Origin of the sequence: Amycolatopsis echigonensis (assembly GCF_014174495.1) — a bacterium.
Classification (GTDB): Bacteria; Actinomycetota; Actinomycetes; order Mycobacteriales; family Pseudonocardiaceae; genus Amycolatopsis; species Amycolatopsis echigonensis.
The window spans coordinates 1-57,671 of record NZ_JACJHR010000038.1; the positions used below are offsets into that span (position 1 = coordinate 1).

At 70.8% G+C, this 57,671-nt stretch carries 51 protein-coding genes (1 of these 51 running past the window's edge); 30 read left to right on the forward strand and 21 right to left on the reverse strand.

The window, feature by feature from the left end; translation table 11 throughout:
* Positions 1-100: 100 nt before the first annotated feature.
* A complete protein-coding gene (locus tag H5411_RS24925; protein WP_183125205.1) occupies positions 101-763 on the reverse strand; it encodes a GntR family transcriptional regulator in 663 nt (220 codons plus the stop codon).
* Between the two features lie 71 nt (positions 764-834).
* Between H5411_RS24925 and H5411_RS24930 the strand changes: the two genes are divergently transcribed.
* From H5411_RS24930 to H5411_RS24965, 8 genes are all read left to right on the forward strand, one after another.
* On the forward strand, positions 835-2,079 hold the full coding sequence (locus H5411_RS24930; RefSeq protein WP_101439802.1) for a sarcosine oxidase subunit beta family protein: 1,245 nt from the start codon (positions 835-837) through the stop codon (positions 2,077-2,079).
* 8 nt (positions 2,080-2,087) lie between these two features.
* Positions 2,088-2,366 (forward strand): sarcosine oxidase subunit delta, encoded by a 279-nt coding sequence (locus H5411_RS24935; RefSeq protein ID WP_009078042.1) that lies wholly within the window; start codon positions 2,088-2,090, stop codon positions 2,364-2,366.
* A complete protein-coding gene (locus H5411_RS24940; RefSeq protein ID WP_183125206.1) occupies positions 2,363-5,152 on the forward strand; it encodes a 2Fe-2S iron-sulfur cluster-binding protein in 2,790 nt (929 codons plus the stop codon). The genes H5411_RS24935 and H5411_RS24940 overlap by 4 nt, the downstream gene beginning before the upstream one ends.
* Positions 5,142-5,693, forward strand: a complete 552-nt coding sequence (locus tag H5411_RS24945) for a sarcosine oxidase subunit gamma (RefSeq protein ID WP_101439804.1) — start codon at positions 5,142-5,144, stop codon at positions 5,691-5,693. Before H5411_RS24940 ends, H5411_RS24945 begins: the two co-directional genes overlap by 11 nt.
* Entirely contained in the window at positions 5,690-6,535 is an 846-nt protein-coding gene (purU, locus tag H5411_RS24950; RefSeq protein ID WP_101439805.1) for a formyltetrahydrofolate deformylase, read from the forward strand. The genes H5411_RS24945 and purU overlap by 4 nt, the downstream gene beginning before the upstream one ends.
* Before the next feature lie 20 nt (positions 6,536-6,555).
* Positions 6,556-8,979, forward strand: a complete 2,424-nt coding sequence (locus tag H5411_RS24955; protein ID WP_183125207.1) for a GcvT family protein — start codon at positions 6,556-6,558, stop codon at positions 8,977-8,979.
* Between the two features lie 18 nt (positions 8,980-8,997).
* The gene (locus H5411_RS24960; protein WP_101439807.1) at positions 8,998-9,480 is read left to right on the forward strand and encodes a hypothetical protein; all 483 of its coding nucleotides are present in this window, start codon (positions 8,998-9,000) and stop codon (positions 9,478-9,480) included.
* Between the two features lie 138 nt (positions 9,481-9,618).
* Positions 9,619-10,407 (forward strand): aldo/keto reductase, encoded by a 789-nt coding sequence (locus tag H5411_RS24965; RefSeq protein ID WP_101439808.1) that lies wholly within the window; start codon positions 9,619-9,621, stop codon positions 10,405-10,407.
* A gap of 98 nt (positions 10,408-10,505) precedes the next feature.
* Here the strand turns inward: H5411_RS24965 and H5411_RS24970 are convergent, their stop codons facing one another.
* The 6 genes from H5411_RS24970 to H5411_RS24995 all read right to left on the reverse strand — a co-directional run bounded on the left by H5411_RS24970 (position 10,506) and on the right by H5411_RS24995 (position 15,793).
* Positions 10,506-11,192: a substrate-binding domain-containing protein gene (locus tag H5411_RS24970; protein WP_183125208.1), complete on the reverse strand. Its 687-nt coding sequence runs from the start codon at positions 11,190-11,192 to the stop codon at positions 10,506-10,508.
* Between the two features lie 89 nt (positions 11,193-11,281).
* Complete coding sequence (locus H5411_RS24975; RefSeq protein WP_101439810.1) at positions 11,282-12,217, reverse strand: 3-methyladenine DNA glycosylase; 936 nt, start codon at positions 12,215-12,217, stop codon at positions 11,282-11,284.
* Positions 12,218-12,299: 82 nt separating this feature from the next.
* Positions 12,300-13,343 (reverse strand): hemolysin family protein, encoded by a 1,044-nt coding sequence (locus H5411_RS24980; RefSeq protein ID WP_101439811.1) that lies wholly within the window; start codon positions 13,341-13,343, stop codon positions 12,300-12,302.
* Positions 13,340-14,662 (reverse strand): hemolysin family protein, encoded by a 1,323-nt coding sequence (locus tag H5411_RS24985; protein WP_460431574.1) that lies wholly within the window; start codon positions 14,660-14,662, stop codon positions 13,340-13,342. The genes H5411_RS24980 and H5411_RS24985 overlap by 4 nt, the downstream gene beginning before the upstream one ends.
* Before the next feature lie 351 nt (positions 14,663-15,013).
* Positions 15,014-15,166 carry a hypothetical protein gene (locus H5411_RS47795; RefSeq protein WP_244194867.1) on the reverse strand — a complete coding sequence of 51 codons (153 nt, stop codon included), beginning with the start codon at positions 15,164-15,166 and terminating at the stop codon, positions 15,014-15,016.
* 39 nt (positions 15,167-15,205) lie between these two features.
* Complete coding sequence (locus H5411_RS24995; RefSeq protein ID WP_009078063.1) at positions 15,206-15,793, reverse strand: TetR/AcrR family transcriptional regulator; 588 nt, start codon at positions 15,791-15,793, stop codon at positions 15,206-15,208.
* Positions 15,794-15,976: 183 nt separating this feature from the next.
* Here H5411_RS24995 and H5411_RS25000 point away from each other — a divergent pair, with 183 nt between their 5' ends.
* From H5411_RS25000 to pip, 4 genes are read left to right on the forward strand one after another with little or no spacing between them, the layout of a single operon-like run.
* Positions 15,977-16,309 (forward strand): hypothetical protein, encoded by a 333-nt coding sequence (locus tag H5411_RS25000; RefSeq protein ID WP_101439813.1) that lies wholly within the window; start codon positions 15,977-15,979, stop codon positions 16,307-16,309.
* Positions 16,310-16,343: 34 nt separating this feature from the next.
* On the forward strand, positions 16,344-17,129 hold the full coding sequence (locus tag H5411_RS25005; protein ID WP_158242567.1) for a WXG100 family type VII secretion target: 786 nt from the start codon (positions 16,344-16,346) through the stop codon (positions 17,127-17,129).
* A gap of 24 nt (positions 17,130-17,153) precedes the next feature.
* A complete protein-coding gene (locus H5411_RS25010) occupies positions 17,154-17,882 on the forward strand; it encodes an ESX secretion-associated protein EspG (protein WP_183125234.1) in 729 nt (242 codons plus the stop codon).
* Positions 17,883-17,892: 10 nt separating this feature from the next.
* Complete coding sequence (gene pip / locus H5411_RS25015) at positions 17,893-18,840, forward strand: prolyl aminopeptidase (RefSeq protein ID WP_101439815.1); 948 nt, start codon at positions 17,893-17,895, stop codon at positions 18,838-18,840.
* A 354-nt stretch (positions 18,841-19,194) separates the two neighbouring features.
* Here the strand turns inward: pip and H5411_RS25020 are convergent, their stop codons facing one another.
* Positions 19,195-20,394, reverse strand: coding sequence for a Glu/Leu/Phe/Val dehydrogenase dimerization domain-containing protein (locus H5411_RS25020; protein ID WP_101439816.1), 1,200 nt, complete (start codon positions 20,392-20,394; stop codon positions 19,195-19,197).
* A gap of 120 nt (positions 20,395-20,514) precedes the next feature.
* Between H5411_RS25020 and H5411_RS25025 the strand changes: the two genes are divergently transcribed.
* From H5411_RS25025 to H5411_RS25070, 10 genes are all read left to right on the forward strand, one after another.
* The gene (locus H5411_RS25025; protein ID WP_101439817.1) at positions 20,515-21,441 is read left to right on the forward strand and encodes a LysR family transcriptional regulator; all 927 of its coding nucleotides are present in this window, start codon (positions 20,515-20,517) and stop codon (positions 21,439-21,441) included.
* A gap of 198 nt (positions 21,442-21,639) precedes the next feature.
* Complete coding sequence (locus H5411_RS25030) at positions 21,640-22,902, forward strand: glutamate-cysteine ligase family protein (protein ID WP_183125209.1); 1,263 nt, start codon at positions 21,640-21,642, stop codon at positions 22,900-22,902.
* A 62-nt stretch (positions 22,903-22,964) separates the two neighbouring features.
* A complete protein-coding gene (gene egtB, locus H5411_RS25035; RefSeq protein WP_183125210.1) occupies positions 22,965-24,314 on the forward strand; it encodes an ergothioneine biosynthesis protein EgtB in 1,350 nt (449 codons plus the stop codon).
* A 4-nt stretch (positions 24,315-24,318) separates the two neighbouring features.
* Complete coding sequence (egtC, locus tag H5411_RS25040) at positions 24,319-25,083, forward strand: ergothioneine biosynthesis protein EgtC (protein ID WP_183125211.1); 765 nt, start codon at positions 24,319-24,321, stop codon at positions 25,081-25,083.
* Positions 25,080-26,051, forward strand: a complete 972-nt coding sequence (gene egtD, locus H5411_RS25045) for an L-histidine N(alpha)-methyltransferase (protein ID WP_183125212.1) — start codon at positions 25,080-25,082, stop codon at positions 26,049-26,051. The genes egtC and egtD overlap by 4 nt, the downstream gene beginning before the upstream one ends.
* 46 nt (positions 26,052-26,097) lie before the next feature.
* A complete protein-coding gene (locus H5411_RS25050; RefSeq protein ID WP_220817422.1) occupies positions 26,098-26,514 on the forward strand; it encodes a nitroreductase family deazaflavin-dependent oxidoreductase in 417 nt (138 codons plus the stop codon).
* A gap of 302 nt (positions 26,515-26,816) precedes the next feature.
* Positions 26,817-28,445, forward strand: a complete 1,629-nt coding sequence (locus H5411_RS25055; RefSeq protein WP_312878609.1) for an alpha/beta hydrolase — start codon at positions 26,817-26,819, stop codon at positions 28,443-28,445.
* A gap of 106 nt (positions 28,446-28,551) precedes the next feature.
* Positions 28,552-29,691, forward strand: a complete 1,140-nt coding sequence (locus H5411_RS25060) for an EfeM/EfeO family lipoprotein (protein ID WP_183125214.1) — start codon at positions 28,552-28,554, stop codon at positions 29,689-29,691.
* Positions 29,688-30,848 (forward strand): Dyp-type peroxidase, encoded by a 1,161-nt coding sequence (locus H5411_RS25065; RefSeq protein WP_183125215.1) that lies wholly within the window; start codon positions 29,688-29,690, stop codon positions 30,846-30,848. Before H5411_RS25060 ends, H5411_RS25065 begins: the two co-directional genes overlap by 4 nt.
* 10 nt (positions 30,849-30,858) lie before the next feature.
* On the forward strand, positions 30,859-32,481 hold the full coding sequence (locus H5411_RS25070) for a phospholipase C (protein WP_183125216.1): 1,623 nt from the start codon (positions 30,859-30,861) through the stop codon (positions 32,479-32,481).
* Between the two features lie 40 nt (positions 32,482-32,521).
* Here the strand turns inward: H5411_RS25070 and H5411_RS25075 are convergent, their stop codons facing one another.
* From H5411_RS25075 to H5411_RS25095, 5 genes are read right to left on the reverse strand one after another with little or no spacing between them, the layout of a single operon-like run.
* Positions 32,522-34,525 (reverse strand): glycoside hydrolase family 31 protein, encoded by a 2,004-nt coding sequence (locus H5411_RS25075; protein ID WP_183125217.1) that lies wholly within the window; start codon positions 34,523-34,525, stop codon positions 32,522-32,524.
* Between the two features lie 25 nt (positions 34,526-34,550).
* Positions 34,551-35,366 (reverse strand): carbohydrate ABC transporter permease, encoded by an 816-nt coding sequence (locus tag H5411_RS25080; protein WP_183125218.1) that lies wholly within the window; start codon positions 35,364-35,366, stop codon positions 34,551-34,553.
* Positions 35,363-36,298 (reverse strand): carbohydrate ABC transporter permease, encoded by a 936-nt coding sequence (locus H5411_RS25085; RefSeq protein ID WP_183125219.1) that lies wholly within the window; start codon positions 36,296-36,298, stop codon positions 35,363-35,365. Before H5411_RS25085 ends, H5411_RS25080 begins: the two co-directional genes overlap by 4 nt.
* Positions 36,295-37,524 (reverse strand): sugar ABC transporter substrate-binding protein, encoded by a 1,230-nt coding sequence (locus tag H5411_RS25090; RefSeq protein ID WP_183125220.1) that lies wholly within the window; start codon positions 37,522-37,524, stop codon positions 36,295-36,297. Before H5411_RS25090 ends, H5411_RS25085 begins: the two co-directional genes overlap by 4 nt.
* Before the next feature lie 27 nt (positions 37,525-37,551).
* Positions 37,552-38,559 carry a LacI family DNA-binding transcriptional regulator gene (locus tag H5411_RS25095; RefSeq protein WP_183125221.1) on the reverse strand — a complete coding sequence of 336 codons (1,008 nt, stop codon included), beginning with the start codon at positions 38,557-38,559 and terminating at the stop codon, positions 37,552-37,554.
* A gap of 323 nt (positions 38,560-38,882) precedes the next feature.
* On the opposite strand from H5411_RS25095, the gene H5411_RS25100 reads away from it, so the two are divergent.
* Entirely contained in the window at positions 38,883-41,867 is a 2,985-nt protein-coding gene (locus tag H5411_RS25100; protein ID WP_183125222.1) for a glycoside hydrolase family 3 protein, read from the forward strand.
* A 60-nt stretch (positions 41,868-41,927) separates the two neighbouring features.
* Positions 41,928-42,620: a glycoside hydrolase family 12 protein gene (locus tag H5411_RS25105; RefSeq protein ID WP_183125223.1), complete on the forward strand. Its 693-nt coding sequence runs from the start codon at positions 41,928-41,930 to the stop codon at positions 42,618-42,620.
* A gap of 71 nt (positions 42,621-42,691) precedes the next feature.
* Here H5411_RS25105 and acnA read toward each other — a convergent pair whose 3' ends face one another.
* Complete coding sequence (acnA, locus tag H5411_RS25110) at positions 42,692-45,499, reverse strand: aconitate hydratase AcnA (protein WP_183125224.1); 2,808 nt, start codon at positions 45,497-45,499, stop codon at positions 42,692-42,694.
* A 360-nt stretch (positions 45,500-45,859) separates the two neighbouring features.
* Between acnA and H5411_RS25115 the strand changes: the two genes are divergently transcribed.
* Positions 45,860-47,224: an NlpC/P60 family protein gene (locus tag H5411_RS25115; protein ID WP_312878610.1), complete on the forward strand. Its 1,365-nt coding sequence runs from the start codon at positions 45,860-45,862 to the stop codon at positions 47,222-47,224.
* On the opposite strand, the gene H5411_RS25120 is transcribed toward H5411_RS25115, so the two are convergent.
* Positions 47,214-48,008 carry a GNAT family N-acetyltransferase gene (locus H5411_RS25120; RefSeq protein ID WP_183125225.1) on the reverse strand — a complete coding sequence of 265 codons (795 nt, stop codon included), beginning with the start codon at positions 48,006-48,008 and terminating at the stop codon, positions 47,214-47,216. The two genes, H5411_RS25115 and H5411_RS25120, sit on opposite strands and share 11 nt — an antisense overlap.
* Positions 48,009-48,109: 101 nt before the next feature.
* Between H5411_RS25120 and mobA the strand changes: the two genes are divergently transcribed.
* The 4 genes from mobA to H5411_RS25140 all read left to right on the forward strand — a co-directional run bounded on the left by mobA (position 48,110) and on the right by H5411_RS25140 (position 51,838).
* Positions 48,110-48,667: a molybdenum cofactor guanylyltransferase gene (mobA, locus tag H5411_RS25125; protein ID WP_101439834.1), complete on the forward strand. Its 558-nt coding sequence runs from the start codon at positions 48,110-48,112 to the stop codon at positions 48,665-48,667.
* 112 nt (positions 48,668-48,779) lie between these two features.
* The gene (locus H5411_RS25130) at positions 48,780-49,844 is read left to right on the forward strand and encodes an AAA family ATPase (RefSeq protein WP_101439835.1); all 1,065 of its coding nucleotides are present in this window, start codon (positions 48,780-48,782) and stop codon (positions 49,842-49,844) included.
* A gap of 76 nt (positions 49,845-49,920) precedes the next feature.
* Entirely contained in the window at positions 49,921-50,802 is an 882-nt protein-coding gene (locus H5411_RS25135) for a DUF58 domain-containing protein (RefSeq protein WP_244194974.1), read from the forward strand.
* Positions 50,803-50,857: 55 nt separating this feature from the next.
* Positions 50,858-51,838 (forward strand): VWA domain-containing protein, encoded by a 981-nt coding sequence (locus H5411_RS25140; RefSeq protein WP_101439837.1) that lies wholly within the window; start codon positions 50,858-50,860, stop codon positions 51,836-51,838.
* A 47-nt stretch (positions 51,839-51,885) separates the two neighbouring features.
* On the opposite strand, the gene H5411_RS25145 is transcribed toward H5411_RS25140, so the two are convergent.
* The 6 genes from H5411_RS25145 to H5411_RS25170 are packed head-to-tail and all read right to left on the reverse strand — an operon-like array spanning position 51,886 to position 57,129.
* On the reverse strand, positions 51,886-52,347 hold the full coding sequence (locus H5411_RS25145) for a tRNA (cytidine(34)-2'-O)-methyltransferase (protein ID WP_101439838.1): 462 nt from the start codon (positions 52,345-52,347) through the stop codon (positions 51,886-51,888).
* Positions 52,348-52,354: 7 nt separating this feature from the next.
* Positions 52,355-52,780 (reverse strand): acyl-CoA thioesterase, encoded by a 426-nt coding sequence (locus H5411_RS25150; RefSeq protein WP_101439839.1) that lies wholly within the window; start codon positions 52,778-52,780, stop codon positions 52,355-52,357.
* 16 nt (positions 52,781-52,796) lie between these two features.
* A complete protein-coding gene (locus H5411_RS25155; RefSeq protein WP_101439840.1) occupies positions 52,797-53,738 on the reverse strand; it encodes a TAXI family TRAP transporter solute-binding subunit in 942 nt (313 codons plus the stop codon).
* On the reverse strand, positions 53,735-55,123 hold the full coding sequence (locus H5411_RS25160) for a sensor histidine kinase (RefSeq protein ID WP_101439841.1): 1,389 nt from the start codon (positions 55,121-55,123) through the stop codon (positions 53,735-53,737). Before H5411_RS25160 ends, H5411_RS25155 begins: the two co-directional genes overlap by 4 nt.
* Positions 55,124-55,126: 3 nt before the next feature.
* Positions 55,127-55,792, reverse strand: a complete 666-nt coding sequence (locus tag H5411_RS25165) for a response regulator transcription factor (protein WP_101439842.1) — start codon at positions 55,790-55,792, stop codon at positions 55,127-55,129.
* 14 nt (positions 55,793-55,806) lie between these two features.
* The gene (locus H5411_RS25170) at positions 55,807-57,129 is read right to left on the reverse strand and encodes an MFS transporter (protein WP_101439843.1); all 1,323 of its coding nucleotides are present in this window, start codon (positions 57,127-57,129) and stop codon (positions 55,807-55,809) included.
* Between the two features lie 167 nt (positions 57,130-57,296).
* Here H5411_RS25170 and fabG point away from each other — a divergent pair, with 167 nt between their 5' ends.
* Positions 57,297-57,671, forward strand: the 5' portion of a protein-coding gene (gene fabG, locus H5411_RS25175; RefSeq protein WP_101439844.1) for a beta-ketoacyl-ACP reductase. Its footprint extends 330 nt past the window's final position; only the first 375 of its 705 coding nucleotides appear in the window; the start codon lies at positions 57,297-57,299; the stop codon falls past the right edge of the window.

Consider the following 57,671-nt stretch of genomic DNA (forward strand, 5'->3'; position numbering starts at 1 on the left):
CGGCTCGCGGTGCCTTCCGCTCGGGGATCGATTCCCCGATGCTGCCGGGGCCGACGCCGCCGGAGTGTCCAGATTCCTGGACACTTCCGGTGCGGGCCGGTCAGATCAGCGCGCGGATCGCTTCCTCGAAACCGGTCACGTGGTCGAGCGTCAGCGCCGAAGCCTTCTTCGCGTCGCCCTCGGCGATCGCCGTCAGCAGCGGCGAATGCTCGTCCACGTGCCCGGCCATGCCGCGCAGCCGGGGGAGGAACACGCACCAGATCCGGGTCGCGAGGTTGTCGTAGTGGATCAGGGTGTCCTCGAAGAACGGATTGTGCACGCAGGCGTAGATCGCGCGGTGGAGTTCGAGGTCGGTGCGCAGGAGTTCGGCGTTTTCCTTCGGGGTGGCCGAATCCAGCTGATCGCGCAGCTCCACCAGCCGTGCCCGGTCGGCGTCGGTCGCCCGGGTCGCGGCGGACGCGGCGGCCGTCGGCTCGAGGGTGCGCCGGACCTCGGAGATGTGCGCGAGGTCGGAGATGTTGACGTCCGTGGCGAACGTGCCGCGGCGCGGGTACGCGACCACGAGGCGTTCGGTCTCGAGCCGTTTCAGCGCTTCGCGGATCGGCGTGCGGCCCATGCCGAGCGCGGTGCCCGCCCATTCCTCGTTGATCGGGTCGCCCGGCTTGATGTCGAGCATGACGAGACAGTCGCGCAGGAACTCGTAGGCGCGTTCGGCCAGCGACGGGGCGGCGGCCGGGATGACGTGGTTGACCGGGGTGCTCACCCGGCATACTCTACAGCGAAGATTGATATATCAGTAGTCGACCAGTTGTCCGATACGGGAGGCCAGCCGGAATGACCACGACGGACCAGTCCCGTCCCCCGGGCGCGGACCTTCCGGACCACCCGGATTTCCTGTGGCGGGACCCGGAGCCGCGGCGCGCGTACGACGTCGTCGTGGTGGGCGGCGGCGGGCACGGCCTCGCGACCGCCTACTACCTCGCCAAGGTGCACGGCATCACGAACGTTGCGGTGCTGGAGAAGGGCTGGCTCGCCGGCGGGAACATGGCCCGCAACACGACGATCATCCGCTCGAACTACCTGTGGGACGAAAGCTCCGGCATCTACGAGCATTCGCTGAAGCTGTGGGAGGGCCTCGAAGAAGACCTCGGCTACCCGATCCTGTTCAGCCAGCGCGGCGTGCTCAACCTCGCGCACAGCCTGCAGGACGTCCGCGACAGCGTGCGCCGGGTGAACGCCAACCGGCTCAACGGGATCGACGCGGAATGGGTCGACGCGGACGGGGTCAAGGAACTCTGCCCGATCGTCAACACCTCGCCGGACGTGCGCTACCCGGTGCTCGGCGCGACCTACCAGCCGCGCGCCGGGATCGCCAAACACGATTACGTGGCTTGGGGTTTCGCCCGCGCGGCCGCCGCGATGGGCGTCGACCTGATCCAGAACTGCGAGGTCACCGGCATCGAAACGCGGGACGGCAAGGTCGTCGGCCTCGACACGAGCCGGGGCCGGATCGCCGCCGGGAAGGTCGCGCTGTGCGCGGCCGGGCACAGTTCGGTGCTGGCGAAGATGGCCGGGATCGACCTGCCGCTGGTGTCGCATCCGCTGCAGGCGCTCGTGTCGGAACTGCTCGAACCGGTGCACCCGACGGTGGTGATGTCGAACGCCGTGCACGTCTACGTTTCCCAGGCGCACAAGGGAGAACTCGTGATGGGCGCGGGCATCGACTCCTACGCCGGCTACGGCCAGCGCGGCGCGTTCCACATCATCGAGGACCAGATGGCCGCCGCGCTGGAGTTGTTCCCGGTGTTCGCGCGGGCGCACCTGCTGCGGACCTGGGCGGGCATCGTCGACGTGACCCCGGACGCGTCGCCGATCGTCGGGCTGACCCCGGTGGAGAACCTCTACCTGAACTGCGGGTGGGGGACCGGCGGGTTCAAGGCCACGCCGGGCGTCGGCGACTGCTTCGCGCACACCGTCGCGAAGGGCAAGCCCCATCCGTACGCCGAACCGTTCACCCTCGACCGGTTCACCACCGGCGCGCTCGTCGACGAGCACGGCGCCGCCGCCGTCGCGCATTAGGAGCAACTGTGCAGCTGATTCCCTGCCCCTGGTGCGGTCCCCGCGAGGAGACCGAATTCCACTACGGCGGCCAAGCCCACGTCGCGTACCCGCAGGACCCGGCGGCGCTGTCGGACGAGGAGTGGGCGAAGTACGTCTTCTTCCGCGCCAACCCGAGCGGCCCGCTCGCCGAGCGCTGGACGCACAGCGCGGGCTGCCGGCGCTGGTTCAACGCCGTCCGCGACACCCGCACCCACGAACTCGCGGCGGTCTACCGCCTCGACGAACCCCGGCCGGTGATCCCATGACCTTCCGCCTTCCCAGCGGCGGCCACGTCGACCGCGACACCCAGCTTCAGTTCACCTTCGACGGCCGCGTCCTCACCGGACATCCCGGCGACACGCTCGCGTCCGCGCTCCTGGCCCACGGCGTGCACCAGGTCGCCCGGAGCGTCAAGCTCGGCCGCCCGCGCGGCATCATGGCGGCGGGCGTCGAAGAGCCGAACGCGTTGGTGCAGCTGGAAAAGCCGTTCCCCGAGCCGATGCAGACCGCCACCACCGTCGAGCTGTACGACGGCCTGGTCGCGCGCAGCCTGTCCGGCCAGGGCCGGTTGGCGACCGAACCGGACCCGGCGCGGTACGACGCGAAACACCTGCACTGCGACGTGCTCGTGGTCGGCGCCGGTCCGGCCGGGCTCGTCGCGGCCCGGACCGCGGCACGCGCCGGAGCCCGCGTGGTGCTGGTGGACGACCAGCCCGAACCCGGCGGTTCCCTGCTCGGCTCGAACGAGTACCTCGACCTCAAGCCCGCCGTCGAATGGGCCCGCGCGATCGCCGACGAACTCCGCGCGACGCCGGACGTGGAAGTGCTCGACCGGACCACCGCGTTCGGCGCCTACGACGACGGTTTCGTCCTGGCCGTGCAGCACCGGACGTCCGGCGCGGCCCGGCAGCGCGTATGGCGGATCCGCGCGCGGCAGACGGTCCTCGCGACCGGCGCGCACGAGCGTCCGATCGTGTTCCCGGACAACGACCGCCCCGGCATCCTCCTCGCCGGCGCCGCGCGGACTTACCTGCACCGGTACGGCGTCCTGCCCGGCCGTCGCGCGGTGGTGTTCACGATGGACGATTCCGCCTACGCGACGGCGATCGACCTCGCCGACGCCGGCGTGGAAGTCCCGCTGGTGGTCGACGTTCGTCCGGCCGCGCCGGAAAACTGGGCCGCCGTCTGTGCGGAACGGGGCGTCGAGGTCCGGACCGGGGCCGCGGTCACCGCGACCGATGGCGCCGAGCGCGTCACCGGTGTCCGCGTCACCGGGGAGCTGGTCCCATGCGACACGCTCCTGGTCTCGGGCGGCTGGACGCCTGCCGTCCACCTGTTCAGCCAGCAGCGCGGTGCCCTGCGCTACGAACCCGCGCTCGGCGCGTATCTCCCGGACGGCGACCTTCCGGCCGCTCGGGTAGCGGGCAGTGCCAACGGCACGCTGGATTTCGCCGGTTGCGTGCGAGAAGGCCGGACCGCCGCCGAAAAAGCGCTCGCCGGAGCCGGAATCGAGGCACCGGCGGAAATCCCGCTCCCGGTCTCCGACGCTCGGCCGCGCGAGCTTCCGCCCGCCGTCGAATGGCAGATCCCCGGCGCGGAGTCCGATGCGGACACCCGCTTCGTCGACCTGCAGCGCGACGCCACCGTTTCCGACGTGCTCCGCGCGACCGGCGCGGGGCTCACCTCGCTGGAGCACGTCAAGCGCTACACCACCATCGGCACGGCGCACGACCAGGGCAAGACCTCCGGCATGCTCGCCGCCGGGATCACCGCCGAAGCCCTCGGCGTCGACCTCGCCGACCGCCGCCCGACCACCTACCGCCCGCCGTACACGCCGGTCGCCTTCGCCGCTTTGGCCGGACGCAACCGCGGCGAGCTGCACGACCCGGTCCGCGTCACCGCGCTGCATTCCTGGCACGTCGAGCACGGCGCGGAGTTCGAGAACGTCGGCCAGTGGAAGCGCCCGTGGTACTACCCGCAGCCGGGGGAGGACCTGCACGCAGCGGTCCGGCGGGAGTGCATTGCCGCCCGCACTGACGTGGCCATGATGGACGGTTCGACGCTCGGCAAGATCGATGTCCAAGGCCCGGACGCCGCCGAATTCCTCGACCTGCTCTACACGAACATGATGAGCACGCTCAAGGTCGGCCGGATCCGGTACGGCGTGATGTGCGGAGTGGACGGCATGGTCATCGACGACGGCACCGTCATCCGCGTGGCCGAGGACCGCTTCCTGGTCACCACGACGACCGGCAATGCCGCGATGGTGCTGGACTGGATGGAGGAGTGGCTGCAGACCGAGTGGCCGCACCTGCGCGTGTTCGCCACCTCGGTCACCGAGCACTGGGCGACAGTCGCGCTCGTGGGCCCGCGTTCGCGCGAGGTGCTGGCCGGGCTGGCACCGGAGCTGGACGTCAGCAACGACGCCTTCGGCTTCATGACCTGGCGCGACGCCGAAGTGGCCGGGATCGCCGCGCGAGTGTGCCGGATCAGCTTCTCCGGCGAGCTGGCGTATGAGATCAACGTGCCGTCCTGGTACGGCCTGGCGCTCTGGGAAGCGTTGGCGGAGCAGGGAATCACCCCGTACGGCACCGAAACCATGCACGTCCTGCGCGCGGAGAAGGGCTACCCGATCATCGGCCAGGACACCGACGGCACCGTCACCCCGCAGGACCTCGGCATGAGCTGGGCGGTGTCCAAGAAGAAGGCGGACTTCCTCGGCAAACGGTCCTTCTCGCGGGCGGAAAACCAGCGGCCGGACCGCAAGCAGTTCGTCGGCCTGCTTCCGGTCGATCCCACTGTGCTGCTGCCGGAGGGCGCGCAGGTCATCGAAACCGCGCACGTGCCGAAGCCGCCGGTCCGCATGCTCGGCCACGTCACCTCCAGCTACCCGAGCGCCGCACTGGACCGCACCTTCGCGCTCGCCCTCGTCCGCTCCGGCCGGGAGCGGATCGGGGAGACGCTGTATGTCGCGGACGGCGACGAGGTGGTGCCGGTGACGGTGACCGAATCCGTGCTCTACGACAAGGAGGGGACCCGCCGTGACGGCTAAGACCCTGTCTCCGCTCGCGGAGCACGCGGGCCTGCTCGCCAGCTGCGCGCCCGCCGTGCTCGCCGAAGAACGACCGTTCCTCTCGCAGCTCAACGTCCGCATCCGCGAAGGCCACGACGCCGCCGCAGCCGTGCTCGGCACCGCGCTGCCGGACGTGTGCCGGTTCACCAGCGGCATCGGAGACGTGCTGTGGCTCGGCCCGGACGAGTACCTCGTGCTCGGTGCTCCGGAAGGCACCGAAGCCGCGCTGCGGGAAGCGATCACCGTCGGCGCGGTCACCGACGTGTCGGCGCAGCGCACCACGGTGCGGCTGGCCGGGCCGGCGGCTCGCGACGTCCTGGCGCATGGCTGCGCGATCGACCTCCACCCGAAGGCCGCGCCGCCGGGCACCTGCGTCCAGACGTTGTACGCCCGCACCGGAATCGTCCTGCTGGTGCGGGAAGCGGGCGAGTTCACCGTGCTCGTGCGCCAGTCGTTCGCCCCCTACTTCGCCGCCTGGCTCGCCGACGCGGCGCTGGAATACCGAGAGGAGGAGTCTTGACCCAGTTCACCTTGACCCTGCACTGCCCCGAGCGCTCCGGGATCGTGCACGCCGTGACGACGTTCCTCGTGAGCAACGGCTGCGACATCGTCGAGCACCAGCAGTTCGACGACGACGTGCACGGGGAACTGTTCCTGCGCACCGAATTCACCTGCGCCGGTCCGGCCACAGTGGACGATCTGACCCGCGAGTTCGACCTGGTCGCCCGGGACTACGCCATGCGGTACCGGTTCTCCGACCGCACCCCGGACCGGCTGCTGGTGATGGTGTCGAAGGCCGGGCACTGCCTCAACGACCTCCTCTTCCGCTGGCGCGCGGGCGCGCTCGGCGCGGAAATCGCGCTCGTGGCGTCCAACCACGAGGACCTGCGCCCGATGGCCGAGGCCGCCGGGCTGCCGTTCGTGCACATCCCGGTGACGCCCGAGACCAAGGCGGAGGCCGAACAGCGCCTGCTGGACCTGGTGCGGGAGCACGACATCGACCTCGTCGTGCTGGCCCGGTACATGCAGGTCCTCTCGGACGAGCTGTGCCAGAAGCTGCAGGGCCGCGCGATCAACATCCACCACTCGTTCCTGCCCGGGTTCAAGGGAGCGAAACCGTACGCGCAGGCCTACGACCGGGGCGTGAAGTACGTCGGCGCGACCGCGCACTACGTGACTCCCGAACTCGACGAAGGCCCGATCATCGAACAAGAGGTGCAGCGGGTCGACCACACCCACTCGCCGCGCGCGCTCGCGACCGTCGGCCGCGACGCCGAAGCCCTCGCGCTTTCCCGCGCGGTGCGCTGGCACTGCGAACGGCGCGTCCTCCTCAACGGCAACCGGACCGTCGTCTTCCGCTGACCTACTCCCAGGGAGTTCTCATGACCCGTGTCGTGATCATCGGCGCCGGAATCGTGGGCGCGAACCTCGCCGACGAGCTGACCCTGCGCGGCTGGACCGACGTCACCGTGCTCGACCAGGGCCCGCTGCCGCTGACCGGCGGTTCGACGTCACACGCGCCCGGACTGGTGTTCCAGACCAACCCGTCGAAGGCGATGACCGAGTTCGCCGGCTACACCGTCCGCAAACTGCTCGACCTGGGCTGTTTCCACCAGGTCGGCGGCATGGAGGTGGCCAGCACCGCGGCGCGGTGGGAGGACCTGAAACGCAAGCACGGCTGGGCGACGTCGTGGGGCGTCGGCGCGTACCTGATCGACCCGGACGAATGCGTCCGGCGCTGGCCGATGCTCGACCAGAACCAGATCTTCGGCTCGCTGTACGTCCCGACCGACGGGCTCGCTGTCGCCTCGCGCGCGGTGGAGGAGCTGATCAAACGGGCGTCGTCGCGCGGCGCGCGGTTCGCCGGCTCGACCCGGGTGACCGGCATCGAGCAGGCGAACGGCCGCGTCACCGGCGTGAAGACTCACGACGGGGAGATTCCGGCGGACATCGTGGTGTCCTGCGCCGGATTCTGGGGCCGGGAGATCGGCGAGATGGCCGGCATGACCGTGCCGCTGCTGCCGCTGGCCCACCAGTACGCGAAGACCGGCCAGCTCGCCGAACTGGCCGGAGCCGACCCGGTGCGCCCGGCGCTGCCGATCCTGCGCCATCAGGACCAGGACCTCTACTTCCGCCAGCACGGCGACCGGCTCGGCATCGGCTCGTACGCGCACCGCCCGATGCCGGTGGACACCTTCGCTGAACCCGGCGAGGTGACCGCGTCCGCGATGCCGTCGATGCTGCCGTTCACCGAGGACGATTTCGCGCCGTCGTGGGAGGAGAGCAAGCTGCTGCTGCCCGCGCTCGGGCGGACCAAGGCGGAGGAGGGCTTCAACGGCATCTTCTCCTTCACCCCGGACGGCGGTTCTCTCGTCGGCGAATCCTCGGACGTGCGCGGATTCTGGATCGCCGAGGCCATCTGGGTCACGCATTCGGCGGGCATCGCGAAGGCGGTCGCGGAGTCTATTGTGGACGGCCGCTCCGAAACCGATCTGCACGAGCTGGACGTGCACCGGTTCGAGGACGTCCAGCTGGCCCCGGAGTACATCCGGGAAACCGCGCAGCAGAACTTCGTGGAGATCTACGACGTGCTGCACCCGCTGCAGCCCCGGCTTTCGCCGCGCGACCTGCGGGTCAGCCCGTTCCACGCCCGCCAGCGCGAGCTGGGCGCGGTGTTCCTGGAGGCGGGCGGCTGGGAACGGCCGCACTGGTTCGAGGCCAACGCGTCGCTGCTGAAAGACTTGCCGCACGACTTCCTCCCGCCCGCGCGCGACGCCTGGGCCGGGCAGTTCCATTCGCCGATCGTGGCGGCGGAGGCCTGGCACACCCGAAACGGCGTCGCGATGTACGACATGACCCCGCTCAAGCGCGTCGAGGTCAGCGGCCCGGGTTCGCTGGAGTTCCTGCAGGGGCTCACGACGAACCAGCTGGCGAAGTCGGTCGGCTCGGTGACTTACACGCTGATGCTCGACGACGCGGGCGGCGTCCGCAGCGACATCACGGTGGCACGGCTGGAACCGGAGCTGTTCCAGGTCGGCATCAACGGCAACATCGACGTCGCGTACCTCCGCAGCCGGGCCCCGGAAGGCGTCCGGGTCCAGGACACCACCGGCGGCACCTGCTGCGTCGGCGTCTGGGGTCCGCTCGCCCGCGACCTGGTGCAACCGCTGTCGGCGGAAGACCTTTCGCACACCGGGCTCAAGTACTTCCGCGGCCGCCGGGCCCGGATCGCCGGGGTGCCGGTGACGATCCTGCGACTGTCCTATGTGGGCGAGCTCGGCTGGGAGATCTACACCTCCGCGGACAACGGCCAGCGCCTGTGGGACGCGTTGTGGCGCGCCGGGCAGCCGCTGGGCGTGATCGCGGCCGGGCGCGGTGCGTTCAACAGCCTCCGGCTGGAGAAGGGCTACCGGCTGTGGGGGACCGACATGACCACCGAGCACGACCCGTACGAGGCCGGGGTCGGGTTCGCGGTGCGTCCGGCGAAGGGCGACTTCGTCGGTCGGGCAGCCATCGACGGTCGCAGCGAAGGAACCTCGGCGCGGCGGCTGCGTTGCCTCACCGTGGACGACGGGCGGACTGTCGTGCTGGGCAAGGAACCGGTGTTCGTGGACGGCACCCCGGCGGGTTACGTCACGAGCGCGGCCTACGGCTACACGATCGGCCGCCCCATCGCCTACGCCTGGCTGCCGGGCTCGGTCGGGATCGGCGACCAGGTGCAGATCGAGTACTTCGGACGGCGGGTCGCCGCGACAGTGGCCGCGGAACCGCTGGTCGACCCCGGGATGGAGCGCATCCGGCGCTGAACGCGAAGGAGGCCCGCCATGCGGGACCAGATCGTGAGCGACTTCCTGAACACCCTCGCCCGGCCCGCGATCCCGGCTCCGGCCGGGGCCACGGTCGCGGCTCTCGCCCTCGCCCAGGCGGCGGCCCTGCTGAGCCGGGCCGCCGGCGGCGATGCGGAAGCGGACCACCTGACGCGCCATGCGTTGCGGCTGGCGGAAATCGACGCCCACGCCGTCACGCACGACGTCCCCGACCGCGCCCAGCCCGCCGCGGATGTGGTCGCCGCGGCGGGGGAGGTCGTCCGGGTGGCGGAACGCCTGTTGTCCACTGTGGACTCCGCGGCGCTGGCGGACGTCTCCGCGGCCGCGGAAATGGCGCGTTCCTCCGCGATGACCGCACGAGTCGCGGTCGAGGCCCGGCACGGCGTCCTGCTCGCCGCGGAGCCGGACGAGGTCGCCGAGAGAGCCGCCCGGGTCACGGAGGCGGTGCGGGCCCGTGAAGGACTCCTCGAAGGAATCTGATTCCCTCAAGGGGCCCTTCACGGACGTCGGGCGGCGGATTGCGGCAGGGGGCGCAAGCGGCGGCGACCAGGGAATGGCAAGATCTCCGGTGTTCCCCAGGAGACCTGTTCCCGAGAACACCGCAGTGAGGATCGCCGCATGGCTGTGCCGCCCCTGCTCACGCTGAACAACTCGGTCGCCATCCCGCAGCTCGGACTCGGCATGTACCAGGTCCGGCCCGACCAGGTCGCGAAGGTCGTCGCGACGGCGTTCGACGCCGGGTACCGCAGCATCGACACCGCCGCCATGTACGGCAACGAGGCCGAGGTCGGCGCGGCGGTGCGGGAGTCCGGGTTGCCGCGCGAGGACGTCTTCGTCACCACCAAGGTCTGGAACACCGACCACGGCTACGACAACACCCTGCGCGCGTTCGACCGCAGCGCCGAGGCGCTCGGCCTGGGCCCGGTCGACCTGTACCTGATCCATTGGCCGAAACCGGAGCTGGACCGCTACGTCGAGACCTGGCGCGCGCTCGAACGGCTGCTGAACGAGGGCCGGGTGCGGGCGATCGGCGTGTCGAACTTCGGCATCGACCATCTGCGGCGCCTGCTCGACGAGACCGACGTCGTGCCGGTGGTGAACCAGGTCGAACTGCACCCGTGGCAGCAGCAGGCCCCGCTGCGCGCGTTCCACGCCGAGCACGGCATCGCGACCGAGGCGTGGAGCCCGCTGGCCCGCGGCAGGCACCTGAACGACCGGGTGGTCACCTCGCTGGCGGCGAAGTACGGGAAGACGCCCGCCCAGCTGGTGCTGCGCTGGCATCTGCAGCAGGGCATCATCACGATCCCGAAATCGGCGACCCCCTCGCGGATCCGGGAGAACGCGGACGTGTTCGACTTCGAACTGGCCGAGGACGACCTGCTGGCGCTGGCCGAACTCGACTCCTGAGAGGCCTCGCCCGCCAGCCGCTAGCCCGGCCCCGCCCCGAACGCACAGCGCCGCCCCGGCCCGGGTGCGGGCGGAGGCGGCGCTGGTGCGGTCAGGGATCAGGAGGCGCGGATGCCCGCCGCCGCGAAGTCGGCCAGCTGCGCCGGTTCCTTCAGGAACGCCCGGAAGCTCTGCGTGCCGCGCTGCTGGACCTCGTCGATCGACGTGCCGGACAGGCCGACGAACGGGTAGTCCGCGGGCGGGCCGGAGCCGATCGGCATCGCGGGCGAGCCGATGACGTCGGGCTTGGCCTTCGACAGCTGGGTGATCCAGTACGACGATTCGGGGATCCAGCCGTCGGGCAGGCCGCCGATGGAGTCGAGCGAGGACTTGCCGGTGAGCGCGGTCAGCACGTCGGACGCGGGCTTGCTCTGCACGGCTACGTGCACGCAGCTGCCGTGCACCTGCGTCAGGTCCTGGTTCCACCGCGCCGCCGCGGCCTCGACCGGCTTGGCGATCTGCGGGGTCACCACGATCCGGACGTCGGTGCGGCCGCCGTTGCAGCTGGCGGCCTGCGCCTCGGCGCGGTTGTTGAGCACGCTGTCGGCCCAGTTCCAGCCGACGACGCCGAGCGCGGCGAGCACCACGAGCCCCAGGGCCACGAGCGGCCACTTCGCGATCCGCCTGCGCGGCGCCTTCTTGGCGACGATCCGGTGCGAGCCGGTCGTCTCGCTGCGGCCGGCGGGCCGCTTGGGCGGATCGAGGGGATGCGGCACCGGCTCCTCGGGCAGGCTGTGACGCCCCATCGTTGTCCTTTCGTGATGTGCACAACACGCTCAGTCATGCAATCGAATCGTTATCACTCTATCAGGCCAGCGACCTGCAGTGAATACCGTTACGCAGAGTTGCCGGTTCCGTGGTCCAGCGACTTCGGCACGGGTTCCGGCGGCTTCGCCGGGTCGGCGAGAAGCGCGCGGCAGAGGCCGATCAGGCGGGCCCGCAGCGGCGCGGCCCGCTCGGCGAATCCGGCTTGGGCACGGGCGTAGGAGGCCCGCCCTTCGGCGGTCTCGATCGGCACCGGCCGGTAGCCGTAGTCCGACAGATCGTACGGGCTGGCCCGCATGTCCAGTTCACGGACGTCCGCGGCGAGCGCAAAACAGTCGCCGACCAGCTCGGCGGGCACGAACGGATCGAGCTTGTACGCCCATTTGAACAGATCCATGTTCGCGTGCAGGCAGCCCGGCTGCTCCAGCTCGACCTGCGCTTCCCGAGTCGGCGCGAGCGTGTTGCGCGGCCGTGCCGGAGCGGTGAAGAACCGGAACGCGTCGTAGTGCCCGCACCGGATGTCCATCGATTCCACGACCTCGTCGGTCCTCGCCGACCCGAGCCGCAGCGGGACCTGCGCGTGCCGCACCGAGTCCGCGGGCTCGCGGTAGACCATGGCCCACTCGTGCAGTCCGAAGCAGCTCAGCCGCGGCGACCGGGACGCCGTGGCCGACAGCAGCTTCAGCACGAACTCGGCGGTGCGCGCCCGGCGGCCCGTGAAAGCCGCCGGGTCGAGCATCACTCCGGCCTCGGTCTCGACGTAGGCCGGACGCTCGAGGAACCGCCGGGCCGACGGCCCCGCGAGCACCACGCCCGGACCCGGCTGCCAGCGTTCGAGGTGGCCGGGCCGATGCGAGTAGTAGGTGAACAGGAAATCCAGCACCGGATGCTTCTCGCCGCGCGCCCGGCGTTCCTGGTGCGGCCCGGTCCACGCGCGCATCCGCTCGGCGTGCGCTCGCTCCCGGGCCTGCCAGTCCGCCTCGGCGAGCACCATCGGCGCACTCATGCCGCCGCCTCCTTGGCGAGTTTCACGCTGGTCATCGGGGAGGCGGCGGCATGAGTGCTGATGATTCGCTGGCAAGCTGCGCTCATGCCGCCACGTGGGTGCCGTCGCGCACGGTGCCCACGTATTCCTCGACGAGATCTTCCAGCGCCACCACGCCGACGGCCGCGCCGGAAGCGTCGAGCGCCCGCGCGAGGTGGCTGCCTTCCTTGCGCATGGCCGAAAGCGCGACGTCGAGCCGCGCGTCCGACCGCAGTTCGGTGAGCGCCCGCGTCTTGTCGTCCGGTATCACCGTGCCGGGGTCCTGGCCGACGAGGTCGAGAACGTCCTTGACGTGGATGTAGCCGGTGAGCGAACCGTCCTCGGTGCACACGGGGAACCGCGAGAACCCGGTGGTGGACACCGCGCGCTCGACGTCGCCGAGCGTCGGCCCGCAAGGGAGCGTCCTGAGTTCCGAGGTGGGCACCAGAACGTCCGCGACGGTCTTGGCGACCGACGACAGCGTCTGCGAAAGCCGCTGGTGCTCGGACTGGTCGAGCAGGCCCTCCTGGCGCGATTCGCTGAGCAGTTCGGCCAGTTCGTCGGAGCTGTACGCGGTTTCCAGCTCGTCCTTCGGCTCGACCTTCATCAGACGCAGCAAGGAGTTCGCGGCGAAGTTGAGGAACGCGATGACCGGGTTCGCCACCTTCACCCACGCCACGTGCACCGGCACGAGCCACAGCGCCAGCCGCTCCGGCTCGGCGATCGCGAGGTTCTTCGGCACCATCTCGCCGATCAGCACGTGCAGCATCGTGATGAACGCCAGCGCGATCGCGAACGAGATCGGGTGCAGCAGCTCGTCGGGCAGGCCGAGCAGGTCGAAGAACCCGGACAGCCGGTGCGCGACCGCGGGCTCGCCGAGGCGGCCGAGCAGCAGCGAGCAGATGGTGATCCCGAGCTGGGCCCCGGCGAGCATCCGCGACACGTGCTTGCTCGCGTTGATGACGATCTGCGCACGCGTCTTTCCCTGTTCCAGCAACGCTTCCAGCCGGTCGCGGCGCGACGAGATCAGCGTGAATTCCGCGCCCACGAAGAACGCGTTGGCCAGCAGCAGGACCACGACGAGGGCGATGTTCAGCCAGTCGCTCACGCGGTCACCTCGCGTTCGGCCGGGCGGACCTGGACCTCGGCGACGCGGTGCCGGTCCATGCTGGTGACCGCGAGCCGCCAGCCGTCGACCTCGACTTCGTCGCCCTCGGCCGGGATGGCGCCGAGGCGCTCCAGGATCAGGCCGGCGATCGTTTCGTAGTCGCCCTCGGGCATCCGGAAGCCGGTGACGTCCCGGACCTCGTCCGCGCGCAGCTGCCCGGACACGAGCCAGCGGTCCGCGCCGAGCTGCTGCGCGGCCGGGGCCTCGCGCTCGTCGTGCTCGTCGCGGACGTCGCCGATGATCTCCTCGACCACGTCCTCCAGCGTGACCAGCCCGGCGGTGCCGCCGTACTCGTCCACCACGATCGCGAGCTGGAAGCGCGAATCGCGCAGCCGGTTCAGCAGATCGTCGCCGGGAAGCGACTCCGGCACCGTCGGCACCGGGCGCATCGCCGAGCGGATCCGGGTGGTCGCGCGGTCCGCGGCGGGGACGGCGAACGCCTGTTTGACGTGCACCGCGCCCTGGACGTCGTCGAGATCCTCGGTGTAGACCGGGAACCGCGAGAACCCGGTGCGCCGGGAGATGTCGATCAGGTCGTCGATCGTGTCGTCGACGGTGAGCGATTCGACCTGCACGCGCGGGGTCATCAGCTCGTCCGCGGTGCGGTCGCCGAAGCGCAGCGACCGGTCCAGCAGCTCCGCGGTGGAGGTGTCGAGCTTCCCGCTTTCCGCGCTGGAGCGGACGATCGAGCCCAGCTCCTGCGGCGACCGCGCCGAACGGAGCTCCTCCTGCGGCTCGATGCCGAACTTGCGGACGAGGAAGTTCGCGCTGTTGTTCATCAGCGTGATGAGCCAGCGGAACAGCGCGGAGAACCGGGCGTGGTAGCCGGAAACGGCGCGGGCGGTCGGCAGCGGCCGGGCGATCGCGATGTTCTTCGGCACCATCTCGCCGAGGATCATCGACAGGAACGTGGCCAGCACCAGCGCGACCGCCACCGCGACCCCGGCCGCCGCCGAAGCGGGCAGGCCCATCGCGTCGAGCAGCGGGCGGACGAGGTCGCCGATGAGCGGTTCGGCGAGGAAACCGGTGACCAGCGTGGTGAGCGTGATCGCGACCTGCGCGCCGGACAGCTGGAAGCTCAGCGTGCGGTGCGCCTTCTGCACCGTGCGCGAACGCTTGTCACCGACCTGGCGGACGTTCGCGTCGACCGTGCTGCGCTCGAGCGCGGTCAGCGAGAACTCGGCGGCCACGGCGAGGCCGGTGCCGATCGTGAGGAGGAGGAAGAGCAGCACGCCGAGCACGGAAAGCAGGACGTGGATCACGGCGCACCGGCCGGAACGGCGGAACGGACGGCAGGCGGGAAGCCGGGTCGTCGGAGACCCGGCCCGGTACTGTCACCGGGCGATGGCGCAGCGCGCACGGATGGAAGTCACTCCTCGGGAGAACTGGGTTGTAGTGCGACGATGCCGACAATCGTACCGGGTCCGGGCAGCCGCGCCGCGACAGGACGCGAACCCGGCTCCGGGTTTTCCGCCCCGCCAGGGCGGGGGACAGCGGCTCGGCCAGCGGTGTCGCGGCCAGGTCGCGCGGTGCTCCGCTCGGCGGGCGAGTTCGGGGAGTTACGGAAAACACGCCGCGCGGAGGCGTCGGGCTCTGTCCACTGTGGTGTTTCAGCGCGGCCGACGGCCCAGCAAGGCCACGAGGGGGCCGACCTCCTCGAGCGTCGCTCCGGCGCGCAGATGCGGTACCCAGAGTTGTTCGACGGTCAGATGGTTCACCAGATCGCGTACCGATGCGCTGCCGTGGGCGGCGAGGAGATCCACGGCGCACAGTTCACCCGAACCCGGCGGTCGCGCGGGTGCCTAGCCGCGCGCGCCCGGCCGGTGGCGCCGCACGGTTTCTTCGACCAGGTCGAGCACCGGGCCGAGATCGTCGCCGGGCAGGCCCATCGCGAGGTGCGAGACGAGCCCTTCGAGCACGAGTTCCAGGAACGCGGTGAGCACGCTGACGTCGACGTCGTCGCGCAGGTTGCCGGCCTTGCGCTGCCATTCGAGACGGTCGCGGGTGGCCTCGGTCAGCTGCTGCGAGCGTTCCGCCCACCGGCCGCGGAACTCCGGGTCGGTGCGCAGCCGCCGGGACACCTCCAGCCGGGTGCCGAGCCAGTCCGCCGGGTGTTCGCTGTTCCCGGCCAGCAGGTCGCGCATGACCTGGACCAGGCCCTGTTCGGCGACGACGTCGGCCATCCGCACCGCGTCGTCCTCGGCGAGGGCGAGGAAGAGCGATTCCTTGTCGCGGAAGTGGTGGAAGATGGCCCCGCGCGACAATCCGGTCGCTTCTTCGAGGCGGCGTACTGTGGCGCCCTCGTAGCCGTAGCGTGCGAAGCACACGCGCGAGCCGTCGAGGATCTGCCGGCGGCGTGCGTCGAGGTGATCCTGGCTGACCCGTGGCATCCTGAAATCCTGACATCGCGGACCGGGTTCTCGCAATCCGTACGTACGTACTGTGACGTGACGGGGGAACGGATGCGCGCGGTCACACTGCCGGGTTCTCGGCTGACACGACCGTGCCGGTTGACTACGCTGTGCACATCACGACTGCACCTCACGACGTGAGCACCGGGAAAGGGAGCGGCCTTGGTCATCGGCGAGTCGGGCCGTGCGCGGGGCGGTTTCGCCATGGACGCGGCGGAGCTGACCGCCGTCATCCGGCTGTGGGAGGACCAGCTCGGCAAGATCGCCGCCGACGGCCGAGCGATCGACGAGATCCTCGAGGTCTTCGCGGCTCCCGGCGCCGACCCGGCGAGCGCGGAGTACGCCGCCGCCGGCGCGGACTCCCTGCGCACGCTGCGCGACCAGAACGAGGCGCTGCACCGGTACGCCGCCGGATACCTCGACAAGCTGCGCACCGCGCGGGACCGGACAGCCGAGGCGGACCGGGCCGGCGCCGATCTCGGCCGCGGCCGGTAAGCGGACGATCCCGGCTGCGCACGAAGGGAACCAGGTGGACGGCAAGCAGATCTTCGACAACTTCCGCGGCGGCGACACGTCCGGGTTGCGTGCTGCCGCGGCGAAGGTCCAGGAGCTTTCCGCGGCGTACCTGGAGCGCGCACAGAGCGTGAAAGAGCTGCAGGAGCGGATGGTGCGGTCGTGGACCGGCGACTCCGCGGACGCGGCGAAGGCGGGCGCGGGACCGGTCGAGGCCGGGTTCCGGGAGTCCGCCGATCCGCTCGACCTCACCAGCGCGTCGATGGACACCCAGGCCAGCAGCTTCGAAAGCTCGCGGCACGCGGTCGTCGAGGTGCCGCCGCGGCCGGAGCGGCCGCAGCCGTGGGCCGGGCCGCTGCAGGCGGTGCTGCCCGCGTCGGCCGCGCCAGCGTCCTTTCAGGACGGAATCGACCGGTTCCACGCCGCGAACGAGAACAACGTCCGGGTGATGGAGCAGTACCACGGCGTCACGGTGAACACGAAACGCGTGCTGCCGAAGCAATACGGCCCGATCGTGCCCGATGCCGCCGCGATCCGCCGGACCTCTCCGGACAGCACGACCACGCAGGCCGCGGCGAGCCACGACCGGAACGGCCCCGGCGCCGCGGTGCTCCCCGCTCCGGTGAGCGAACCGTCCCAGCGCGGCTCGGGACCGGCCGTCGGCGGCGCTCCGGCCGCACCGGGTAGTCCCGGCGACGGCCTGCACTGGCGGCCGGACTATCTCCTCGAGCCCGATCCGGAGGGCGTTTTCGGCCTCGACGGTTCGGCGACCCTGCCGGTTCTCGGCGACGAGGAGGAGTAGCCGGTGGCCGATCCGGCGGGACGAGTGGACGTCCCGGTCGAAGCGCTCGCGGCGCTGGCCGAACGCGAGCAGGTGGGGCGCTTGCACGTGACGCTGCGGCCGGATCCGGCGTGGCTGTCGGAAACCGAGCGCGACGAAGCGGCCAAACGGGTGGACGACGCGCTGGCGGTGGCCGGACTGGTCGACTCGCGCGGCCGGGCCACGATGGACTTCCTCGACTGGCTGCCGCTGCTCGTGCGCCCGGTCGTCGAGTACTACGGCTGGGTCGCGACCGGCGACCGCACATACGGCGTGCTCGCCGCGGCGAGCGGATTGCAGGCGGTGCTCGCGGTGTCGGACGGCGAACACGTCGGAGTGCAGGAGATCGACCGCGAGCGCGTGCTGGAAACGCTCGTCGAACAGTTGCCGGCGGTCGGCCCGGGCGGCGGGCAGGTGCGCAGCGTGCGCGTCGCGGACCTGACCGAAGCCGCCCGGCGCGGCGAGGACGCTTTTCCGTTGGACCCGGTGCTGTCGGACGTGCTAACTCTGGTGCAGCGTCCGGTGCACGGCAGCGGAGAACTGTATGCGGGACGGCGCGACGACGTCGGCCGGTACGTCCGGCTGGAAGAACCATTGCACTACGCGGACACGGACTGGGGCCGGTACCTGAGCTACACCGTCGGGGCCGGGCCGGACGCGGAAATCCGGATCGGGCCGGCCGGCCCGGCTGAACTCTGCGGTGCGCTGCGGGCTCTGGAGCGCACCCTGAACTGAGGGGAACGCGGTGCGCTATCCGGAAATCGAGCCGTACGACAGCGGGATGCTCGACGTCGGCGACGGGCACCAGGTGTACTGGGAAACCTGCGGCGACCCCGACGGCAAACCCGTAGCGGTCCTGCACGGCGGCCCGGGAACCGGCTGCAGCGAAGGAATGCGCCGGTTCTTCGATCCGGAGCGCTACCGGATTGTCCTGCTGGACCAGCGCGGCAGCGGCCGCAGCACCCCGCACGCGGGCGACAGTGTCGAGGCGCTGAAGGCGAACACCGCCAGCCACCTGATCAGCGATTTCGAATTGCTGCGGGAAAAACTGGGAATCGAACGCTGGCAGCTTTTCGGCGGTTCCTGGGGCTGCGTGCTAGGCCTGACTTACGCGGTGCGGCATCCGGAGCGGGTGACCGAAATCGTCATGATGGGCCTGGCCACCGACCGCCAGATCGAAATCGACCACCTGACCGGCGGCCTGGGCGAAATGTTCCCGGAGGCCTTCGCCCGATTCCGCGAAGGCGTACCGGAAAACGACCGAGACGGCGACCTGGCCGCGGCCTACTGCCGCCTGCTGACGGACCCGGACCCGGCAGTCCACGAGGCCGCCGCGCAAGCTTGGTGCGCTTGGGAAACCGCCATGCTGCCCGGCGTCCCGCCCTCCCCGAAATTCGACGACCCGAGGTTCCGCCTGGGCTTCGCCCGCCTGGTCACCCACTACTTTTCGCAAGGCTGCTTTCTGGAAGACGGCGCCATCCTTCGCGACGCACATCGGCTGGCCGGAATCCCCGTCGTCCTGGTGCAAGGCGTCCTGGATCTGAGCAGCCTGGTCGGCACCCCCTGGCTCCTGGAACGCGCGATTCCCGACGCAGAACTGATCCTCGTCAGCGGCGCGGGCCACACCACCGCCGTCCCCTCGATGGAAGAAGCCCTGATCGGCGCGACGGACAAATTCGCCACCCGTCCGTGAAGGGGCCCTTCACGGACGTGGATTCCCTGAAGGAGCCCTTCACGACCCGCAAGCGTTTCGGCGACACACCGAACGCGGCATCGGGGCGCCAGCCCCGGCCGCGAACCGCAGCCGACCTTCCCCAGCCCGCGCCGACTCACCGCCAAAACCGCAGCCAACCCACTCAACAGATCCAGGCACCCACACCACCCCCGCACCCCGATACGAAGCCTCCCTGCGGTCTGGGGGTGCTTGTCAAGGCATCTTTCCCGCCTTGACAAGCACCCCCAGACCGTCAGCACACTCAGGCTTCGGGGTGCCCCACGCACACACCCACCTGCGATGTCGCCGACAGGCGACGAGCCACCCCACCGCTCACGGAATCATCAGCACAGGAGCCCCCTGCGGACTGAGCGCCTCCGCGGTCCGCGCCTCCCGCACCGCCTCAGCCTGCTGCAACGCCGTGACCCGCGGCGGAACCCGGTCCAAATGCCACTCCGCCAACACCAGCGCCACCTTGGCCTGCATCTCCGTCCGGAGCCGCAAGAAGGAATCGGCCGGATCCGCCCCGACCTCCCCGAGGAGCAGCCACCAAGCCCAAGCCGCAGCCCCGGCGTTGGCGATGAAGTCCGGGATCACCGCGACCCCACGCGCCGACAGCGCCGCCTCGGCCTCCGGAGTCGTAGCCGCGTTGGCCGCCTCCACGACCACCTTGGCCTTGACCAGATTCTCGTTGTCCACCCGCAACGCGTACGAAATCGCCGCCGGCACGAAGATGTCCGCGTCAGCCGCCACCACCGCCTCGCGCGGCAGCGACTGGACCCCCTCCGGCAACCGCGCGCGATCGACCTCCCCGAACCGGTCGCGCAGCTCGAGCAGTGCGGGCACATCCAGGCCCTCGGGGTCGTACAACGTCCCCGCGGCGTCCGCGACCGCGACGACCTTCATCCCCGCCTCGTGCAGGTACCAGGCCGCGCCGCCGCCCATCGTGCCGATGCCCTGGATCGCGACAGTCGTCTCCTCAATGCCCCAGCCCCAGGTGTTCGCCGCGCCGAGGCAAGCCTGCGCCACGCCGTAGCCGCCGATCACGTCGCCGAGCAGCTGCCCGCCCGGGACCGGCGCGTTGAGCCCGGCCTGCACCCGGCGGAGCGTGCGTTCGGGATCGGCCGAGCGGCGGATCGCGGCGTGGTACGACTGCTCCAGCCCCAGCGTCGCGAAAACCTCGTCGATGAGGTGCTGCGGCACGCCGAGGTCCTCGGCGGTCACCCAGCTGGCGTCCAGCCACGGGCGCAGAAACTCGCAGAAGCGGGTGAGCACGCCGGTCGCGCGCGGGTCCTTGGGGTCGAAGTCGATGCCGCCCTTCGCGCCGCCGACCGGGAGGTTGAAAGCGGCTGTCTTGTTGGCCATGCCGCGCGCGAGGTCCGCCACCTCGTCGACGGTGCAGCCGGCGCGCATCCGCGTGCCGCCCGTGGCGACGCCGGAGACCAGGCTGTGCACGACCAGGTAGCCGTGCGCACCCGTGACGGGGTCGGTCCACGTGAGCTTCATCAGCGGTTCGGCGATCCGCGGGTCCATCGAGCCACTCACCTCCTCGAGTCCTTGGCGGCGCTGTTCGCCGCCTGCTTTCGAGGGTGGGGCCGGAGCGGGGCCCGCGTCCATTTACCGAATGTGCACGAAGTTGTTTAGGGTTCGTACATGGAGCTTTCGCTGCATCGCTTGAGGATGCTCCGGGAACTGCACCGCAGGGGCACGGTCACCGCGGCCGCGGTGGCGTTGCATTACACCGCTTCGGCGGTATCCCAGCAACTCGCGCAGCTCGAACGCGACGTCGGCGCGAAACTGTTCGAACGGCTCGGCCGCCGGGTGCAGCTGACCGAACTCGGCATGCTGCTCACCGAGCACGCAGAGGACATCCTGAGCTCGGTGGAGCGGGCGACGCTCGCGCTGGAGGAGGCGCAGGGCTCGGTGTCCGCCCGGCTGACCGCGGGCGTCTGGGCGTCGGTCGCGTCCGGTCTGCTGCCGACCGCGCTCACCGCGCTTGCCGCCGACTACCCGGGAATCCAAGTGCGGACGAAGGAACTGGCCCCGGAGGCGACCGCGGAGGCGGTCCGGGACGGCACGCTGGACTTGTCGTTCGTCATCGACTACTCAGACGCCCCGATGGAGCTGAGCGACGGGCTGGAGCGCGCGGTCGTGGCGGTGGAGCGGCTGCACGCGGCGGTCCCGGCGGGCGCGCTGCCGTCCGCCACGGCGCCGCTCGACGCGCTGGCCGAGCACCCGTGGATCCTCGCGAGCCCGAAGTCCCATTTCGGCCGCGCGATCCGGATCGCCTGCCAGCGGCACGGTTTCCAGCCGAAGATCAACCACGAGGTCGAGGAGCAGTCGACCGCGATGGCGATGGTGGGCGCCGGGCTCGGCGTCACCCTGGTGTCGGACCTCGGCCTGCGGTTGCTGCGGCCGCCGGGGATCGACGTGGTCGCGCTCGCCCCGCCGCTGCTGCGGACGGTGTCGATCGCCTACCGGCGCACCGAGATCCGGCGCCCGGCGCTGCACCTGGTGATCGGCGCGGTGCAGGAGGCCGCGGCCGAGCTGGGGCTGGGCACCGAGCCCGCCTTGCCGTGAGCGGGGTGCCCCGGATGGAGCAGCGCCCGCTGTCCCCGCGAGGATGATCCGTTCGGTGAACTCCCAGGTCAGCCTGGATTACGAGTTCCTTATCGGTCGTCGCCGGGGCTTCGCGGCCCTGTTTTTGTCGGACCCCGCGTGTAGCGTCGCGAAGCGACGAGGTCCGGCCCCGCGGACCTCCTGAACGGACGGCGACAGATGACCGCAGTGCACGATTTTCCGGACAGATCCGGGAGTGCGGCGAACCTGACCGCGCGGGTGCTTGCCGACCGCGCGGAAGGGGAGCAGTACGTCGCGTCGGTGTGTTTCAAGCACGGCCCTCCGAGACTGCTCGGCGTGGAGCTGGAGTTCACCGTGCACCATTCCGGCGACCCGGCCCGCCCCCTCGACCCCGACGTCCTCGCCACGGCGCTCGGTCCGCACACCCCGCGGACGCTGCGCCCCGACAGTCCCGCGGTCCCGCTCCCGGCCGGCGCGCCGGTGAGCCTGGAACCCGGGTGCCAGGTGGAGATCTCCGCTCCGCCGCAGGCCTCGCTGCGTGCGCTGCACGCGGCTGTGGAGGCCGATCTCGCTCATCTCACCGCTCTTCTCGCCCGCCACGGCCTCGAACTCGGGGCCGCGGGCATCGACGCGCACCGCCCTCCCCGGCGCGTTCTGCGCACCCCCCGCTACGCCGCCATGGAACGCCGGTTCGCCCCGATCGGGGCGGGCGGCATCACCATGATGTGCAGTACGGCGGGCCTGCAGATCTGCGTGGACGCGGGCGAGGCTCACGAGGTCGCCGCGCGCTGGGCGGCCGCGCACGCGATGGGCCCGCCGCTGCTGGCGCTGTTCGCGAATTCCCGCGTGCACGCCGGATCGGACACCGGATTCGCGTCGGCGCGCTGGCTCGCGGTGCGGGAAACCGAGCCGGTCCGCACGCAGTCGCCCGAGCCCGGCGCGGACCCGGCACGCGAATGGGCCCGCCGGATGATGGACACGCCGCTGATGGTGCTCCCGCGCGGAGAACGGCCGTGGGACGCGCCGGAGGGGCTGACCTTCGCCGAGTGGATCGGCGGCCGGGGCGCGGCCGCCGTGCTGCGCCGTCCGACGGTCGCCGACCTCGACTACCACCTCACCACGATGTTCACCCCGGTGCGGCCGCGGGGCTATCTCGAGCTGAGATACCTGGACGGGCAGCCGCCGGGGGAATGGCTGGCTCCGGTGGCGCTGGTCACCGCGCTGCTGGCGAATCAGTCCACTGTGGACAAAGTGCGCGAGGTGTGCGCGCCGGTGGCCGGCCGCTGGGACGACGCCGCCCGGCGCGGGATGGCCGACACGCAGCTGGCGGCGGTCGCCAGCGAACTGGTGGAGCTGGGCATCGCCGAGCTCCCGGCCGCCGGGCTCCCCGGCGACACCGCGGCCCGGCTCGCCGCCGGGCTGCGCGCCCGGGCCGCCGGGGTGCCGCGCCAATCCCGATGAGCAGGACCGAGAACACCGCCGGGCCGGGTGCCCGGCGAACCGGACTCGAGGAGTCAGGAGCCATGAGCACCATCCCCGAACAGAACCCGCTGCTGGAACTGAGCCCGCAAGACCTGCGGGCGCACGCGGCCGCGGCCCTCACCCGGGCGCGCGAACGCAGCGTGGCCCTCACCGACGCGGTCGACGACGAAGACCTCGTGCGGCAGCATTCGAAACTGATGTCGCCGCTCGTGTGGGACCTCGCGCACATCGGCAGCCAGGAAGAACTGTGGCTGGTCCGCGACGTCGGCGGACGGGAGCCGCTGCGGCCGGACATCGACGACCTCTACGACGCCTTCCAGCACCCCCGCGCCGACCGTCCCGCGCTGCCGCTGCTCGGCCCGGCCGAGGCCCGGGCCTACGTGAAGGAAGTTCGCGAAAAGGCGTTCGACGTCTTGGAAACCGCGCCGCTGGAGGGCAGGCGGCTCACCGAGAGCGCGTTCGCGTTCGGCATGATCACCCAGCACGAACAGCAGCACGACGAGACCATGCTGGCCACCCACCAGCTGCGCAAGGGGGAACCGGTGCTGCACGCCCCGGAGCCCCCGCGCGCGCCCGCCCGGAAGCTGCCCGCCGAGGTGCTCGTGCCCGGCGGCCGGTTCACCATGGGCACCACCGCCGAACCGTGGGCACTGGACAACGAACGCCCGGCGCACGAGGTCGACGTGCCCGCGTTCGTCCTCGACACCACGCCGGTCACCTGCGGGGCGTACGTCGAGTTCCTGGAGTCCGGCGGTTACCACGACCGGCGGTTCTGGAGCGAGCCCGGCTGGGCGTACCGGCAGGAGCACGACATCACCGCGCCCCGGTTTTGGCACCGCGAACCGGACGGCTGGTGGCGCACCCGCTTCGGCGTGCGCGAGCGCGTCCCGGAGAACGAGCCGGTCGTGCACGTCTCTTATTACGAGGCGGACGCGTACGCGCGCTGGGCGGGCAAGCGGCTGCCCACCGAGGCGGAGTGGGAGAAGGCCGCCCGGCACGACTCGGCGAGCGGGCGGTCGCGGCGATTCCCGTGGGGCGACGAGGAACCGACGGCCGAGCACGCCAACCTCGGGCAGCGCCACCTGCGCCCGGCCGAGGCGGGCGCGTATCCGGCCGGCGCGTCGCCGCTGGGCGTGCACCAGCTGATCGGCGACGTCTGGGAGTGGACGAGCACCGATTTCCACGGCTACCCGGGCTTCGCGGCGTTCCCGTACCGGGAGTACTCGGAGGTGTTCTTCGGACCGGAGTACAAGGTCCTGCGCGGCGGGTCGTTCGGCACCGACGCGGCGGCGATCCGGGGCACGTTCCGCAACTGGGACTACCCGATCCGGCGGCAGATCTTCTCCGGATTCCGGTGCGCGCGCGATCCGCGCCCGGGCGAGGCGGGATAGCCGGATGTGCCGTCATATTGCCTATCTCGGCGCCCCGGTGTCCCCGGCGGAGCTGATGTTCGCCGCGCCGCACGCGCTGCTCGTGCAGTCGTACGCGCCGCTCGACATGCGCGGCGGCGGTTCGGTGAACGCCGACGGCTTCGGCCTCGGCTGGTACCCGGAACCGGGTGCGCCGCCGCAGCGCTACCGCCGCCGCGAGCCGTTGTGGACCGACCAGACTCTGCCCGCGCTGGCCGCTTCGGTGCGCACCACGGCGTTCGTCGCGGCGGTGCGCAACGGCACCACCGGCATGCCGGTCACCGAAGCGGCCGCCGCGCCGTTCACGGAGGGCCGGTGGCTGTTCAGCCACAACGGCGTGGTGCGCGGCTGGCCCGGTTCGATGCGCGGGCTGGCCGGACAGCTGGACGTCGCCGAGCTGTTCACGCTCGAAGCGCCGACGGATTCCGCGCTGCTGTGGGCGTTGCTGCGCGCCCGGCTGCGTGCGGGGGAGGAGCCGCTCGAAGCGGTGACCGGCCTCGTGCGCGACGTCGAGGCGGTCGCCCCTGGCTCGCGGCTGAACCTTCTCCTCACCGACGGCGAACTGCTCGTCGGCACCGCCTGGACGCACGCGTTGTCCGTGCGCCGCACCGAAACCGGCGTGGTGCTGGCGTCCGAGCCGTGCGATCCGGACCCGGCCTGGACCGCCGTGCCCGACCGCCACGCCGTGCGCGCCACCGCGGCCGGCGTCGACGTTCTTCCCCTGACCCTGGAACGGAGCACCGCCCGATGACCGAAGCGGACCTGGAGAGCCATCGCCGCGACGTGACCGCCGAATTGCGCGCGGACGTGCGCGAGGGGCTCACCGCGGATCAGAAGTGGTTGCCGCCCAAGTGGTTCTACGACGCCGAAGGCAGCAAGCTGTTCGAGAAGATCACCGCGCTGCCGGAGTACTACCCGACCCGCAGCGAGCGCGAGGTGCTCGCGCGGCGGGCGGCCGAGGTCGCCGGGCAGACCGGCGCGCACACGCTCGTGGAGCTGGGGTCGGGGTCGAGCGAGAAGACCCGGCTGCTGCTGGACGCGCTCACCGCGCACGGCACGCTGGAGGCGTTCGTGCCGATGGACGTGTCGGAATCCGCGCTCGCCGAAGCCGCCGCGGCGATCACGGCGGACTACCCGAAGCTCGAGGTGCGCGGGGTGGTCGGCGACTTCACCCAGCACCTGCAGCTGCTGCCCGGCACCGCGCCGCGGGTCGTCGCCTTCCTCGGCGGCACGATCGGCAATTTCCTGCCCGGCGAACGCGCCGAGTTCCTGCGCTCGGTGCGGGACGTGCTCGGCGAAGGGGAGTGGCTGCTGCTCGGCACCGACCTGGTGAAAGACCCGGAAACGCTGGAACGGGCCTACGACGACGCGGCAGGCGTCACCGCGGCGTTCAACCGCAACGTGCTGCGCGTGATCAACGCCGAACTGGGCGCGGACTTCGACCCGGACGAATTCGACCACGTCGCGCACTGGGACGCCGAGCACGAGTGGATCGAAATGCGGCTGCGCGCCCGGCGCCGGATCGAGGTGCGCATCCCCGGCGCGGACCTGATCGTGCCGTTCGCCGAGGGCGAGCACATCCGCACCGAGGTGTCGGCGAAGTTCCGGCCGGACGGCGTCGAGGCGGAACTGAACGCCGCCGGGTTCGCGCTGGAGCGGTGGTGGACAGACTCACAGGAGCGCTTCGGGGTGAGTTTGGCAAGATCAGTGCGTGCATAACCCTCTCGCGGCGCTCGCCCGCAAGCTCGGCACCCAGCCCCGGCTGATGGGCGCGTCGCGCGCCGTCATCGCGACCGACCGGCAGCTGCACCGGTGGTTCGGCGGCCGGGTCAGCCTGGTCGGCCTGGCCGGGCTGCCGTCGCTGCGGCTCACCACCACCGGACGCCGCAGCGGCCTGCCGCGGAGCACGAACTTGCTGTACTACCCGCACGGCAGCGAGTTCGTGCTCACCGGCTCCAACTGGGGCCGCCCGAAGAACCCGGCGTGGACGCACAACCTGCGCGACAACCCGAAGGCGACCATCGCGCTGCGCGGTCGCGAGATCGAGGTCAAGGCGCGGGAGCTGGAGGGCGCGGAGTACGACCGGATGTGGGCGGAACTGCTCGAGTTCTGGCCGGGGTACGAAATGGAACGGGAAGCGGCGGGGCGGCAGCTGCCGGTATTCGTGCTGACCCGCTGCTGAGCGCTCGCTGTGGTCGTGGAGCGCGACCGGTTGGTTCGAGGCTGTCCGCCGCCCGGCCGAAGAATTCGACGGAATCCGCCGGGCACGCCTCGGCGGTCCAGGGCGGCCACTGCCGGCCCGGTGACGCTCTCGCCGTTCTTTCGCGGCTGACGGGCGAGCCGGGCAGCCCGTCGGCCACCGCGCCGTTGTCGCTCGTCAGAACCCGCACTTCCTCCTTTTGGCCGGTGCCCGGCTTGGCCGGATTGTGCCAGTCTCGGTGACGCCCCGTAATCAGGCGGGTGCGCAACCAGGGGAGATTCCACGTGCGCGGAGCGAAAAGAGCACGAACCGGAGCATTGGTCGCGGCGATCGCGACCGTGCTGACCGGGTTGGCGGGCACAGCCGCGGCGGCGCCGTCCGACCCGGCGGTGCAGCAAGCCGCACCCGCGGAGATCGCGCGCACCGCGCCGGTCCAGTGGGAGGACTGCACCAAGGACCAGCTGCGCGGCGTCCCGGCCGATCAGCTGAAGCTGTACAGCTGCTCGCTCTATCGCGTGCCGATCGACCACGACGACGCGTCGCTCGGCAGCATCGACATCGCGCTGATGAAGCGCGCCGCCAAGGTCCCCGGCCAGCGGATCGGGTCGCTGTTCCTCAACCCGGGTGGTCCCGGCGGGTCCGGGCTGCGGATGCCGATCGCGGGCGACCGCTACTTCCGCCCGCAGGTGCTGGACCGCTTCGACCTCGTCGGGTTCGACCCGCGCGGCGTCGGGGCCAGCAATCCGCTGCGCTGTTTCACCACCGCCGAGGACGCCGCGGACGTGCAGAGCCAGATGGTCCCGGTTCCGTTGTCGCGCAAGGAAATCTCCGGCACGCTCGCGGCGTACCGAGACTACGGCCAGTTCTGCCGCCGCAACGCGGGAGCGCTGCTCGACCACATGTCCACCCGTGACGTCGTGCGCGATCTCGACCAGCTGCGCGCCGCGGTCGGCGACAAGCAGCTGACCTACACCGGGTTCTCGTACGGCACCCTCGTCGGGTCCACCTACGCGGCGATGTTCCCGAAGCAGACGCGGGCGATCGTGATCGACGGGAACGTCGACCCGCAGCTGCGCACCAACGACGGCGTCACCTACGACCTCGCGCGGGCACAGGGCTTCGAGATCGCGCTCGACGGTTTCCTCAAGCGCTGCGCCGAAGCAGGCGACAAGTGCGCGTTCAGCGCGGGCGACCCGCGGGCGAAGTTCGACGAGCTGCGCGAACACGTGCGCACCGACCCGATCACGTTGCCTGGCGGCGCGAAGCTCGACCTCGGCGCGCTGACCGGCGCGGTGTCGGGCGCGCTGTATTCGCCGGATTCCTTCAGCGAACTGGCGGAGGGCTTGCAGCAGGCGTATACGGTGCTGCACCCGTCGCTCCAGGCCCAGTCCGCGCGGAAGGGCCTCCTGTCCGCGGGCCGCGGCGGTCTGCTCGACCTCGTCCCGGACAGCCCCTACACCGGCGACGACTCGTATTTCGCGGTGAACTGCGCGGACAAGCCGATGCGGATCCGGCAGGAGGAGGTGCCGGGGATCGCGGCCAAGGCGGACCGCGAATCGCCGACGTTCGGCCGCTACCAGGTGTTCTCCGACATCGCCGCCTGTCCGGTGTGGCCGGCCGCGAAGACGTCCGACCCGTACCGCGGTCCGTGGCGGGCGAACACCGCGACGCCGGTGCTCGTCGTCAGCAACTTCTACGATCCGGCCACCCGGTACCGGTTCGGCCGGCGGATGGCCGAGGAGCTGGGCAACTCGCGGCTGCTGTCGGTCGACGCGTTCGGCCACTGCATCCTCGGCAGCGCGCGGGGCGTGGACGACGCGGCCGCGGCGTACCTGATCGACTTGAAGGTGCCCGCCGACGGCCAGGTGTTCCAGCCGGACCGGCAGCCCTTCACTTCGGCCGCGAAGGGCTGATCGGTTGATCTTCGGCCCGGAACCGGGCATAACGGCACAACCCTCTTGTCAGCGCCGGGCGGATCGGTGAAAGTGTCCGCCAGAAGTTCACCTGAGGGGAGTTGACGTGCGGCGCTGGGCGGGCGGGTTCGGCGCGGCCGCGGTGCTCTTCGGGACCGCGGTGCTCGCCGGCTGCTCCGGCTCGCCCGCCCAGCCCGGTCCGGTCGAGGTTTCGCGCTCGGCCTGCGGCGACGGCTGGACCGCGCCGCCGGCCGGGCCGCAGACCCTCCAGGTCCGCAACAACGCCGCCGTCACGATGGAAATCGACCTCGTCGACCCGGCCACCGGCACGGTCTTCGGGGAACTGGAAGGCGTCGGCCCCGGCACGACGCGCGCGTTGCCGGTGAACTTCGGCAACGGCGCGTACGCCCTGCGCTGCGTACCCGAGGACGGCACCCCGTTCGTCGGCCCTACCGTGCAGGTCACCGGTGGCGCGGCTCGGCCAGGACCCGCGGTGGTGCCCGTGACCAACGCGGATTTGCTCGGGCCGCTCAAGCAGTACCACGCCTACGTCGCCGACGGCCTCGGCACGCTCGCCGGCCAGACCGCCGCGCTGGCGCAAGCCGTCCGTTCGGGCAATCGCGGTGCGGCGCAACAGGCCTGGCTCACCGCCCACCTCACCTACGAACGGCTCGGCGCCGCCTACAACGCCTTCGGCGATTCGGACCGAGCCATCAACGGCACGACCGCCGGGCTTCCCGCCGGAGCTGCCGACCCGGGCTTCACCGGCTTCCACCGTCTCGAGAACGGCTTGTGGCACAACGAACCGATGCCCGCGCTCAGCCCGGTCGCCGACCAGCTCGGCCAAGCGGTCCAGAAGCTGCGCACGTCGTTCGCCGACGCCCAGATCAACGAGAACGACCTCGGCCTGCGCGCGCACGAAATCATGGAGAACACCCTCCAGTTCGAGCTGACCGGCCGCACCGACTACGGCAGCGGCTCAAACCTGGCGACCGCACGCGCGAATCTTGCTGGGACGCGTGCGGTGCTCGATGTGTTGCGTCCCTTGCTGGTTACTCGGTTCCCGGGCCTGAAGGACCTCGATGCCTGGATCGCGCGCACTGATCGGGATCTCCAAGCAGCCGCCGGGAAACCGCTCCCGGCGCTTGATCGGAAACAACGGCAGCGGGTCAACGCCGATGTCGCGGAGCTGACCGAACGCTTGGCTCCGGTGGCGGCGATCGCGGAGCCGAGGAGGACGTCGTGACCCTGGGGCGGCGAGCCTTCCTGCGCGGAGCTGCGGCCGCCGGAGCGGGCGCGGGCCTGGTCGGCCTGTCCGGAAGCGCGACGGCGGCCGGCGGAGCGGTGCCGTTCCACGGTCCCCGGCAGACGGCCGTGCTGGCGGAGCCAGCGAGGCATTCGGTCGTCGCCGCATTCGACGTTGTCGCCGAGAACCGCGCCGAGCTCATCGACCTGCTCAAGCAGCTCACCGCCCGCGCGCGGTTCCTCACCAGCGGCGGCGCGCCCGCCTCGGTCGGGATCACCGGGCCGCCCGCGGATTCCGGCGTCCTCGGTCCCGAAGTCCCGGAAGGTCAGCTGTCCGTGCTCGTCGGCGCGGGCGCCTCGCTGTTCGACGACCGGTACGGGCTCGCCGCGCGCAAACCGCCGAAGCTCAAGCAGATGCCGACGTTCCCGGACGACGCGCTCGATCCGCAATGGTGTCACGGCGACCTGAGCCTCGTGCTCAACGCCGCCGAACCGGACACCGTGCTGCACGCGTTGCGCGACATCGCCCGATCGACCCGCGGCGGGATGCAGTTGCGCTGGAAGATCGACGGATTCACTTCGCCTCCGCGTCCGGCCGGGACACCCCGCAACCTGCTGGGGTTCAAGGACGGCACGGCGAATCCCGGACCGTCCGAAGCGGACAGTCTCGTGTGGACGGACGACGGCGGCAGCTACCAGGTCGTCCGGCTGATCCGGATGCTGGTCGAGTTCTGGGACCGGGTGTCGCTGTCGGAGCAGGAGAACATGATCGGCCGCCGCCGCGACACCGGTGCGCCGCTCGACGGCGCGGCCGAACAGGACGTGCCGCGCTACGCCGAGGACCCGATCGGCACGGTCATCCCGCTGACCAGCCACATCCGGCTCGCGAACCCGCGCACGCCGCAGACGGACGGACAGCGGATCCTGCGCCGCGCGGTCAACTACGACCGCGGCGTGGACTCGAACGGCAACCTCGACATGGGCCTCGTCTTCACCTGCTACCAGCGCGACCTCGAGCAGCAGTTCGAGGCCGTGCAGAAGCGGCTCGCCGGGGAGCCGCTCACCGACTACGTCTCGCCGTTCGGGGGCGGGTACTTCCACCTGTTCCCGGGCGTGACGGATCCGGCCGACCACTACGGCCGGGCAGTGCTGGGTTGATGCTGGGTTGATGCGAAGGAGTTCTGCAGTGAAGCGAACCAGGAAGCGGGCCACCGCGGCAGCCGCGCTGGCGGCGACCGCGGCGCTGGCCGCGGCGTGCGCGAGCAGTTCGGCGTCGACCTCGGCGCCGGCGCACGCGATCGCCGCCGAGACGTTCACGACCTCGACGCCGATCAAGCACGTCGTGGTGATCTTCGGCGAGAACATCTCCTTCGACCACTACTTCGGCACCTATCCGAACGCCACCAATGAAAACGGCACCCCGTTCCACGCCGCGCCCGGCACTCCGAAGGTCAACGGCCTCACGCCGGAGCTGCTGCAGCACAACCCGAACGCCTACAACCCGAAGCGGCTGAGCCCGGACCAGGCGCTCACCTGCGACCAGGCGCACGACTACAAGAAGGAACAGGCCGCGTTCGACGGCGGCAAGATGGACAAGTTCGTCGAGTACACCGAGAAGGACAAGTGCACCGGGCAACCGGTGCTGTTCGGCGAGCCCGGCCTGGTGATGAACTACTTCGACGGCAACACCGTCACCGCGATGTGGAACTACGCCCAGCATTACGCGCTGAACGACAACTCCTTCAACACGGTCTTCGGCCCGTCCAGCCCCGGCGCGATCAACCTCGTCTCCGGCCAGACGCACGGCCTGCAGCCGGTGGATTCGGTCACCGGCGAGCCGAAGGTCGACCCGCAGACTGCGGCCTCGCCGGACTCGCACGGCGTCGGCACGATGATCACCGACCCGGACCCGGCGTTCGACGACTGCTCGGACAAGAACCACACCGCGACCGACAACCTCGGCGCGTTCCAGGGCCGCAACGTCGGCGACCTGCTGAACGCGCGCGGCGTCACCTGGGGCTGGTTCGAGGGCGGGTTCCGGCCCACTGGCGAGGCGAACGGGTACGCCGTCTGCGGGACGAAACACGCGAACGTGGGCGGTCAGGCGTCCGTCGACTACAGCCCGCACCACGAACCGTTCCAGTACTACCAGTCGACCGCCAACCGGAAGCACCTCCCGCCGTCTTCGGTGCACGCCGTGGGCCAGCAGGACCAGGCGAACCACCAGTACGACGTGCGGGACTTCAACGACGCTCTCGCCGCGGGGGTCATGCCCGCGGTGAGCTTCCTGAAAGCACCGGAGTACCAGGACGGGCACGCGGGCTACTCGGACCCGTTGGACGAGCAGGCCTTCGTCGCCGACGAGATCAACCGGATCCAGGCCTCGCCGCAGTGGAAGGACACCGCGATCGTGCTGGCGTACGACGATTCGGACGGCTGGTACGACCACGTAGCGCCGAAGATCGTCAACGGCTCGCACGACCCGGCGCAGGACGCTTCGGTGTGCACGTCGAAGCCGGTGAAGCTCGGCGGGTCCGCGGATCGCTGCGGGTACGGCCCGCGGCTGCCGTTGCTGGTGATTTCGCCGTACAGCAAGGTGAACCACGTCGACCACACGATGACGGACCAGACGTCGGTGCTGCGGTTCGTCGAGGACAACTGGCATCTGGGCCGGGTCGGCGGAGGGTCGTTCGACGTGCTGGCGGCCCCGTTGACCGGGATGTTCGACTTCGCGCATCCGGACGCGAAGCCGTTGAAGCTCGACCCGAAGACCGGCGCGGTCGTCGGCTAGGCGGGCGGGGACCGGGCGGGACCGCCGCCCGGTCCTCCGGTCACTCGGGGAGGATCGGCACGCGGGCGCCGTCGCGGAGGAACACCGGGATCCGGTCCGGCGGCGCGGCGGCCTCGACCGCGGTCCCGCCGGGATGGCGCCGCCCGGTGCCGGTTTCGGTCCAGTCCGCGCCCCGCGGCAGGTAGACCTCGCGCCCGGCGGCTCCCGGCTCGAGCACGGGGGCGACCAGCACGTCCGGGCCGAGGAGGAATTCCGTGTCCCGCCGCCAGCTTTCGGGGTCGTCGGGGAAGTCGACGAACAGCGGCCGCATCGGCGGCACGCCCTCCTCGTGCGCGACGCGCATCTGGGCCATCAGGTACGGCCGGATCCGTTCGCGCAGCCGGAGCGACTGCTCGATGAACCCGAGCGCCTCCTCGCCGTAGGACCAGGCTTCGTTGGGGCCGCCGGTCATCTCCGGGCCGAACGCGGGACGGGGATCGCGGAAACCGTGCAGCCGGAACAGCGGGCAGAACACGCCGTACTGGAACCACCGGACCATCAGCTCGCGGTAGTCCGGCGAATCCGGGTCGCCGCCGTGGAAGCCGCCGATGTCGGTGGTCCACCACGGGATCCCGGCCACCGCGAGGTTGAGCCCGGCGCGGACCTGCGCGCGCAGCCCGTCCCAGGTGGCGGGGATGTCGCCGGACCAGACCGCGGTGCCGTAGCGCTGGCTGCCCGCCCACGCGGACCGGCTGAGCAGGACGATCTCCTCGTCGCCTTCGGCGCGGATGCCGTCGTGGAAGGTCCGGGCGTTGGCCTGCGGGTACAGGCCCACCACCTCGGCGCCCGGACCGGCGTGGAAGCTGAGGTTCTGCGGATGCCCGGGCTGCAGTTCGGGTTCGTCGCCGTCCAGCCACCAGGCCCGCACGCCGAGGTCGTAGTAGTTCTGCTTGATCTTCGCCCAGACGTACTCGCGGGCGGCCGGGTTCGTCGGGTCGTAGAAGGAGACCGGCATTTCGGTGCCGAACCCCTTGTCGTTCCACGGCGCGTGGGCGGGCACGCCGGTCCGCGTGCCGACGAGGAGCCCGCGTTCGTGCAGTTCGCGGTAGTTCTCCGACAGCGGGCTGACGCTCGGCCAGACCGAGACCATCAGCTTGACCCCGAGCTCGTCCAGTTCGCGGATCATCGCGGCGGGGTCCGGCCATTCCGCCGGGTCGAACTTCCAGTCGCCGAGATGGGTCCAGTGGAAGAAGTCGGCGACGATGACCGACAGCGGCAGCCCGCGCTCGCGGTACTCCCGCGCGACCGCCAGCAGTTCGTCCTGGGTGCGGTAGCGCAGCTTCGACTGCCAGAAGCCGGACGCCCACTCCGGCAGCAGGGGAACGTGCCCGGTGGCGTCGGCGTAGCGGCTGAGGATCTCCCGCGGGTTCGCTCCGGTCGTGATCCAGTAGTCGATCTGCCGGGCTTGGTCGGCGACCCAGCGGGTGCCGTTGCCCGCCAGCTCCACCCGGCCGACCGCGGGCGAGTTCCACAGGAACCCGTAACCGCGGCTGGACAGCAGGAACGGGACGGACACCTCGGCGTTGCGCTGCACCAGATCGAGCACCAGGCCCTTCTGGTCGAGCCGGCCGTGGGTCCGCTGGCCCAGCCCGAAGATCCGCTCGTCCTCGTACGCGGCGAACCGCTGCTCGAGCCTGCCGTACCCGTTGTCGGCGGGCATGAACAGCCGCGCGCCGGGCCACCAGAAATGCGCGCGCTGCTCGGAAAGCAGTTCCTCGCCGGTGCCGGTGCGGACGAACCGCAGCTGGGCGTCTATCCCGGTGTCGGTGCCGGCGATCGTCACCTCCGCGGTGATCGCTCCGTTGACGAGCGAGGCGGTGCGGTCTTGGCACGTCACATGCACCGGCACCGGTTTCGGGGGAATCAGCGCGCCGGGGATGTCGTCGCGGATCGCGTGCTGTGCCGCGCGGACGCGGACGCTGCTCGCTCCCCACGGTTCGATGCGCAGGACTTCGTGCCGCACTGCGACTTCGAGGGCCCGGCCGTCGTCGGCCACGGTGATCATGCGGGAGGTCTCCTTGTCCGGAAGGTCAGTCTTTGACGGCGCCGCTGGTCAGCCCGGCGACCACGTAGCGCTGGGCGACGACGAGCAGCACCGCCGCGGGGATCGCGGCGAGCACGGCGGTGGCCATGACCCCGTTCCAGTCGGCGGACTGGTTGCCGACGAAGCGGTAGATGCCGACCGTGATGGGCTCGAACGACTGCCCGGTGGTGAGGGTGACGGCGAAGAGGAAATCCGCCCAGGCGAACAGGAACGAGAACAGCCCGGCGGTGACCAGCGCGTTGCGGCTGACCGGGAGGATGATCGAAAAGAACGTGCGCCAGTACCCGGCTCCGTCCACCCGGGACGCCTCGGCGAGTTCCTTCGGCACGGAGATCATGAACGCGCGCAGCAGCAGGATGGCGAACGGGATGGTCGCGGTGGAGTCGGCGAGCACCAGTCCGAGGTAGTTGTCGATCAGGCCGAGATTGCTGAACACGGTGTAGAGCGCGTTGGCCATCACGATGCCGGGGATCATCTGCACGATCAGCAGCACGAACACCAGGACCGGCCCGCCGCGCAGTTTCAGCTGCGCCAGCGCGTAGGCCGCCGGGGCGGCCACGACCAGCGACACCAGCACCGTGCCCGCCGCGACGACGATGCTGGACGCCAGGTTCGGCCCCTGCGTGGCGAGGGCCTTCCGGTATCCGTCGAGGGTGCCGCCGACCGGGAAGAACGCCGGGTCCGGGCGCAGCAGCGCGCCGCTCGGCTGCAAGGAGGCGTTGACCATCCAGTACAGCGGGAACAGCAGGACGGCGACGATGACGACGCCGAGCACGGTGCGGAGCCAGTTGCGGGCGGTCATGCGGCCGTCTCCGAGAGCGTCGCCTTCGCCGAGCGAAGGTAGAGGAAGCCGAACAGCGTGGCGACGACGATCAGGATGTTGCCCACCGCGGCGCCCTGGCCGAACGCGAAGTCGTGGAAGGACAGCCGGTAGGACCAGGTGGTGAGCGTCTGTGTCGCGTTGGCCGGGCCGCCGCCGGTGATCACCATGATCACGTCGAACACCTTGATCGTGTAGACCAGCCCCAGCATCAGCACGATGCCGGTGACCGGCCGCAGCAGCGGCCACGTGACGTGCCGGAACCGCTGCCAGGGCCCGGCTCCGTCGAGTTCGGCGGCCTCGTACAGCGAAGCCGGGACGGCCCGCAGCCCGCCGTGCAGGATGACGAGGTTGAACGGGATGCCGATCCAGATGTTGGCGAGGATCACCGCGGGCAGCGCCCAGCCGGTCCCGGTCAGCCACGGCACCGGGTCGAACCCGAGCGCGCGCAGGCCGGCGTTGAGCACGCCGTGGTCGGTGTCGAACATCCACCCCCACACCGCGCCGCTGACCACCAGCGGCAGCAGCCAGGGCAGCAGGAGCAGCGAACGCAGCAGCGCGCTGCCGAGGAAGCGGCCGTTGAAGAACACCGCCAGCGCCAGGCCGATGGTGAACTGGAAGACCAGCGAGCCGACCGTGAACAGCACGGTGTTCAGCGCCGTGGCCGGGAACAGGGGATTGCTCAGCACCGCGGCGTAATTGTCGAGGCCGACGAACGGCGCCTGTCCGGTGTAGAACGACTTGACCGTGTAGTCCTGGGTGCTCATCACGACATTGGCGACCAAGGGGTAGCCGAAGAACAGCCCCACGTAGGCCAGTGCCGGGAGCAGGAAGCCGAGCGCTGCCCAGTTGCCGCGGCGCGGGCGGCGGACCGGGCGCGCCGCGGCGGCCGGACGGGCGGCGGCGAGGGTCACGACCCGCTCGCTTGCTGCGCGGTCTTGAGCGCCTGCTCGGGCGGCTGCTTGCCGGTCAGCGCGGCCTGCAGGGCGTCGGCCAGCGCCTGGGAGACCTTCGGGTACTTCTCGCCGAGTTCGGCGGTGCGGGACCGCGCGGTGTCGACCTCGTTGACGAAGGCCTGCATCTCCGGCTGGCTCGCGGCGAACTTCTCGGCGACCGCGGTCTTCGACGGGACGTAGGCGTGGGCCTTGCTCCACTGCACCATGACCGGTTCGGACAGGACGCAGGACAGCACCTTGCCCGCGGCCTGCTGGCCCGCGCCGCCGGTGGCCGGGATCGCGCCGACCTCGCCGCCGAGCGCGACCACCGGCTTGCCGCCCGCGTGCGGCACCGGGATCGTCACCACGCCGTAGTGCAGCGACTTCTGCTCGTCGAGGCGGGCGAGGTTCCACGAGCCGTTGATCATCATCGCCGCGTTGCCCGCGACGAACTGGTCGGCCACGTCGTTCTGGTTCCAGCTGACCACGGACTTCGACGCCGAACCGGAGTTCACCAGGTCCGTCAGGTACTGGAGGGCCTGAACGGCTTCCGGAGAGTCCACTCGGGACAGATCGGCGCCGTTGCTCCAGAAGAACGGAAGATACTGCCAGGCGCCTTCCTCGGACGGGATCGCGGAGAAGGCGAGGCCGTACTTGCCGGCCTTGGTGAGCTTCGCGGCGGCGGCCTTGAGGTCGTCCCAGGTTTTCGGCGGTTCCACTCCGGCCGCGGCGAGCTGGTCCTTGTTGTACACCAGCGCGAGGCCGTTCACGCCGGGCGCGAGGCCGTAGACCTTGTCCTGGTAGGTGCCGGCCTTGACGATGCTGGGGTAGTAGCCGTCGGTGCTGATGCCGTAGTCGGTCAGCGGCGTCAGCGCGCCCGTCGCGGCGATCTGCTGCAGCGTGGGGTTGTCGGTGAACAGCAGGTTCGGCAGGGACTTGGAACTGGCTCCCTGCAGGATCTTCGGCAGCATCTGGTCGGTCGGCACCTTCTGCCGCTGCACCTTGACCCCGGTCTGCGCGGAGCAGGTGTCGAGGATCTTCTGCCACGCGGCCGAACCCTGTTCGTCGGCGTAGTAGTCGAGTTCGGTGATCGACGCCGCTGCCGCTCCGGAGGAGTCCGACGCGGACGGCGCGGGGGCGGGACTGCAGGCGGCCAGGAGCGCGAGGCCGGCGCCCAGGACGAGGACACGGCGGACTGGGGACATGGAAGTACTCCTCGGGCGGAAGGGGATTCAGGAGCGCGGGGCGGCGGTGCTCTCGCGGCGGGTCAGCCGGGGCGAGAGCAGCCGGACTTCGGGTGCGGTGTGCCCGCCCAGCTGGCGGACCACCATTTCAACGGCGAGCGTGCCGACCGGTTCGGCCGGTATCGCCACCGTGGTGAGCCGGACCGCGTGGTGCTCGGCCATCGTGTCCGGGCAGACCGCGACGACGGAGACGTCCTCCGGGACGCGCAGGCCCCGGTGGCGCAGCTCCGACAACAGGCCGGGCAGCACGGCCTCGTTGTGCACCACCAGCCCGGTCGGCGCCGGCCCCTCGTCGAACAGGGCGTCGAGACAGGTGCGCATGGCCTCGTAGGAATGCGCGCACGGGCGCGTGCTGACCGCGAGCCCGTGCTCCCGCGCCGTCTCGGTGAAACCGCGCAGGAACCGGGGCGCATAACTGGTTCCGCGTTCGTAGACCGCGGGGGAGGGCCCGACGAGCGCGATCCGGCGGTGGCCGAGTTCGGCCAGATGCCGCGCCGACAGCGAACCCGCCGCCGCGAAGTCCAGGTCGACGCAGGTGAGGCCGTCCGGATGGTCCGGGACGCCGATGAGCACCACCGGCCGGTCCAGCGCCAGCAGCATCGGCACCCGCGGGTCGGCGGCTTCGACGTCCATCACCAGGAGCGCGTCGGCCAGCGCCGAGGAGGCGACGCGCTGCAGTGCTGCCGGTCCTTCGTCCTTGGTGAGCAGCAGCAGGTCGTAGTCGTGCGCGCGGGCCGCGGTGGCCGCGGAAGCGATGAACTCCATGACGACCGAGACATTGAGGTCGGTGCGCAGCGGGACGACCACGGCGAGCACGTTCGTCTTGCTGCTGGCCAGCGCTCTCGCCCCGGCATGCGGGTGGTAGCCGAGTTTGCGGATGTTCTCCTCGACGAGCCGGCGCGTCTTCGGGGAGATCGCCCGCTTGCCGCTGATCACGTAGGACACCGTGCTGGGCGCCACGCCCGCCGCTTCGGCGACGTCGTTGATCGTGACCATGCACGGCCTCCTTGCCGGGGATCTCGGTTCGCTGTCGAAGCGCATCGACGGGACACAACGTAAGCCAGCGACCCGCCGAAGACAAGCGTCGTCGCGCAATTCGACAGAATCGACGCGCGGGCCGCCTGTCGAAATTGTCGAATGCGCCAGGCCTGGGCATTTCCCCAGGTGGAGAGCCGCTGGGCCGACTGCGGGAATCTCCGGCGGCGCACCTTGACCGCCGCGCGAACGGACTGCGATAGTCCTCGGCAATTCCCGATTCGCCGCGCTCCTTTTCCCGGAATTCATCGAATCGATTCGACGCCTGACCCGGAGGTCGGTTGATGCGTCCCCCACTTTCCCGGCTCCTTCGCCGCGGCGCGCTGGTCGCGCTGGCCGTCACGCTCAGCGCGGGCGCCGCTCCCGCGCTCGCCGCGCCGCCCCCGCCGTTCCGAGATCCGGCGCGGCCGCTTGCGGCCCGGATCGACGACCTGCTGTCCCGGCTGACCCTGGACGAAAAGGTGTCGCTGCTGCACCAGTACCAGCCCGCGATCCCGCGGCTGGGCATCGGCATGTTCAAAACCGGGACCGAGGCCCTGCACGGCGTGGCGTGGTCCACCGACTACGCGGACAACGGCGCGGTCGTGACGGCGAACGGCACCGTCTTCCCGCAGGCGCTGGGGCTTGCGAGCACCTGGGACCCGGCGCTGATCAAGCAGGTCGGCGGCGCGGTCGGACAGGAGGCGCGCGGGTTCAACGCGGAGAATCCCTCGCTGTGGGGCCTGAATCTGTGGGCGCCGGTGGTGAACCTGCTGCGCGATCCGCGCTGGGGCCGCAACGAGGAGGGCTACTCCGAGGACCCGTACCTGACCGGGCAGATCTCGACCGCCTACGGCAAGGGCATCCAGGGCGACGACCCGCGCTATCTGCAAGCCGCGCCGACCCTGAAGCACTACCTCGCCTACAACAACGAGACGGACCGGACCACCAGCGATTCGATGGTCCCGCCGAAGATCCTGCACGACTACGACGAGCAGGCGTTCAAGCCCGCGCTGACCGCGGGCGCGGCCAACGGCGTGATGCCGTCGTACAACCTGGTGAACGGCAGGCCCAACACGGTCAGTCCCGACTTGAACACCGTGCTGCGGAAGTGGGCGCCGCACGACCTCGCCGTGGTCAGCGACGCGGGCGCACCGTCCAATTTGGTCGATTCGGAGAAGTACTATCCGACCAAAGCCGAGGCGGACGCCGCGGCGATCAAGGCCGGGCTCGACAGCTTCACCGACAACGACACCAACGGGTCGATCACCGCCGCGGCCGTCAAAGAGGCGCTGAGCAAAGGCTTCCTGACGCTCGCGGACGTCGAAAACGCCGACCGGCACCTGCTTTCGCTGCGCTTCCGGCTCGGCGAATTCGACCCGCCGGGGAGCAACCCGTACGCCAGGATCACGCCCGCGGTGATCAACTCGCCGCGGCACCAGGCGCTCGCCCGGAAAGCCGCCGACGAGCAGATGGTGCTGCTGCGCAACAACAACGGCGCGCTGCCGCTGAACGCCGCGAGCACCAAGAAGATCGCGGTGGTCGGCCCGCTGTCGGACACGCTCTACACGGATTGGTACAGCGGTTCGCTGCCGTATCGGGTAACCCCGCTGCAGGGGATCAAGGAGCGGCTGGGCACCCAGGGGACAGTCGCGTCGGCGGAAGGCGTCGACCGGATCGCGCTCAAGAACCTCGGCACCGGCAAATATCTCACGGCGTCCGCCGACCCGGCCGGGGGCAAACTCGCCGAAGCGGCCACGACCGCCGGTCCGGCGCAGTCGTTCGACGTCTTCGACTGGGGCGCCGGCAAGAACACCCTTCGCACGGTGGCCAACGGGAAGTACCTGAGCTACTCCGGCGGCGCCTTGGTCAACAACGCCCAGCAGCCCAACGGCTGGTACGTGCAGCAGCAGCTCAGGCTGGACGCCCAGGCCGACGGGAGCTACGTGCTCGAATACGCCGGCAACGAAGTGACCGAATCCTGGTTCGGCAAGAACAAGTACGCGGTGGTCGGCGCGGACGGCACGCTCACGTTCAGCGCGGCGGATCCGGCGCGGGCGACCAAATTCGGCCGCGAGGTGCTCACCAGCGGGGTCGGCAGCGCGGTCGTCGCGGCACAAGGCGCCGACACGGCGGTGGTCGTCGTCGGCAGCATGCCGTTCATCAACGGCCGCGAGGCGAACGACCGCACCAGCACCGAGCTCGCTCCGGCGCAACAGGCGCTGGTCGACGCGGTCCGCAAGGCGAATCCGCACACCGTGGTCGTGCTGGAGAACAGCTACCCGACGACCGGCTGGGACACCAGCGGAGTCCCGGGCCTGCTCTGGACCACGCACGCCGGGCAGGAGACCGGGCACGCCGTCGCCGACGTGCTGTTCGGCGACGTCAACCCGAGCGGACGGCTGACCCAGACCTGGTACGCCTCGGACGCCGGCCTGCCGAACATGCTCGACTACGACATCTCGAAAACCGGCATGACGTACCAGTACTACCGCGGCGCCCCGCTGTTCCCGTTCGGCTACGGCCTGAGCTACACCGATTTCCGCTACAGCCGGCTCCGGATCGACCGGCCCGCGGTCGGCGCCGACGGGACTATCGCGGTCGACGTCGACGTGACCAACACCGGCGGCCGGGCGGGCGCCGACGTGGTCCAGCTGTACTCCAGCGCCCGGGATTCGCGGGTCCAGCAGCCGTTGAAGCAGCTACGCGCGTTCAGCCGGGTGTCGCTCGAACCGGGGCAGACGAAGACCGTGCGGTTGTCGGTGAAGGCTTCCGACCTGGCTTTCTGGGACGTCACCCGGGGCAAGCCGGTGGTGGAGACCGGCGTCTACGACTTCTCGGTCGGCCGCTCGGCCGCGGATCTCGCGCAGACCCGGCCGGTGTTCGTCACCGGGGAGCGGATCCCCGCCCGCGACCTCGGCCGGGACACCCCGGCGGAGAACTTCGACGACTACCAGGGCATCACCCTGACCGACACCGCCAAAGCCAGCGGGACGTCCGTCGCGGGCGCGGCCGGCGGCTGGGTCGCGTTCAAGGACGCCGACCTCGGCCGGGGCGCGGCGAACTTCACCGCCTCAGTGTCCAAAGCGGACAGTGCGCCGGCGCGGATCACCGTGCGGATCGACGATCCCGTCCGCGGCCGCGTGCTGGGCGCCGTGACCGTCGGCGGCACCGGCGGCAAATACACCTTCCAGACGGTCAGCGCCGCGCTGGCCCGGGCGACCGGGCTGCACGACGTCTACCTCGAGTTCGACGGGCCGGTGACCGTGTCGAGTTTCCGGCTCGGCTGATCCGCGGTCCCTCGCAGGAGAACCGATCCGGGCGGACGCCGTCCGGGAAAGGAAGGAATCATGCACAAAGCCGTGCGCTCCCTCGTGGTCTCGCTGACCGCCGTCGCGCTCGCGGCCGGCACGGCGGGGGCGGCCGAGGCCGCCGCCTGGTCGTCGTCGGACAAATACGCGAGCTGGTCCAACGGCGGCTACACCGTCCGCAACGACGTGTGGGGCAGCGGGGCCGGCCCGCAAACCATCTGGGCCAACTCCTACAGCAACTTCGGCGTCTATTCCGACCAGCCGAACACCGGGGGAGTGAAGTCCTACCCGCATTCGGCTAAGAACGTCGGCCGGAAGCTCAGCGCGCTGCGCTCGGTCTCCAGCAGCTTCAACGTCAGCCGGCCGGGCAGCGGCTCCTACGAAAGCACGTACGACATCTGGGCCGAGAACAACGCCTACGAAATCATGCTCTGGATGAACAAACAGGGTGCGGTCGGCCCGATCGGCACCAAGCAGACCACGGTGACCGTCGGCGGGCACACCTGGGACGTCTACCAAGGATCGAACGGCGGCAACGCGGTCTTCTCGTTCCTGCGGACGTCGAACACCGACGCCGGATCGGTCGACGTGCTGGCCGTGCTGAACTGGATCAAGGCACGCGGCTGGTTCGGCGACGTCACCCTGGGCGAGGTGCAGTTCGGCTTCGAGATCACCTCGTCGGCCGGCGGGATGAACTTCACCGCCAACAGCTATTCGGTGTCTTCCTCCTGACCGAGCGCTGAGAGAACGCACTGAGGCCCGCCCCCGCGGCTGCGGGAGCGGGCCTCGATGCGCGTGCTAGGTCAGGACTGGGTCATCTTCCGCAGCACGTACTGCAGGATGCCGCCGTTGCGGTAGTAGTCCGCCTCGCCCGGGGTGTCGATGCGGACGACCGCGTCGAACTCCACCTTGGAGCCGTCTTCCTTCGTGGCGGTCACGTGCACCGTCCGCGGGGTCTCGCCCTCGTTCAGCTTCGTGATGCCCTCGATGTCGAACGTCTCGGTGCCGTCGAGCTTCAGCGACGCCGCCGACTCGCCCTCGGGGAACTGCAGCGGGATGACGCCCATGCCGATCAGGTTGGAGCGGTGGATGCGCTCGAACGACTCGGTGATCACCGCGCGCACGCCCAGCAGCGACGTGCCCTTCGCCGCCCAGTCGCGCGACGAACCGGAGCCGTACTCCTTGCCGCCCAGCACGACCAGCGGGATGCCCGCCGCCGCGTAGTTCTGCGCCGCGTCGTAGATGAACGCCTGCGGCGCGCCCTCCTGGGTGAAGTCGCGGGTGTAGCCGCCCTGCACGTCGTCCAGCAGCTGGTTGCGCAGCCGGATGTTGGCGAAGGTGCCGCGGATCATGACCTCGTGGTTGCCGCGGCGCGAGCCGTAGGAGTTGAAGTCCTTGCGCTCGATGCCGTGCTCGGTCAGGTAGCGGCCGGCCGGGGTGTCGGCCTTGATCGCGCCGGCGGGGGAGATGTGGTCGGTGGTGACCGAGTCGCCCAGCTTCGCCAGCACGCGGGCGCCCGAGATGTCCTGGACCGGGGCCGGTTCGGCGGTCATGCCGTCGAAGTACGGGGGCTTCCGGACGTAGGTGGACTCGGGGTCCCATTCGAAGGTCTTGCCGGTCGGCGTCGGCAGCGACTTCCAGCGCTCGCCGCCGTCGAACACGTCGGCGTAGTCCTTCGTGAACATCTCCTGCGTGATCGCGGAGTCGATGGTCTCCTGGATCTCCTGCGGCGTCGGCCAGATGTCCTTCAGGAAGACGTCGTTGCCGTCGCTGTCCTGGCCGAGCGGCTGGGTCGCGAAGTCGAAGTCCATCGTCCCGGCCAGCGCGTACGCGATGACCAGCGGCGGGGACGCCAGGTAGTTCATCTTGACGTCCGGGTTGATCCGGCCCTCGAAGTTCCGGTTGCCCGAGAGCACCGAGACCGCGGTGAGGTCGTTCTCCTGGATCGCGGCGGAGATCTCGTCCGACAGCGGGCCGGAGTTGCCGATGCAGGTGGTGCAGCCGTAGCCGACCAGGTGGTAGCCCAGCTTCTCCAGGTACGGCCAGAGGCCGGCCTTGTCGTAGTAGTCGGTGACGACCTGCGAGCCCGGCGCCATCGACGTCTTGACCCACGGCTTGACCGACAGGCCCTTGTCGACCGCGTTGCGCGCGAGCAGCGCCGCGCCCAGCATGACCGACGGGTTGGAGGTGTTGGTGCACGAGGTGATCGAGGCGATCACCACGGCGCCGTGGTCGAGCACGAACTCGCCGCGGTCGGCGGTGGACACCTTGACCGGCTTGCTCGGCCGCCCGGTGGCCCCGTTAGCCGCGGACTGCACCGGCACCGCGGTCTCGTCCTGGAACGACAGCGCGGCCGGGTCGGAGGCCGGGAAGGTCTCCTCGACGGTCTCGTCGACGTTGGTGTGCGGGGTGGGCTGGTCGTCCTCGGCGTAGTCGTGCACCGACTTGCGGAACGAGGACTTCGCGTCGGACAGCTCGATGCGGTCCTGCGGGCGCTTCGGGCCGGCGATCGACGGGACGACCGTCGACAGGTCCAGCTCGAGGTACTCGGAGTACTGCGCCTCGTGGGACGGGTCGTGCCAGAGGCCCTGCTCCTTGGCGTACGCCTCGACCAGGGCGACCTGCTCGGCCGAACGGCCGGTCAGCTTGAGGTAGCGGACGGTCTCCTCGTCGATCGGGAAGATCGCCGCGGTGGAACCGAACTCCGGGCTCATGTTGCCGATGGTGGCGCGGTTGGCCAGCGGCACCTGGGCGACGCTCTCGCCGTAGAACTCGACGAACTTGCCGACCACGCCGTGGCGGCGCAGCATCTCGGTGATCGTGAGCACGACGTCGGTCGCGGTCACGCCGGCCGGGATCTCGCCGGTCAGCTTGAAGCCGACGACGCGCGGGATCAGCATCGACACCGGCTGGCCCAGCATGGCCGCCTCGGCCTCGATGCCGCCGACGCCCCAGCCCAGCACGCCGAGGCCGTTGACCATGGTGGTGTGCGAGTCGGTGCCGACGCAGGAGTCGGGGTAGGCCTGGCCGTTCCGGGCCATCACCGTGCGGGCCAGGTGCTCGATGTTGACCTGGTGCACGATGCCGGTGCCCGGCGGGACGACCTTGAACTCGTCGAAGGCGCCCTGGCCCCAGCGCAGGAACTGGTAGCGCTCGCGGTTGCGCTCGTATTCGATCTCCACGTTGCGCTCGAAGGCGTCCGCGCGGCCGAACACGTCGATGATCACCGAGTGGTCGATGACCATCTCGGCCGGCGCGAGCGGGTTGACCTTGTCCGGGTCGCCGCCGAGGGCGGTCACGGCCTCGCGCATGGTGGCCAGGTCGACCACGCAGGGCACGCCGGTGAAGTCCTGCATGATCACCCGGGCGGGCGTGAACTGGATCTCGGTCGACGGGTCCGCGTTCGGATCCCAGCCGCCGAGCGCGCGGATGTGGTCGGCGGTGATGTTCGCGCCGTCCTCGGTGCGCAGCAGGTTCTCGAGGAGGATCTTCAGGCTGTAGGGCAGCCGGGCGGAGCCTTCGACCTTGTCCAGGCGGAAGATCTCGTACGAGTTCTCTTCCACCCGCAAGGTGTCCTTGGCGCCGAAGCTGTCCTTGCTAGGTGCAGTCACGTCTAACTCCAGTGGCATGGATTCCACGCCGCAGCCGGCGTTTCCTCCCGGGTCAGTTCGGTGTCGTATCCGGGTCGTCGGGTCGACCCTGGCGAGTCTTGCGCACCCCCACCGTAGGACCGGAACCGGGAGGGCACACCTCGTCTTCTCGACCCAAACAGTACGCGTGTCCTGTATTTCGTTCAAGACGACACGCGGAGTGACGTGCGCCATCCGGACACGCCGTCCCCTCAGGTCCCCCGAACAGGGGAAATGATCTCCGCGGTGTGTAAGTTCTTCCTGAGGCTTGTGATAGTGGTGTGACTGCAGTGGTACGCGGTGTGCCCGGAACGCGGCAGCCGGTGAGCGGAGGTGGCGGGCGTGAGGGTCCGGCGGGGACGGTCCGGGACGGCGGGCGCGCTGGTGCGCGGCGCGGGCGCCCGGCGCGGCCTGACGGTCGCGGCGGTCGCCCTGGCGGCGCTGCTCGGCGCGACGGGCACGGGGCTCGCGGTGCCTCCTCCGCCGCCGAACCCGAGCGATTCGGCGATCGATTCGGCCAAGGGCGACGCCAGCGCGAAAGCGGGCGAGGTCGGCCGGCTCACGAACCAGCTCGCGCAGGCCGAGCAGAAGCTCAGCGCGCTGCAGGACGACGTCGAGCTGAAGCAGGAACAGGCCATGAAGGCCCTGGTCGACCTGCAGACCGCGCAGGACGAGGCGACCCGAGCGCAGAACGACGCGACGTCCGCGCGCCAGGAGGCGGACGCGGCGGCCGGTGCCATCGAGAAGGCCCGCCAGGACGCGAAGAAGTTCGCCGCCGCGAGCTTCGAGCAGGGCAGCACGATCGGGTCGATCTCGGCGTACCTGACCTCGGACAGCCCGAAGGACCTGCTCGCCCGCGCCCAGCTGCTCAACGCCATCGGCGGTTCGCGGCTCAACGCGATGGACCGGCTCCAGCAGGCGCAGACCGACAAGGCCAACAAGGACTCCGCCGCGCGCAAGGCGCTGGAACTCGCGCAGGAGAAGCAGGACGCGGCCACCCGGGCGAAGGGCGTCGCGGACGCCGCGCAGTCCGCCGCCGTGTCCGCGCAGCAGGCCCAGGCCGCGCAGAACACGCAGCTGGAAGCGAACAAGAACTCCGTCGAGCAGCAGCTGTACGCGGCGCAGGCGAAGGTCAACGGCCTGCAGGGGCAGCGCCAGCGCTACCAGGACTGGCTCGCGCAGAAGCAGCGCGAGGACGAGGAGCGCGCCCGGCAGGCGGCCCTGCGGGCGTCCGCGGCGAACAACGACGACGACAACGGCGGCGGCAGCCCGTCCCCGGCGGCGGGCGGCTCGATCGAGGACGTGATCGCGCGGGCGCTGTCCAAGGTGGGCATGCCGTACGCGTGGGGCGGCGGCAACGGCAGCGGCCCGACCCGCGGCATCCGCGACGGCGGCGTGGCCGACCAGTACGGCGACTACCGCAAGATCGGCTTCGACTGCTCCGGCCTGATGATCTACGCCTTCGCCGGGGTGCAGGGCCTGCCGCACTACAGCGGCTACCAGTACACGGCGGGCCGCCAGGTGCCGCTCTCGCAGATGCGCCGCGGCGACATGCTGTTCTGGGGCTACCCGGGCAACATCCACCACGTCGCGCTGTACCTGGGCAACGGGCAGATGGTCGAGGCCCCGCAGTCGGGTTCGTACGTGCGCGTGGTGCCGGTCCGCTACGGCGGGATCATGCCGTACGCGACCCGCCTCATCGGCTGAACGGGCTCCACACGTACGGCGTCGTTTCGGTGACCGCGGTGAAGCCCAGCCGTTCGAGGATCGGACGACTCGTGGGCAGCGCGTCGACCTGGAGGTAGGCCACGCCGCGGTCCCGGGCCGTGCCGACCCGGTGCGCCACGAGCGCCCGGTAGAGGCCGCGGCCGCGCCATTCGGGCAGGGTCGCGCCGCCCCACAGCCCGGCGAATCCCGTGCCGGGCACGACTTCCAGCCGGGACGCGGCGACGAACCGGCCGTCCGCTTCGGCCACGACGTGCGTGGTGGTCCCGGGATCGGCGCGGGCCCGGGCGAGCAGATCCGCGGCGACGGCGGCTTCGTCGTGGCCGAACACCGTGGCGGACAGCGTCGCGATGCGCAGCAGGTCGTCGTGGCCGTCGGCTTCGCGCACGACCACGTCGGTCGACGGCGGCGCCGAGGCGGCGACCGCGTCCAGCGGCGCGATCAGGACGGTTTCGGTTTCCTCCGGGACGAACCCGGCGGCGAGCAACCGCTCCGGCAGCTCCGCGGGACGGTCGTGGGCGCGGGTCTTCCACTCGAACTCCTCGCCGCGGGCGGCGAAGAACGCGCGCTGGCGGGCGATCAGCTCGTCGAGCGCTGCGCCGGTGACGCCGAGGTCGGGCGGGCCGGAGACGAACCCGCGGCGGCCGCCGGTGAGGCGCGCGAGCGGGCCGTCGACGGTGAGCTGCTGGCCGGGTTCGGCCTGGGTCAGCTCGGCTTGGCGGACTTCGCGGTCGTAAGCGGCGAGCAGCCGCGCGGCGTCGGGCACGTCGGCAACCTAATACGCGCGACCCCGGAGCGCGCGCGGGTTTCCCGCGCGGGCTGCCACCCCTGGTGCACGCGGCTTTCCGCACCGGGCACCCTGGGGGCATGACAGAGAGCCCCCGGTACGCGGGGATCGTGCTGGCCGGCGGGGCCGCGCGCCGGCTGTCCGGAGCGGACAAGCCGGAGCTGCGGGTCGGCGGGATCTCGTTGCTGGGCCGGGCGATCGAGGCGCTGGCCGGGGCGGATCCGGTCGTGGTCTGCGGGCCGCGGCGGCCGGGCTACGACGCGGTCGTCTGGACCCGCGAAGCCGTTCCCGGCGCCGGACCGGTCGCTGCCTTGGCCGCGGGGCTGGAGGCCGTCGGGGACGCGGAGATCGTCGTGCTGCTCGCCGCCGATCTCCCCGGTGTCCGGCGCTCCACAGTGGACCGGCTGCGGTCCACTGTGGCCAGCGCGGACGGAGCCGTGCTCGTGGACGCGGCGGGGGAGCGGCAATGGCTGGTGAGCGCTTGGCGCACCGCCGCTGTGCGCGAGGCGATGCCGGAGCGTCCGGAGAACGCGTCGCTGCGCCGGACGCTCGGCGGACTGCGGATCGCGGAGGTCGCCGCGGAACCGGGCGAGAGCGACGACATCGACACGCCGGAGGACCTGGAAAAGCACCGCTGACACGGGCTTCACAGCTGTCACACCGGCGATGCGATTGGCTACCGTCGCGGGAAGTCCGCGACGCAGTAGGGTCGCGGGCGAGCACGCAGACGTGGAAACCCCTGGAGGAAGAGTGACCGAGCCCGGCTTCGCCGAGGGAGCGAACGGGCAGCAGCCCGGCACCCCGGCGCGGGACGCCCAGCTGCTGGAACGCACCGTGTTCGAGGTGAAGCGCGTCATCGTCGGGCAGGACCGGCTGGTGGAGCGCATGCTCGTCGGGCTGCTGGCGAAGGGGCACCTGCTGCTCGAAGGCGTGCCCGGGGTCGCGAAGACGCTGGCGGTCGAGACGTTCGCGCGCGTCGTGGGCGGGTCGTTCTCCCGCGTGCAGTTCACCCCCGACCTGGTGCCCGCCGACATCCTCGGCACGCGCATCTACCGCCAGGGCGCCGAGCGCTTCGACGTCGAACTGGGCCCGGTCGTCGCGAACTTCGTGCTCGCCGACGAGATCAACCGCGCCCCGGCGAAGGTGCAGTCGGCGATGCTGGAAGTGATGGCCGAGCGGCACGTGTCGATCGGCGGCAAGACCTTCCCGATGCCCGATCCGTTCCTCGTGCTGGCCACGCAGAACCCGATCGAGAACGAGGGCGTGTACCCGCTGCCGGAAGCCCAGCGCGACCGGTTCCTGTTCAAGATCCTGGTCGAGTACCCCTCCGCCGAGGAGGAGCGCGAGATCATCTACCGGATGGGCGTCACGCCGCCGGAGCCGCACGAGGTGCTGAGCCCGGCCGAGCTGGTGCGGCTGCAGGGCGTCGCGTCGCAGGTGTTCGTGCACCACGCGCTGGTCGACTACGTCGTGCGGCTGGTGCTCACCACGCGGACGCCGAACGACCACGGGCTGTCCGACGTCGCGGGCTGGGTGTCCTACGGCGCCTCGCCGCGCGCGAGCCTCGGCATCATCGCCGCGGCGCGGGCGCTGGCGCTGGTGCGCGGCCGGGACTACGTGCTCCCGCAGGACGTGGTCGACGTCGTGCCGGACGTGCTGCGGCACCGGCTCGTGCTGTCCTACGACGCGCTGGCCGACGGCGTTCCGATGGACCACATCGTCACCCGCGTGCTGCAGACCGTGCCGCTGCCGCAGGTTTCCGCCCGGCCCCAGGGCGGTGCCGGCCCGGTGCCGGCGGGCGCCCCCGTCAGGTAACGGCGTGGCTGGCACCTCCTCGAAAGAACCGGGCGGCCGCCCCGGTTGGGCGCCGCCGGTCCTGCGCGGCGACCGGATGGAAGCGGGACTGCGGACCCTCGAACTCGAAGTGCGCCGCCGCCTCGACGGGCTGCTCCAGGGCAATCACCTCGGGCTGGTCCCGGGGCCGGGTTCGGAGCCCGGCGAAGCCCGGCCGTACCAGCCCGGCGACGACGTGCGCCGGATGGACTGGGCGGTCACCGCGCGCACGACGACGCCGCACATCCGCGAGACGGTCGCCGACCGCGAGCTGGAGACCTGGGTGGTCGCGGACATGTCGGCGAGCCTCGACTTCGGCACCGCGCTGTGCGAGAAGCGCGACCTGGTCGTCTGCGCGACCGCGGCGGTCGCGCACCTGACCGGCGGCGGCGGGAACCGGATCGGCGCGCTCGTGTCGAACGGCGAGGGCATCGCCCGGATCCCGGCGCGCGGCGGGCTTCCGCACGCACGCGGGCTCGTCCGGCGGCTGGCCGAGACGCCCCGCGCGGCCGAGGGAGTCCGCGGCGATCTCGCCGGTGCGCTGGAGAAACTGCGCCGTCCGCCGCGGCGGCGGGGACTGGCGGTGGTGATCTCCGACTTCCTCGGTCCGCTGGACTGGGAGCGGCCGCTGCGCGCGCTCGGCGGCAGGCACGAGCTGATCGCGATCGAGATCGTCGACCCCCGCGACGTGGACCTGCCGGACGTCGGCACTGTCGTGCTGGCCGACCCGGAGACCGGACGGCAGCGCGAGGTGCACGCTTCGGCGTTGCTGCGCAAGGAATTCGGCGCGGCGGCGAACGCGCACCGGCAGACGGTCGCGGCCGGTCTGCGCCGGGCCGGCGCGGCGCATCTGGTGCTGCGCACCGATTCCGACTGGATCGCGGACATGGTGCGGTTCGTGGTCGCCCGCAAGCGTCGCTGGTCGGGAGGTGTCGCATGAGCGAGCTCGTCCTGCACGCGGCCGCCGCCCGGGCAACCAGTAAGGAGGCGACGGCATGAGCCTCGCCGGTTTCAGTTCGCCGTGGTGGTTCCTGCTGCTGATCGCGGTCGCCGCGGTGGCGGGCGCGTACGTGCTGTCGCAGCGCCAGCGGCGCCGCCGGGTGCTGCGGTTCGCGAACCTGGAGCTGCTGGAGAAGGTCGCGCCCAAGGCGCAGGGCTGGATCCGGCACGTGCCCGCGGTGCTGATCGTGCTGTCGCTGCTGTTCCTGACCGTCTCGCTGGCAGGCCCGACGGCGGAGCAGAAGGTGCCGCGCAACCGGGCGACGGTCATGCTGGTGATCGACGTGTCGCTGTCCATGGAGGCCACCGACGTCGCGCCGACGCGGCTGAAGGCGGCGCAGGACGCGGCGAAACAGTTCGCGCAGAACATGACGCCGGGCATCAACCTGGGCCTGATCTCGTTCGCCGGCACCGCGACGGTCCTCGTCAACCCGACGACGGACCGGGCGGGCGTGACGAACGCGATCGACAACCTCAAGCTCGCCCAGTCCACCGCCACCGGCGAGGGCATTTACGCGGCGATGCAGTCGATCCAGAGCTTCTCCGCGGTCGTCGGCGGCGCGGACGGCCCGCCGCCCGCGCGCATCGTGCTGATGAGCGACGGCAAGCAGACGGTGCCGGAAGACCTGTACGCCCCGCGCGGCGCGTACACGGCGGCCCAAGCGGCGAAGCAAGCGCACACGCCGATCTCGTCGATCTCGTTCGGCACCGAGCACGGATCGGTCGACATCGAGGGCAAGCAGCAGGACGTCCGCGTGGACGACGAATCGCTGCGCGAGATCGCCCGGCTGTCCGGAGGAGAGTTCTACAAGGCGGCGAGCGCGGACGAGCTGAAACGCGTGTACGCCGACTTGGGGGAGCAGATCGGGTACGAGCTGAAGAACGCCGACGCGAGCAAGCCGTGGGTCGTCCTGGGCACGATCATCCTGATGGCCGGAGCCGCGACGGCGCTGCTGTTCGGGCAGAGACTGCCGTAGGTCCGTGAAGGGCTCCTTGAGGGAATCAGGTTCCCTCAAGGAGCCCTTCACGGAGTTGCGAAGCCGTTCTGCCGCCACCCTTCGTAGACCGCGATAGCCGCTGTGTTGGCGAGGTTCAGCGACCGGTTGTTCGGCAGCATCGGCAACCGCAGCCGGTCCGTGACCTCCGCCGCGCGCTGGACGTCGTCCGGCAGCCCGGCGGACTCCGGCCCGAACATCAGCACGTCCCCGGGCGCGTAGGAGACGTCGGTGTAAAGCCGGGTCGCGTGCGCGGTGAACGCATACACCTTCGCGGGCAGCAGAGCCTCCCACGCAGCAGCCAGATCAGCGTGCACGTGGACCCGCGCGAGGTCGTGGTAATCGAGCCCGGCGCGGCGGAGCTGCTTGTCCTCCAAGGTGAACCCCAGCGGCTCCACCAGGTGCAGCTCGCATCCGGTGTTGGCGGCCAGCCGGATCGCGTTGCCGGTGTTGGGCGGGATTTCGGGGCGGTAGAACAGCACTCGGAACACGGGGACCTCACACCGTCTCGGGGAGGTACTTCGCGTAGGCCGCGCGCACCTCCGGGGGCGGTTCCGTCTTGCGGTAGTTCTCGGTGTCGACGAACACGTACCGCAGCCGGATCTCGGTCGTCACCGTGTCGCCGCGGCGGACTTCCAGCTCGAACTGCATCGACGTGGTGCCCAGGTGCACGAGGTACACCGCGACCACCAGCTCGTCGTCGAAGCGGCACGGCGCGAAATACCGCAGGTTCGACTCGGCGACCACCAGGTCGACACCGGTGGCGAGCAGTCCGTCGTGCGAGCCGAAGAGCGCTCTCTCCACTTCGAACGCCGCCATGTCCGCGTACGCCAGGTAATGCGCGTTGAAGACGATCCCCTGGCCGTCGCATTCGTGGTAGCGCACGCGCAGGGGCATTTCGACGAGAGGGCGGCGTTCGGTCACGGCACCAATCTAGCGATCACCCGTGCAGCGCGCGGTAGGTGTCGGCCGCGCCGCGGTGCAGCGGGACCGGCTGGGTGCCGATGAGCGTCCGCACGTCCAGGAACTGCGTCCCGACGGCCTGCGCGGGCACGAGTTCGGCGGCGCGTTCGACGAGCACCCGGACCACTGCCGCGGCGACGTCGAAGGGCAGCTTGGGGGAACAGACCAACAGGTTCGCGACGCCGATCGTGCCGAGCGCGCCGACCCCGCGGTATGCCCCGGCGGGCACTTGCACCTGCTCGTACAGCGGCCCGTACGCCTTGCGCAGCTGGGGGAGCACCGACGTCAGCGGGATGAGCGAGAGCGGCGTCGTCCGGTTGAGATCGGCGAGGGCGGGCGTCGGGATCCCGCCGGACCAGAGGAACGCGTCGATCCGGTGGTCGTGCAGCGCGGCGACGGCGTCGTTCAACGGAAGGTGCTGCTCCTGGACCGGGACTCCGCTCGCGGCGAAGACCCGTTCGCCCAGCTGCGCGGCGCCGGACCGGCTCGCGCCGACCGAGATCGGCCGTCCGGCCAGCGAACGCAGGTCGGTGAGCTGGTCCTCGGCGCGGACGACCAGCTGCAGGTAGTTCTCGTAGACGCGGCCGAGTGCTTGCAGCGGAACGGGTTTCCCGAACGGCGAGCCGCCGGTGATGGCCGATTGCGCCACGTCGGCGAGCGCGAGGCCGAAGTCGGCCGTTCCGTCCTGGACCCGCTGCACGTTCTCGACGCTCGCCTCAGTGGGGAGCGCGCTGCAGCGCAGCCGCGGTTCGGCGCGCGACAGTTCGGCGGCCAGGACCTCCGCGAAAGCCAGGTAGAAGCCGCCGGGTTCGCCCGCCGCGATGGTGATCTTCCGCTCCGGGCCGCGGTAGGTGTCGTCGCAGGCGGCGAGCGCGAGGGCGAGGCCGCCGAGGATCGCGGCGCGGCGGGTGACGGTCATGGCGTCCCCGCCGCGGGCAGCGTGATCCGGACTTGGAGACCGTGCGGTTCGACCGCGCGCAACTCCAGAACCCCGCCACGGGCGCGGGTTTGCTCGCGGGCGATGGCGAGTCCGAGGCCGGTTCCGCGCGGCGCGCCGTCGCCGCCCGCGCGCCAGAACCGTTCGGTGGCCCGGGCGAGATCCTCCGGCGGGAGACCGGGACCGTCGTCGGCGACGACCAGCGTGACACTGTCCGAAGTGGACTCCCAACTGGCGGTGATGGTCGCACCCCGGCCGGCGTGGTGGACGGCGTTGTCCAGCAGGACGTCGAGAATCTGCGCGAGTTCGCTCTCTGGCGTGCGTACCAACAGCGGCTCTGTGTGCCCCTCGCACGGCACGAGCGTCGCGCCGGCTTCGTCGGCGGACAACCGCCACGCGTCAACTCGTTCCGCCACGACGGCGGCCAGGTCGGCGGGTTCGTCGTCGGCGCGCGCGGCCAGCCGGGTCGCCGTGCTTTCCGCGGTGGCGAGGGCGAGCAGACCGTCGAGAATCCGTTCCAGCCGTTCGACTTCGGCCACCGTGGCCTCGTAGGCCGGGCGGTTCTCGACCTCGGTGCCGAGCAGGTCGAGCCGGAGCCGGAGCGCGGCCATCGGGTTCCGCAGCTGGTGCGACGTGTCCGCGACGAGCCGCTGCTGCTGGTTCGCCGACTCGACCACCGCGTCGGACATCCGGTTCACCGACGCCGCGAGCGACCGCAATTCGCGCGGCCCGGACCGTTCCGGCACCTGCGCCCGGCGTCCGCCCGCCACGGCCAGCACGCCGGTTTCCAGCTCCACCAACGGCCGCACCATCCATCGCGACAGAAGGACCGCCAGCAACACAAACAGCGCCGCGACCACCATCGCCCCGGCCGCGATCGCGCTCCACGCCGCTTCGACGTCCGCCGCCGCGGCGGTCACCGAAGCGCGCAGCAGGACTACGCCCGACACGCGCGTCCCGGTGCCGACTGGGCGGGCGAACAGCACCGGAGTGTCCGACCACGGCCGGATCCGCTCGACCGGCGCTTCCGGCTCGTTCCGCAGCGTCGCCTCGATCAGGGTCCGCGCGTCCCGATCGCTGCAGGTCAGGCCGCCGGTTTCGACCAGCGGCCGCCGCTGCGCGTCGACGATCAGCACGCCTTCGCTGTATAACGACGAATACTGCCGCGCGTCGGCGCTCAACGCGGCTGCGTCGCCGGAATCGACGGCCTGTTGCGCGAGCACCACGAAGCGGTCGACGTCGCTGTTGCGCGAAATCACGAGCTGCTGCGTCCGCTGGTCGGCGGTCGCGGACAGCAACGGCACCGCGAACGCCGCCACGACGGCGAGCGCGAGCGTGACCAGGACAGCCAGCAGGCGAGTGCGCACCGATCAGCTCCGGCCGAGCCGGTAGCCGAAGCCGCGGATCGTGGTGAGCAGGCCGGGCCGGTCGAGTTTCGCGCGCAGCTGCGTCATGTGGACGTCCAGCGAACGCGAAACGGCGAGGTACGCGTCGCCCCACACCTCGTCCATCAGCTGCTGGCGGCTCACCGCCGTGCCCGGCCGCGCGGCGAGCACCGCCAGCACCGCGAATTCCTTGGTGGTCAGCCCGATGTCCCGGCCGCCGACGACGACCCGGCGTGCGCCCAGATCGATCTCGACGTCCTCGATCCGCACGACCGGGTCTTTCGGGGCGGGGGAGGAGTTGCCCGCCCGCCGCGCGACAGCGTCCATCCGGGCAAGCAGTTCGGCCATCCGCACCGGCTTGGCCAGGTAGTCGTCCGCGCCGAAGCGCAGCGCCCGGACGACCGAACGCTCGTCGTCGCGCGCGGTCAGCACGATCACCGGCACCGGCGACACCTGGCGGATCTTGCGCAGCACGTCGAGCCCGTCGAGGTCCGGCAGACCGAGGTCGAGGAGCAGCAGGTCCGCGTCCCGGTGCCGGGTGAGGGCGTCCGACCCGCGGCCGACCGCGGCGACGGAGTGGCCGTGCGCACCCAGCGTTTCGGCGAGTGCCCGGGCGACACCGGTGTCGTCCTCCACGAGCAGCACGCGCACGGCCGTCCTCCCGGTCAGTCCTCGCCGCGTTCGAGGGCGGACGAACGCGAAGTTTCCCGCATTGTCGCGTACACGACGAGCGACACGAGAACGCAACCCGCGACATACCAGAAGAAGAGCGATTCGTGCCCCGCCTTCTTCAGCGCCTGGGCGATCAGCTCGGCGGTCCCGCCGAAGATCGCGACGGTGAGCGCGTAGGGCAGGCCGACGCCGATCGCGCGGATCCGCGTCGGGAACAGCTCGGCTTTCACGATCGCGTTGATCGAGGTGTAGCCGGTCACGATCACCAGCGCGCCGAGCAGCAGCAGGAAGGCGAGGAACGGCTGGCTGGTGCGCGCCATCAAGGTCATGATCGGCACGGTCAGCAGGGTGCCCGCGATGCCGAAGAACATCAGCAGCTTCCGCCGGCCGATCCGGTCCGACAGCCGTCCGGCCAGCGGCTGCAGGATCGCGAAGACCAGCAACGCGAGGAACATGATCACGGTGACCGTGCGCCGCGGGATGTGCGCGGTGTTCTCCAGGAACTTCTGGGTGTAGGTGGCGTAGGTGTAGAACGCGACCGTGCCGCCGAGCGTCAGGCCGACCACGAGCAGGATCTCCCGCGGGTACTTCACGAGCTGGCGCAGCGTGCCGCGCTCGCCCTTGCCGGCTTCGGCGTTTTCGGTGACCCGCTCGTAGCTTTCGGACTCGTCCATTGACCGCCGCAGCGCCATCACGATGACCGCCGCGAGCGCGCCGACGACGAACGCGATCCGCCAGCCCCAGTCGCCCATCTGCTTGTCGGTGAGCACGCTTTGCAGGATCAGCTGCAGCCCGAGCGCGAGCAGCTGCCCGCCGACGAGCGTCACGTACTGGAAGCTGGAGTAGAACCCGCGCTTGCCCGGAGTGGCCACTTCGGACAGATACGTCGCCGAGGTGGAGTACTCGCCGCCGACCGAAAGCCCTTGCAGCAGCCGGGAAAACACCAGCAGGATCGGCGCCGCGATGCCGATCGCCGAATAGCCCGGCGTCACCGCGATGAGCAGAGAGCCGCACGCCATCATGGAAACCGAGAGGACGAGCGCGGAACGCCGCCCGTAGCGGTCGGCGAAACGGCCGAGAAGCCAGCCGCCGAGCGGGCGCATGAGGAATCCGACGGCGAACACGGCCGCGGTGTTGAGGAACTGCGCCGTGGCGTCGCCGCCGGGGAAGAACGCCTTCGCGAAGTAGACGGTGAACGCCGAATAGGCGTACCAGTCGTACCACTCGACGAGATTTCCGATCGAGCCGCGCAGCACGTTGCCGACCACGCGCCGCTCGTCCCGCGCCGAGCCGGCGTCCTGGATCCGGGTAGTCATCTTTGACCTCCTGTGTCGCGACTCACGGTGACCAACCGGCGGGTAACCATCAAGGTCGAAGCGCGGTTCCTTACCGTCGCTTAGGACGGGAGTGCCGGGTGCGCCGCCGGTCAGCGCAGCCGATAGCCTCAAGCGGGCGCAACAGCGAAGACGACGAGGAGAACGCAGTGGGACGGTCGGTCTTGGTCACCGGCGGCAACCGGGGCATCGGGCTGGCCATCGCCCGCGACCTCGCCGAGCAGGGGCATCAGGTCGCGGTCACGCACCGCGGGTCGGGCGCGCCGGACGGGCTTTTCGGCGTGCGGGCCGACGTCACCGACGCCGAGCAGGTGGACGCGGCGTTCAAGCTCGTCGAGGAGCACCAGGGGCCGGTCGAGGTCCTGGTGTCCAACGCCGGGCTCACCGACGACACCCTGCTCATGCGGATGTCGGAGGAGCAGTTCGAGCGCGTGCTGAACGCGAACCTCACCGGGGCGTTCCGCGTCGCCAAACGGGCCTCGCGGGGCATGCTGCGCGCCCGCTGGGGCCGGTTCGTGTTCATC

What these genes read in the sequence shown, in the direction of transcription:
- H5411_RS24930 (WP_101439802.1), top strand. Translation starts at nt 835, where the DNA reads ATGACCACGACGGACCAGTCCCGTCCCCCGGGCGCGGACCTTCCGGAC.
- H5411_RS24940 (WP_183125206.1), top strand. Translation starts at nt 2,363, where the DNA reads ATGACCTTCCGCCTTCCCAGCGGCGGCCACGTCGACCGCGACACCCAG.
- H5411_RS24955 (WP_183125207.1), top strand. Translation starts at nt 6,556, where the DNA reads ATGACCCGTGTCGTGATCATCGGCGCCGGAATCGTGGGCGCGAACCTC.
- H5411_RS24960 (WP_101439807.1), top strand. Translation starts at nt 8,998, where the DNA reads ATGCGGGACCAGATCGTGAGCGACTTCCTGAACACCCTCGCCCGGCCC.
- H5411_RS24965 (WP_101439808.1), top strand. Translation starts at nt 9,619, where the DNA reads ATGGCTGTGCCGCCCCTGCTCACGCTGAACAACTCGGTCGCCATCCCG.
- H5411_RS24970 (WP_183125208.1), bottom strand. Translation starts at nt 11,192, where the DNA reads ATGGGGCGTCACAGCCTGCCCGAGGAGCCGGTGCCGCATCCCCTCGAT.
- H5411_RS24975 (WP_101439810.1), bottom strand. Translation starts at nt 12,217, where the DNA reads ATGAGTGCGCCGATGGTGCTCGCCGAGGCGGACTGGCAGGCCCGGGAG.
- H5411_RS24995 (WP_009078063.1), bottom strand. Translation starts at nt 15,793, where the DNA reads ATGCCACGGGTCAGCCAGGATCACCTCGACGCACGCCGCCGGCAGATC.
- H5411_RS25020 (WP_101439816.1), bottom strand. Translation starts at nt 20,394, where the DNA reads ATGGACCCGCGGATCGCCGAACCGCTGATGAAGCTCACGTGGACCGAC.
- H5411_RS25025 (WP_101439817.1), top strand. Translation starts at nt 20,515, where the DNA reads ATGGAGCTTTCGCTGCATCGCTTGAGGATGCTCCGGGAACTGCACCGC.
- H5411_RS25030 (WP_183125209.1), top strand. Translation starts at nt 21,640, where the DNA reads ATGACCGCAGTGCACGATTTTCCGGACAGATCCGGGAGTGCGGCGAAC.
- egtB (WP_183125210.1), top strand. Translation starts at nt 22,965, where the DNA reads ATGAGCACCATCCCCGAACAGAACCCGCTGCTGGAACTGAGCCCGCAA.
- egtC (WP_183125211.1), top strand. Translation starts at nt 24,319, where the DNA reads ATGTGCCGTCATATTGCCTATCTCGGCGCCCCGGTGTCCCCGGCGGAG.
- egtD (WP_183125212.1), top strand. Translation starts at nt 25,080, where the DNA reads ATGACCGAAGCGGACCTGGAGAGCCATCGCCGCGACGTGACCGCCGAA.
- H5411_RS25050 (WP_220817422.1), top strand. Translation starts at nt 26,098, where the DNA reads ATGGGCGCGTCGCGCGCCGTCATCGCGACCGACCGGCAGCTGCACCGG.
- H5411_RS25070 (WP_183125216.1), top strand. Translation starts at nt 30,859, where the DNA reads ATGCGAAGGAGTTCTGCAGTGAAGCGAACCAGGAAGCGGGCCACCGCG.
- H5411_RS25075 (WP_183125217.1), bottom strand. Translation starts at nt 34,525, where the DNA reads ATGATCACCGTGGCCGACGACGGCCGGGCCCTCGAAGTCGCAGTGCGG.
- H5411_RS25080 (WP_183125218.1), bottom strand. Translation starts at nt 35,366, where the DNA reads ATGACCGCCCGCAACTGGCTCCGCACCGTGCTCGGCGTCGTCATCGTC.
- H5411_RS25090 (WP_183125220.1), bottom strand. Translation starts at nt 37,524, where the DNA reads ATGTCCCCAGTCCGCCGTGTCCTCGTCCTGGGCGCCGGCCTCGCGCTC.
- H5411_RS25095 (WP_183125221.1), bottom strand. Translation starts at nt 38,559, where the DNA reads ATGGTCACGATCAACGACGTCGCCGAAGCGGCGGGCGTGGCGCCCAGC.
- H5411_RS25100 (WP_183125222.1), top strand. Translation starts at nt 38,883, where the DNA reads ATGCGTCCCCCACTTTCCCGGCTCCTTCGCCGCGGCGCGCTGGTCGCG.
- H5411_RS25105 (WP_183125223.1), top strand. Translation starts at nt 41,928, where the DNA reads ATGCACAAAGCCGTGCGCTCCCTCGTGGTCTCGCTGACCGCCGTCGCG.
- mobA (WP_101439834.1), top strand. Translation starts at nt 48,110, where the DNA reads ATGACAGAGAGCCCCCGGTACGCGGGGATCGTGCTGGCCGGCGGGGCC.
- H5411_RS25135 (WP_244194974.1), top strand. Translation starts at nt 49,921, where the DNA reads ATGGAAGCGGGACTGCGGACCCTCGAACTCGAAGTGCGCCGCCGCCTC.
- H5411_RS25140 (WP_101439837.1), top strand. Translation starts at nt 50,858, where the DNA reads ATGAGCCTCGCCGGTTTCAGTTCGCCGTGGTGGTTCCTGCTGCTGATC.
- H5411_RS25155 (WP_101439840.1), bottom strand. Translation starts at nt 53,738, where the DNA reads ATGACCGTCACCCGCCGCGCCGCGATCCTCGGCGGCCTCGCCCTCGCG.
- H5411_RS25170 (WP_101439843.1), bottom strand. Translation starts at nt 57,129, where the DNA reads ATGACTACCCGGATCCAGGACGCCGGCTCGGCGCGGGACGAGCGGCGC.